General features: G+C 61.9%; 56 protein-coding genes (1 of these 56 running past the window's edge). 8 read left to right on the top strand and 48 right to left on the bottom strand.

Features of this window, described 5'->3' with window-relative positions:
- Window positions 1-146: 146 nt before the first annotated feature.
- From tatC to hisI, 7 genes are all read right to left on the bottom strand, one after another.
- The gene (tatC, locus tag B0E41_RS09405) at window positions 147-941 is read right to left on the bottom strand and encodes a twin-arginine translocase subunit TatC (protein WP_077330830.1); all 795 of its coding nucleotides are present in this window, start codon (window positions 939-941) and stop codon (window positions 147-149) included.
- Window positions 941-1,435 (bottom strand): twin-arginine translocase TatA/TatE family subunit, encoded by a 495-nt coding sequence (locus B0E41_RS09410; RefSeq protein WP_077330831.1) that lies wholly within the window; start codon window positions 1,433-1,435, stop codon window positions 941-943. The genes tatC and B0E41_RS09410 overlap by 1 nt, the downstream gene beginning before the upstream one ends.
- 77 nt (window positions 1,436-1,512) lie before the next feature.
- A complete protein-coding gene (tatA, locus tag B0E41_RS09415; protein ID WP_077330832.1) occupies window positions 1,513-1,755 on the bottom strand; it encodes a Sec-independent protein translocase subunit TatA in 243 nt (80 codons plus the stop codon).
- 70 nt (window positions 1,756-1,825) lie between these two features.
- A complete protein-coding gene (locus B0E41_RS09420) occupies window positions 1,826-2,188 on the bottom strand; it encodes a histidine triad nucleotide-binding protein (RefSeq protein WP_077330833.1) in 363 nt (120 codons plus the stop codon).
- 13 nt (window positions 2,189-2,201) lie between these two features.
- Window positions 2,202-2,591: a hypothetical protein gene (locus tag B0E41_RS09425; RefSeq protein ID WP_077330834.1), complete on the bottom strand. Its 390-nt coding sequence runs from the start codon at window positions 2,589-2,591 to the stop codon at window positions 2,202-2,204.
- Between the two features lie 11 nt (window positions 2,592-2,602).
- A complete protein-coding gene (locus tag B0E41_RS09430; RefSeq protein WP_077330835.1) occupies window positions 2,603-2,974 on the bottom strand; it encodes a phosphoribosyl-ATP diphosphatase in 372 nt (123 codons plus the stop codon).
- Between the two features lie 5 nt (window positions 2,975-2,979).
- Window positions 2,980-3,378, bottom strand: coding sequence for a phosphoribosyl-AMP cyclohydrolase (gene hisI / locus B0E41_RS09435; protein ID WP_171984724.1), 399 nt, complete (start codon window positions 3,376-3,378; stop codon window positions 2,980-2,982).
- A 105-nt stretch (window positions 3,379-3,483) separates the two neighbouring features.
- Here hisI and B0E41_RS09440 point away from each other — a divergent pair, with 105 nt between their 5' ends.
- Window positions 3,484-3,978, top strand: coding sequence for a hypothetical protein (locus tag B0E41_RS09440; protein ID WP_077330837.1), 495 nt, complete (start codon window positions 3,484-3,486; stop codon window positions 3,976-3,978).
- Here B0E41_RS09440 and hisF read toward each other — a convergent pair.
- The 31 genes from hisF to B0E41_RS09590 all read right to left on the bottom strand — a co-directional run bounded on the left by hisF (window position 3,975) and on the right by B0E41_RS09590 (window position 35,316).
- Complete coding sequence (gene hisF, locus B0E41_RS09445; RefSeq protein WP_077330838.1) at window positions 3,975-4,754, bottom strand: imidazole glycerol phosphate synthase subunit HisF; 780 nt, start codon at window positions 4,752-4,754, stop codon at window positions 3,975-3,977. The two genes, B0E41_RS09440 and hisF, sit on opposite strands and share 4 nt — an antisense overlap.
- Window positions 4,755-4,848: 94 nt before the next feature.
- Window positions 4,849-5,589, bottom strand: coding sequence for a 1-(5-phosphoribosyl)-5-[(5-phosphoribosylamino)methylideneamino]imidazole-4-carboxamide isomerase (gene hisA, locus B0E41_RS09450; RefSeq protein WP_077330839.1), 741 nt, complete (start codon window positions 5,587-5,589; stop codon window positions 4,849-4,851).
- A 26-nt stretch (window positions 5,590-5,615) separates the two neighbouring features.
- Window positions 5,616-6,278 (bottom strand): imidazole glycerol phosphate synthase subunit HisH, encoded by a 663-nt coding sequence (gene hisH / locus B0E41_RS09455; RefSeq protein WP_077330840.1) that lies wholly within the window; start codon window positions 6,276-6,278, stop codon window positions 5,616-5,618.
- 22 nt (window positions 6,279-6,300) lie between these two features.
- Window positions 6,301-6,918: an imidazoleglycerol-phosphate dehydratase HisB gene (gene hisB / locus B0E41_RS09460; RefSeq protein ID WP_077330841.1), complete on the bottom strand. Its 618-nt coding sequence runs from the start codon at window positions 6,916-6,918 to the stop codon at window positions 6,301-6,303.
- On the bottom strand, window positions 6,915-8,006 hold the full coding sequence (hisC, locus tag B0E41_RS09465) for a histidinol-phosphate transaminase (protein WP_077330842.1): 1,092 nt from the start codon (window positions 8,004-8,006) through the stop codon (window positions 6,915-6,917). The genes hisB and hisC overlap by 4 nt, the downstream gene beginning before the upstream one ends.
- A 5-nt stretch (window positions 8,007-8,011) precedes the next feature.
- Window positions 8,012-9,355 carry a histidinol dehydrogenase gene (hisD, locus tag B0E41_RS09470; protein ID WP_077330843.1) on the bottom strand — a complete coding sequence of 448 codons (1,344 nt, stop codon included), beginning with the start codon at window positions 9,353-9,355 and terminating at the stop codon, window positions 8,012-8,014.
- The gene (gene hisG, locus B0E41_RS09475; RefSeq protein WP_077330844.1) at window positions 9,352-10,005 is read right to left on the bottom strand and encodes an ATP phosphoribosyltransferase; all 654 of its coding nucleotides are present in this window, start codon (window positions 10,003-10,005) and stop codon (window positions 9,352-9,354) included. Before hisG ends, hisD begins: the two co-directional genes overlap by 4 nt.
- A complete protein-coding gene (gene murA / locus B0E41_RS09480; protein WP_077330845.1) occupies window positions 10,002-11,270 on the bottom strand; it encodes a UDP-N-acetylglucosamine 1-carboxyvinyltransferase in 1,269 nt (422 codons plus the stop codon). The genes hisG and murA overlap by 4 nt, the downstream gene beginning before the upstream one ends.
- 82 nt (window positions 11,271-11,352) lie before the next feature.
- Window positions 11,353-11,589: a BolA family protein gene (locus B0E41_RS09485; protein WP_077330846.1), complete on the bottom strand. Its 237-nt coding sequence runs from the start codon at window positions 11,587-11,589 to the stop codon at window positions 11,353-11,355.
- Window positions 11,590-11,602: 13 nt separating this feature from the next.
- Window positions 11,603-12,358, bottom strand: coding sequence for an ABC transporter permease (locus tag B0E41_RS09490; protein ID WP_077330847.1), 756 nt, complete (start codon window positions 12,356-12,358; stop codon window positions 11,603-11,605).
- On the bottom strand, window positions 12,355-13,293 hold the full coding sequence (locus tag B0E41_RS09495; RefSeq protein ID WP_077330848.1) for an ABC transporter ATP-binding protein: 939 nt from the start codon (window positions 13,291-13,293) through the stop codon (window positions 12,355-12,357). Before B0E41_RS09495 ends, B0E41_RS09490 begins: the two co-directional genes overlap by 4 nt.
- Before the next feature lie 101 nt (window positions 13,294-13,394).
- Window positions 13,395-13,685, bottom strand: coding sequence for an STAS domain-containing protein (locus B0E41_RS09500; protein ID WP_077330849.1), 291 nt, complete (start codon window positions 13,683-13,685; stop codon window positions 13,395-13,397).
- 7 nt (window positions 13,686-13,692) lie between these two features.
- Complete coding sequence (locus B0E41_RS09505; RefSeq protein ID WP_077330917.1) at window positions 13,693-14,310, bottom strand: ABC transporter substrate-binding protein; 618 nt, start codon at window positions 14,308-14,310, stop codon at window positions 13,693-13,695.
- Window positions 14,311-14,439: 129 nt separating this feature from the next.
- Window positions 14,440-15,174 (bottom strand): VacJ family lipoprotein, encoded by a 735-nt coding sequence (locus tag B0E41_RS09510; protein ID WP_077330918.1) that lies wholly within the window; start codon window positions 15,172-15,174, stop codon window positions 14,440-14,442.
- 50 nt (window positions 15,175-15,224) lie between these two features.
- On the bottom strand, window positions 15,225-15,704 hold the full coding sequence (gene mlaD, locus B0E41_RS09515) for an outer membrane lipid asymmetry maintenance protein MlaD (protein WP_077330850.1): 480 nt from the start codon (window positions 15,702-15,704) through the stop codon (window positions 15,225-15,227).
- Window positions 15,705-15,723: 19 nt separating this feature from the next.
- The gene (gene mlaE, locus B0E41_RS09520) at window positions 15,724-16,503 is read right to left on the bottom strand and encodes a lipid asymmetry maintenance ABC transporter permease subunit MlaE (protein WP_077330851.1); all 780 of its coding nucleotides are present in this window, start codon (window positions 16,501-16,503) and stop codon (window positions 15,724-15,726) included.
- Entirely contained in the window at window positions 16,500-17,315 is an 816-nt protein-coding gene (locus B0E41_RS09525) for an ATP-binding cassette domain-containing protein (protein ID WP_077330852.1), read from the bottom strand. Before B0E41_RS09525 ends, mlaE begins: the two co-directional genes overlap by 4 nt.
- Before the next feature lie 178 nt (window positions 17,316-17,493).
- A complete protein-coding gene (locus B0E41_RS09530; protein WP_077330853.1) occupies window positions 17,494-18,975 on the bottom strand; it encodes a glutamate synthase subunit beta in 1,482 nt (493 codons plus the stop codon).
- Window positions 18,976-19,002: 27 nt separating this feature from the next.
- Window positions 19,003-23,778 carry a glutamate synthase-related protein gene (locus tag B0E41_RS09535; RefSeq protein WP_077330854.1) on the bottom strand — a complete coding sequence of 1,592 codons (4,776 nt, stop codon included), beginning with the start codon at window positions 23,776-23,778 and terminating at the stop codon, window positions 19,003-19,005.
- Between the two features lie 179 nt (window positions 23,779-23,957).
- Window positions 23,958-24,665, bottom strand: a complete 708-nt coding sequence (locus B0E41_RS09540; RefSeq protein ID WP_077330855.1) for a transposase — start codon at window positions 24,663-24,665, stop codon at window positions 23,958-23,960.
- 63 nt (window positions 24,666-24,728) lie between these two features.
- Complete coding sequence (locus tag B0E41_RS09545) at window positions 24,729-25,376, bottom strand: hypothetical protein (RefSeq protein ID WP_077330856.1); 648 nt, start codon at window positions 25,374-25,376, stop codon at window positions 24,729-24,731.
- A 61-nt stretch (window positions 25,377-25,437) separates the two neighbouring features.
- Window positions 25,438-26,685, bottom strand: a complete 1,248-nt coding sequence (locus tag B0E41_RS09550) for an MFS transporter (protein ID WP_077330857.1) — start codon at window positions 26,683-26,685, stop codon at window positions 25,438-25,440.
- A gap of 8 nt (window positions 26,686-26,693) precedes the next feature.
- The gene (locus B0E41_RS09555) at window positions 26,694-27,860 is read right to left on the bottom strand and encodes a deoxyguanosinetriphosphate triphosphohydrolase (protein WP_077330919.1); all 1,167 of its coding nucleotides are present in this window, start codon (window positions 27,858-27,860) and stop codon (window positions 26,694-26,696) included.
- 56 nt (window positions 27,861-27,916) lie between these two features.
- Entirely contained in the window at window positions 27,917-29,035 is a 1,119-nt protein-coding gene (aroB, locus tag B0E41_RS09560; RefSeq protein WP_077330858.1) for a 3-dehydroquinate synthase, read from the bottom strand.
- 81 nt (window positions 29,036-29,116) lie between these two features.
- Window positions 29,117-29,638: a shikimate kinase gene (locus B0E41_RS09565; protein ID WP_077330859.1), complete on the bottom strand. Its 522-nt coding sequence runs from the start codon at window positions 29,636-29,638 to the stop codon at window positions 29,117-29,119.
- Between the two features lie 93 nt (window positions 29,639-29,731).
- Window positions 29,732-30,139 (bottom strand): hypothetical protein, encoded by a 408-nt coding sequence (locus tag B0E41_RS26550; protein ID WP_143433754.1) that lies wholly within the window; start codon window positions 30,137-30,139, stop codon window positions 29,732-29,734.
- Window positions 30,140-30,165: 26 nt separating this feature from the next.
- Window positions 30,166-32,307, bottom strand: coding sequence for a type IV pilus secretin PilQ (locus tag B0E41_RS09570; protein ID WP_077330920.1), 2,142 nt, complete (start codon window positions 32,305-32,307; stop codon window positions 30,166-30,168).
- 29 nt (window positions 32,308-32,336) lie between these two features.
- Window positions 32,337-32,885, bottom strand: coding sequence for a pilus assembly protein PilP (locus B0E41_RS09575; RefSeq protein ID WP_077330860.1), 549 nt, complete (start codon window positions 32,883-32,885; stop codon window positions 32,337-32,339).
- A complete protein-coding gene (locus tag B0E41_RS09580; RefSeq protein ID WP_077330861.1) occupies window positions 32,882-33,589 on the bottom strand; it encodes a type 4a pilus biogenesis protein PilO in 708 nt (235 codons plus the stop codon). The genes B0E41_RS09575 and B0E41_RS09580 overlap by 4 nt, the downstream gene beginning before the upstream one ends.
- An 18-nt stretch (window positions 33,590-33,607) precedes the next feature.
- Window positions 33,608-34,240, bottom strand: coding sequence for a PilN domain-containing protein (locus B0E41_RS09585; protein ID WP_077330862.1), 633 nt, complete (start codon window positions 34,238-34,240; stop codon window positions 33,608-33,610).
- Entirely contained in the window at window positions 34,237-35,316 is a 1,080-nt protein-coding gene (locus tag B0E41_RS09590; RefSeq protein WP_077330921.1) for a pilus assembly protein PilM, read from the bottom strand. Before B0E41_RS09590 ends, B0E41_RS09585 begins: the two co-directional genes overlap by 4 nt.
- Before the next feature lie 312 nt (window positions 35,317-35,628).
- Between B0E41_RS09590 and B0E41_RS09595 the strand changes: the two genes are divergently transcribed.
- On the top strand, window positions 35,629-38,010 hold the full coding sequence (locus B0E41_RS09595; protein ID WP_253194731.1) for a penicillin-binding protein 1A: 2,382 nt from the start codon (window positions 35,629-35,631) through the stop codon (window positions 38,008-38,010).
- Here B0E41_RS09595 and cyaY read toward each other — a convergent pair.
- Window positions 38,000-38,329, bottom strand: a complete 330-nt coding sequence (cyaY, locus tag B0E41_RS09600) for an iron donor protein CyaY (protein ID WP_077330864.1) — start codon at window positions 38,327-38,329, stop codon at window positions 38,000-38,002. The genes B0E41_RS09595 and cyaY overlap by 11 nt on opposite strands.
- Before the next feature lie 15 nt (window positions 38,330-38,344).
- On the opposite strand from cyaY, the gene B0E41_RS27545 reads away from it, so the two are divergent.
- Window positions 38,345-38,581, top strand: a complete 237-nt coding sequence (locus B0E41_RS27545; protein WP_077330865.1) for a lipoprotein — start codon at window positions 38,345-38,347, stop codon at window positions 38,579-38,581.
- 54 nt (window positions 38,582-38,635) lie between these two features.
- Here B0E41_RS27545 and B0E41_RS09610 read toward each other — a convergent pair whose 3' ends face one another.
- The 5 genes from B0E41_RS09610 to B0E41_RS09630 all read right to left on the bottom strand — a co-directional run bounded on the left by B0E41_RS09610 (window position 38,636) and on the right by B0E41_RS09630 (window position 44,633).
- The gene (locus tag B0E41_RS09610; RefSeq protein ID WP_077330866.1) at window positions 38,636-39,232 is read right to left on the bottom strand and encodes a protein-methionine-sulfoxide reductase heme-binding subunit MsrQ; all 597 of its coding nucleotides are present in this window, start codon (window positions 39,230-39,232) and stop codon (window positions 38,636-38,638) included.
- Entirely contained in the window at window positions 39,229-40,233 is a 1,005-nt protein-coding gene (gene msrP, locus B0E41_RS09615) for a protein-methionine-sulfoxide reductase catalytic subunit MsrP (RefSeq protein ID WP_077330867.1), read from the bottom strand. Before msrP ends, B0E41_RS09610 begins: the two co-directional genes overlap by 4 nt.
- 122 nt (window positions 40,234-40,355) lie before the next feature.
- Window positions 40,356-41,717: a c-type cytochrome biogenesis protein CcsB gene (gene ccsB / locus B0E41_RS09620; protein ID WP_077330868.1), complete on the bottom strand. Its 1,362-nt coding sequence runs from the start codon at window positions 41,715-41,717 to the stop codon at window positions 40,356-40,358.
- Window positions 41,714-43,855 carry a cytochrome c biogenesis protein ResB gene (locus B0E41_RS09625; protein WP_077330869.1) on the bottom strand — a complete coding sequence of 714 codons (2,142 nt, stop codon included), beginning with the start codon at window positions 43,853-43,855 and terminating at the stop codon, window positions 41,714-41,716. The genes ccsB and B0E41_RS09625 overlap by 4 nt, the downstream gene beginning before the upstream one ends.
- A gap of 163 nt (window positions 43,856-44,018) precedes the next feature.
- The gene (locus tag B0E41_RS09630) at window positions 44,019-44,633 is read right to left on the bottom strand and encodes a c-type cytochrome (RefSeq protein ID WP_077330870.1); all 615 of its coding nucleotides are present in this window, start codon (window positions 44,631-44,633) and stop codon (window positions 44,019-44,021) included.
- A 103-nt stretch (window positions 44,634-44,736) separates the two neighbouring features.
- On the opposite strand from B0E41_RS09630, the gene yihA reads away from it, so the two are divergent.
- On the top strand, window positions 44,737-45,549 hold the full coding sequence (gene yihA / locus B0E41_RS09635) for a ribosome biogenesis GTP-binding protein YihA/YsxC (protein WP_077330871.1): 813 nt from the start codon (window positions 44,737-44,739) through the stop codon (window positions 45,547-45,549).
- A 16-nt stretch (window positions 45,550-45,565) separates the two neighbouring features.
- On the opposite strand, the gene B0E41_RS09640 is transcribed toward yihA, so the two are convergent.
- Window positions 45,566-46,444, bottom strand: coding sequence for a lipid A biosynthesis acyltransferase (locus tag B0E41_RS09640; protein WP_253194733.1), 879 nt, complete (start codon window positions 46,442-46,444; stop codon window positions 45,566-45,568).
- Between the two features lie 60 nt (window positions 46,445-46,504).
- A complete protein-coding gene (locus B0E41_RS09645; protein WP_077330872.1) occupies window positions 46,505-47,392 on the bottom strand; it encodes a lysophospholipid acyltransferase family protein in 888 nt (295 codons plus the stop codon).
- Between the two features lie 169 nt (window positions 47,393-47,561).
- Between B0E41_RS09645 and metK the strand changes: the two genes are divergently transcribed.
- Both metK and B0E41_RS09655 read left to right on the top strand, forming a co-directional pair.
- Window positions 47,562-48,743, top strand: a complete 1,182-nt coding sequence (metK, locus tag B0E41_RS09650; RefSeq protein WP_077330873.1) for a methionine adenosyltransferase — start codon at window positions 47,562-47,564, stop codon at window positions 48,741-48,743.
- A 165-nt stretch (window positions 48,744-48,908) separates the two neighbouring features.
- On the top strand, window positions 48,909-50,984 hold the full coding sequence (locus B0E41_RS09655; protein ID WP_077330874.1) for a PAS domain-containing sensor histidine kinase: 2,076 nt from the start codon (window positions 48,909-48,911) through the stop codon (window positions 50,982-50,984).
- A gap of 177 nt (window positions 50,985-51,161) precedes the next feature.
- On the opposite strand, the gene B0E41_RS09660 is transcribed toward B0E41_RS09655, so the two are convergent.
- Together B0E41_RS09660 and B0E41_RS09665 are read right to left on the bottom strand one after the other, a co-directional pair.
- On the bottom strand, window positions 51,162-52,928 hold the full coding sequence (locus B0E41_RS09660) for a 7TM diverse intracellular signaling domain-containing protein (protein ID WP_171984721.1): 1,767 nt from the start codon (window positions 52,926-52,928) through the stop codon (window positions 51,162-51,164).
- A gap of 77 nt (window positions 52,929-53,005) precedes the next feature.
- Window positions 53,006-55,156: a carotenoid biosynthesis protein gene (locus B0E41_RS09665; RefSeq protein ID WP_253194735.1), complete on the bottom strand. Its 2,151-nt coding sequence runs from the start codon at window positions 55,154-55,156 to the stop codon at window positions 53,006-53,008.
- Between the two features lie 435 nt (window positions 55,157-55,591).
- On the opposite strand from B0E41_RS09665, the gene B0E41_RS09670 reads away from it, so the two are divergent.
- Both B0E41_RS09670 and groL read left to right on the top strand, forming a co-directional pair.
- Entirely contained in the window at window positions 55,592-55,882 is a 291-nt protein-coding gene (locus B0E41_RS09670; RefSeq protein WP_068174446.1) for a co-chaperone GroES, read from the top strand.
- A gap of 46 nt (window positions 55,883-55,928) precedes the next feature.
- Window positions 55,929-56,363, top strand: the start of a protein-coding gene (gene groL, locus B0E41_RS09675; RefSeq protein WP_077330876.1) for a chaperonin GroEL. It continues 1,215 nt past the right edge of the window; 435 of the gene's 1,650 nt are visible here — the first part of the coding sequence; its start codon is at window positions 55,929-55,931; its stop codon lies off the right edge, out of view.

A 56,363-nucleotide genomic window follows, 5' to 3' on the forward strand; every position in this document is an offset into this window, starting at 1 on the left:
TGCTGGGCCAGACTGGCCAGAGTCACGCGGTCTTCAGGCTGGAGCTGTTGATAGCGCTTGGACGGGGTGCTTTGCATCTGCGGACCTTACTCGGTGGCAGGTGTTGCACTTCAAACTTGAATCCGCCGGGGTTCAGTTAAGGGGGTTCAGTTCGTCGCGTTGTTCGCAGCAGGTTCTTCAGGTGCCGCAGTGTTTCGAATGAACCACTGGGAGCCCCAGATGCCCAGTTCATAGAGCACACACATCGGCACTGCCAGTGCCAATTGCGAGATCACGTCAGGTGGCGTCACGACGGCGGAGACGACAAAGGCCACAACGATGAAGTAGCCGCGAAACTCCTTCAGCTGCTTGACGGTCACCATCTTCATCTTCACCAGCAAGACAACCACGATCGGTACCTGGAAGGCCAAACCAAAGGCCAGGTACAGAGACAGAATCGCCTCGACGTACGAAGCGATATCAGGTGTCGCGGCCACGCTCTTGGGAGTGAACTGCTGGATGAATCCGAACATCTTGTCGAGCACGAAGAACTGCACAAACGCGATGCCCACGTAGGCCAACAGACTGCCCAGAATGATCAGTGGCACCGCAAAGCGTTTTTCGTGACTGTACAAACCGGGCGCAACAAAGGCCCAGACCTGGTACATCCACCACGGCAGCGACAACAACAGCGCAGCCATGGCCAGCACTTTGAGCGGAATGAAGAAAGGTGAAAATACCCCCACGGCGATCAGTTTTGCATCGGGTGGCATGTGGGCACGGATCGGCACCGCGATCAGGTCGATCAGTCCGCTGGGACCGGGCCAGAACGCGAGGATGGCCATGCAAATGCCCAGACCCACCATGCCGTAGAGCAACCGATCACGCAGCTCCATGAGGTGCTGGACAAAAGGCTGCTCGGTGCCGGCGAGCTCGTCGGTGGATTTGTCGGTGTCGGACATCAGCGGGAGACTGTAGTTGGGCGGGGCCGGAAACGGGCAACGCGGGCCGCTCCCGACTGGGTGCGCGTGCGCACACCGGCACGCGCCTTGTACCACTGTGGCATGGCTTTTTGTTTGATGCGCCAGTTTTTCCCTGGGTGCTTGTAACTCGGGTAGACGTCCGATCCGAGCGTGCCAAGTGCATCGTCATGACCTGAGGACAATCCATCCAGGCCGTGGGTGGCTTCGGACCACGATTTCTCGAAATCGCTGGCGCCGCTGCTCACCGAGGTTTCGACATCCCGGGCGGCGCTTTCGACCGAGTCCTTCATCTTCTTGAGTTCTTCGAGGTCCATCGAACGGTTGACCTCAGCCTTGACGTCGGCGACATAGCGTTGTGCCTTGCCAAGCAATGCGCCCACCGTGCGCGCGACCCGCGGCAGCTTCTCAGGGCCGATGACGATCAGGGCCACGGCCCCGATCAGGGCCAGCTTCGAAATACCGAGATCAATCATGTATTGCCCGCACCGAAAGTGCCCTGGGGACGGGACCCATAAGGGTCAACTGAGCAGCGGTCGACGTCCTCAGGCATTCAGCTTTTCTGCTTGGCTTCAACGTCGATCGTGTTCTTCTCGCTGCGAACGTCTTGCGTGACCTGACCCGCAGGTGCCGATGCCGATTCGGAAGCGGACTGCCCGCCATCCTTGATGCCATCTTTGAAGCCCTTGACCGCACCGCCCAGATCAGAACCAATGTTCTTGAGCTTCTTCGTGCCAAACACCATCACCACGATGAGCAGAACAATCAGCCAGTGCCAAATGGAAAATGAACCCATGAGTTTCTCCAGAAACAGGAATGTGCAGCGCGAAGCGCCGATGGTCTGATTCTAAGCCCCGGTGAATGGTTCAACCTCGCAGCCAGGGGCGCGGACCACCCATCACATGCCAGTGCAGATGCTGAACTTCCTGCCCACCTTCTGCCCCGGTGTTGCAGACCATGCGAAAGCCCCCTTCAGGGTAAGGGTTGCAACCTTGTTCGAGCGCCAGCTTCGGCGCCAGCACCATCAGCCTGCCCATCAGGCGCTCGTTTTCGGGCGTGAGATGAGCCATCGAAGTGATGTGCTGCTTGGGCACGATCAGAAAGTGCACCGGCGCCCAGGGGTTGATGTCGTGAAAGGCGTAGAGATCGTCATCTTCATGAACCGTTTTCGACGGAATCTGGCCGGCGATGATCTTGCAGAAGATGCAGTTGGGGTCGTGTGCGCTCATGGTTTGAAGACGTTCAGTCGGGCATGGCTTGGCTGGCGTTCATGCGCACCATGCCCTTGACGATACGATAGAGGAACCAGATGGAAACCACCGCCCAGGCGATGGCGCCAGGCAGATACAGCAACAGGAACAAGGGAAAAGTGATCACATAGAGCACACCGGCCCAGATCACGGTTCGGATGCGCCAGGAAAAATGGCTTGCTTGCCACGTGCCTCCAGCATCGCCTTTCTTCACCAGGTCGATGACCAGCGCCACGATCAACAAACCCGCACCAATTTGAGCGCCCGGAATCACAGCCGCCACGGCCACGACCAGATGAAGCAAATAACTGATCCAACCCACTGTTTTGAGGGATTCGGCCTTCTCGCTGTCGATGGCTTTGACGTCGATGATGTCGCTCATGTCGTTTCCTTTCAGGATTTGGACTCGGCTTCGCGTGCCACGGCTTTGCGCAGCGCTTTTTCTTCCAGACCACTCAGGCCCTCGCGCCGCGAAAGTTCGTCCACCACATCGGCCGGCGTCTTGCCGTAGTGCGCCAGCGCGATCATGCAGTGGAACCAGAGATCGGCCACCTCATTGACCAGCTTCTGACCGTCACCGCCATGGTCGCAATCCTTGGCGGCCATCACGGCTTCGGTGGCCTCTTCGCCGATCTTTTTCAGGAAAGCGTCCGGGCCTTTGTCCAACAGGCGGGCAACGTAACTTTTTTCGGGATCACCGCCATTCGCTGGCTTGCGGCTTTCAATCACGGCGGCCAGGCGCGCCAGAGCATCGGAGGAAGACATGGGGGTCACTTGTAGATGGATTCGGGGTCTTTGAGCACCGGATCGACCGGGTGCCACTGTCCATTTTCATGGCGCTGGTAGAAGCAACTGTGGCGCCCGGTGTGGCAGGCGATGCCCGGCTCATGGCCCAGTTGTGTGACCTTGAGCAGCACCACATCATTGTCGCAATCGAGCCGGATGTCGTGCACCGTCTGCACATGGCCCGACTCCTCGCCCTTGAACCAGAGTTTGTTGCGCGAGCGGCTGAAATACACCGCACGCCCCAGTTCGGCCGTTTTCTCCAGTGCCTCACGGTTCATCCAGGCAAACATCAGCACATCGCCGGTGGCGGCTTCCTGTGCGATCACGGGGACCAACCCCTGGGCGTCCCATTTCACTTCGTCCAACCAATTCATCTCTTGAATCTACCATGCAGCCCCTTCGGCTGGCACGCCCTGCCCATCGGGGTAGGATGGACTCAATACTCCAGCAAGAAAACCTGCCCCGCCAGGGTCAATGAAAGAACATCCATGCGATTCAGAACCTTGCTCCTGATTGCCCTTATCCTGCTGATCGCGGCCTTCGTGGCCCTCAACTTCGAGAGCATCCTGCAACCCACCACGCTCTATCTGGGTGTGACCAATGTCGAGGCCCCGCTGGGTCTGGCCCTGCTGGGCATGCTGGTGGCGGTGCTGGTGGTCTTCTTGCTGGCGCTGGTCTACTTTCAGACGACCCACCTCATGGAGGTTCGGCGCATCACCCGCGAAGCCAATGAGCAACGCACCCTCGCCGACAAGGCCGAGGCCTCACGCTTTACCGAATTGCGCGAGTTCCTGCGCACCGAAATGCAGGCCACCGCTGCGCGGGACACCGAGCTGTCCGGTCAACTGATGCAGAAGATGGACAGTGTGCAAGCAGCGCTCGCCACCACCATCGAACAAACGGGCAATGGAATCAGCGCCAACCTGGGCGAGATCGAAGACCGGCTGGACCGCCAGTTGCCGTCCGGCGCCGGCCGCGTCTAGATACGGACCGGAATACCGCGCTCAGCCATGCGCGCCTTGGCCTGGGCCACGGTGTATTCGCCGTAGTGGAAGATGCTGGCGGCCAGCACGGCATCCGCCCCGCCCTGTTGCACCCCATCGGCCAGATGATCGAGGTTGCCCACACCGCCCGAGGCGATCACCGGCACATCGACCGCATCGGCCACGGCCCGCGTGAGGGCCAGGTCAAACCCGCTTTTGGTGCCATCGCGGTCCATGCTGGTGAGCAGGATTTCGCCGGCGCCGAAGTCGGCCATCTGCTTCGCCCAAGTCACCGCATCGAGTCCGGTGTTCTTTCGGCCCCCATGGCTGTAGACGTCCCAGCCCTCACCGCGGTGGAGCAGGTCGTCGCCGAAACGGCGTTTGGCATCAATGGCGACCACGATGCACTGTGCGCCGTATTTGTCGGACGCGTCGCGGATGACCTGCGGGTTGGCAATCGCCGCCGAATTGAAGCTGGTCTTGTCGGCACCTGCGTTGAGCAGGCGGCGCACGTCTTCTACGGTGCGCACACCACCTCCGACCGTGAGCGGAATGAACACCTGCGAGGCCACCGCCTCGATGATGTGCAGGATCAGGTCGCGCCCGTCGCTGGTGGCTGTGATGTCGAGGAAGGTCAGCTCGTCTGCGCCCTGTTCGTTGTAGCGCGCGGCGATCTCTACCGGGTCGCCGGCATCGCGCAGCTCCACGAAATTGACGCCCTTGACCACACGGCCACCGGTCACGTCCAGGCAGGGGATGATGCGTTTGGCGAGCATCTCAGACCGCGGCGCCGGGCCGCCCCAAGCAAGGCCGCGCACCTGTGGGGGGCAGCGAATACACGGAGTGAAGAGCGAGGGGGCAGTTCATGACTTATCCGTTGAGCTCGTCGGCCAGCTGCTGGGCCGCCTCGAAGTCCAGATCGCCGCTGTAGATCGAGCGGCCGCAGATCACGCCTTCGACGCCTTCATCCTCAACGTCGCACAGCTTGCGGATGTCGTCCATGTTCGACAGACCACCCGAGGCGATCACGGGAATGGACAAGGCCTGCGCCAGCTTGACAGTGGCCTCGATGTTGATGCCCGAGAGCATGCCATCGCGGCCGATGTCGGTGTAGATGATGCCTTCGACGCCGTAGTCTTCGAACTTCTTGCCCAGGTCCACCACCTCGTGGCCCGTGAGCTTGCTCCAGCCGTCGGTGGCCACCTTGCCGTCCTTGGCGTCTAGGCCCACGATGATGTGGCCGCCGAAGGCAGTACACGCGTCCTGAAGGAAGCCGGGGTTCTTCACCGCAGCAGTGCCGATGATCACGTAGCGCAAACCGGCGTCGAGGTAGCGCTCGATGGTGTCGAGATCGCGGATGCCGCCGCCGAGCTGCACGTCCACCTCGGAGCCCACTTCTTTCAAAATGGCGCGGATGGCCTGCTCGTTCTTGGGCTTGCCGGCAAATGCACCATTCAGGTCCACCAGGTGCACGCGGCGCGCACCCTTGTTGACCCAGTTGCGGGCCATGGCCGCCGGGTCTTCACCGAACACCGTGGATTGGTCCATGTCGCCCTGTTTGAGGCGAACGCACTGGCCGTCTTTGAGATCAATGGCGGGAATCAGCAACATGATGGTGGCGTGGGATACGGATGGACTCAGGGATTCCAGTGGAGGAAGTTGCGGTAGAGCGCCAGCCCCTGATCGGCGCTCTTTTCGGGGTGAAACTGGGTGGCAAAAATATTGTCACGGGCAATCGCTGCGGCAAAACGGCCACCGAAATCGGCTTCGCCCACGCAGTGCTGGGATTGGGCCGGGCGGGCGTAGTAGCTGTGCACGAAATAGAAATAGGCGCTCTCGTCGATCCCGGCCCACAACGGATGGGTGGGCCCGCGCCCCAGATCGTGGAACACCTGGTTCCAGCCCATCTGGGGCACTTTAAAGCGACTGCCGTCAGCCTGCGTCTGGCCGGCCAACTGGAACTTCACCACATCCCCCGGGATCAGGCCCAGGCCATCGGTCGGACCTTCTTCGCTGCGGTCCAGCAGCATCTGCATGCCAACGCAGACACCGAACAACGGTTTGTTCGCGGCGGCGTGCAACACGGCGTCCAGCAGCCCGGAAGCGGCGAGCTCGCGCATGCAGTCGGCCATGTGCCCCTGGCCGGGCAGCACCACGCGGTCGGCGTCCAGCACGTCTTGCGCGCGGGACGTGACGAGCACCTCCACGTCAGCGATCTGTGCCACATGAGCCACGGCCTGCGACACCGAGCGAAGATTGCCACTGCCGTAGTCCACCACGGCGACTGTCTTGCGTTTCATCTGAACGAGGGAGCGTAAAAACTCAGAGCGAACCTTTGGTCGAGGGAATCACGTCACCCAGGCGTGCGTCGCGCTCCAGCGCCATGCGCAGTGCACGGGCAAAAGCCTTGAACACGGTCTCGGCCTGGTGGTGCGCATTCTCGCCGTGCAGGTTGTCGATGTGCAGGGTCACCCCGGCATGATTGACGAAACCCTGAAAAAACTCGAAGGCAAGCTGGGTGTCGAAGCCGCCGACCATGCCGCTCTTGAATGGCACGCGCATGTGCAGGCCGGGACGGCCCGAGAAATCGACCACCACGCGCGACAAGGCTTCGTCCAGCGGCACATAGGCGTGGCCGTAGCGGCGGATGCCCTTCTTGTCACCGACCGCTTGGGCAAAGGCCTGGCCGAGTGTGATGCCCACGTCTTCCACCGTGTGGTGGCCATCGATGTGCAGGTCGCCCTTGGCTTGGATGTCGAGATCGATCAACCCGTGACGGGCGATTTGATCGAGCATGTGATCGAAAAAGCCGATGCCGGTGGACAGCTTCGCAGCACCCGAACCGTCGAGGTTGATGCGCACGCTGATCTGCGTTTCCGCGGTGTTGCGCTGGACGTCGGCCACTCGGTCGGCAGCGGAGGAAACAGAGGGGGCGGTCATAGGGCTTGTTGCAGGGCGCTGATCAGCAAAGCGGTTTCAGCGGGGGTTCCCACCGTGAGGCGCAGGCAGTTGGCCAGCGATGGGTGCATTTTAGAAACATTCTTGACCAGTATGCCGCGCGCCTTCAGGCCATCGAAGCAGCGTTGTGCATCGGGTACACGCGCCAGCACCATGTTGGCGTCGCTGGGGAACGGTGTCGCGCCGGGCATCCGGGCCAGGGCGTCGATCAACACCGCCCGCTGCTCGCGGATCTGAGCGGCCTGCTGCGCGAACACATCGGCGTGCTCCAGCGCAAACAGCGCGCATTCGGCATTGAGCACGCTCACGTTGTAGGGCGGGCGCAGCTTGTCCACCTCATGCACCAAGGTCTGCGGCCCGAGCATGTAGCCCAGGCGCACACCGGCCAGGCCAAACTTGGACAGCGTGCGCATGAGCAGCACGTTGGCATTGGCCGCCGGGTTAACGCGAATCTCGTCGAGCCAGCTGCGGCTGGAGAAGGGCTGGTAGGCCTCGTCCATCACCACCAGCCCACCGAACTTGGCAGCCTCAGCGATCAGGCGGCGAACCACGCCCGCATCCCAGAGGTTGGCGGTGGGGTTGTTGGGGTAGCCGATGTAGGTGATGGCGGGCCGGTGCGCACGCATGGCGGCCTGCATGGCGGCCTCGTCCAGCTCGAAGTCGGCTGTCAGCGGCACGCCGTGAAAAGCCAGGCCCTGCAACTGCGCACTCATCTGATACATCACGAAACCGGGCAACGGCGCCAGGATGGACGCACCGGGCACGTCGCAGGCCATGGCCAGCAGGGAAATCAGCTCGTCCGATCCGTTGCCCAGCATCAGGCCGAAGCCTTCGGGCAGGTCCACATAGCGGGCCAGCGCGTGATGGAGGTCATCAATGCGGGCGCCCGGGTAGCGGTTGATCGCGACAGCGCCGAGCCGTTCGCCCAGCTTCCTTTGCAGCTCACGGGGGAGCGAGAACGGGTTCTCCATCGCATCGAGCTTGACCATGCCGGTCGAGTCCTGGATGGCGTAGGCGTGCATGGACTGGACGTCCTGGCGGATGAAGCGCAGCGGGTTGGATGTGTTCATGTCTCTCAACTGGCTTCGCGCATCGGCGGCACGACGGTGAGGCGCATCTCGGCAGCGCGTGCGTGGGCCTGCAGACCCTCGCCGTAGGCCAGTTCGGCGGCGATGGTGCCGAGCGTCTGCGCACCGGCGGCGCTGACCTCGATCAGGCTGCTGCGTTTCTGAAAGTCGTACACACCCAGCGGCGAGCTGAAACGCGCCGTGCCGCTGGTGGGCAGTACGTGGTTGGGTCCAGCGCAGTAGTCGCCCAGGCTTTCGCTGGTGTAGGCACCGAGGAAGATCGCGCCGGCGTGTTTGAGCAGCGGCTCCCAACGGTATGGCTCGTGGCTCGACACCTCTAGGTGCTCTGGCGCGATGCGGTTGCTGATGGCACAGGCCTCCTCCATGTCACGCGTGTGGATCAGCGCGCCGCGGTCGTTCAGGCTCTTGGCGATGATGGCCGCGCGCGGCATGGTGGGCAGCAAGCGGTGAATGGCGGCCTGCACGGCGTCAATGTACCCGGCGTCGGGGCACAGCAGAATGCTCTGCGCCAGTTCATCGTGTTCGGCCTGGCTGAACAGGTCCATCGCCACCCAGTCGGCCGGCGTGCTGCCATCGGCCAGCACCAGGATTTCACTCGGGCCCGCGATCATGTCGATGCCCACGGTACCGAACACGCGCTTCTTGGCGCTCGCCACGTAGGCGTTGCCGGGGCCGGTGATTTTGTCCACCTTGGGCACGGTGGCCGTGCCGTAGGCCAGCGCGGCCACGGCCTGCGCGCCGCCGATGGTGAAGGCCCGGGTGACGCCGGCCACGTAGGCGGCGGCCAGCACCAGCGGGTTCTTCTCGCCGCGCGGCGTGGGCACGACCATGATGATTTCCGCCACACCGGCCACATGGGCGGGGATCGCGTTCATCAGCACGCTGCTGGGGTAGGCCGCCTTGCCACCGGGCACGTAGATGCCCACGCGGTCCAGCGGTGTGACCTTCTGTCCCAGCAAGGTGCCATCCTCGTCGCGGTAGCTCCAGCTTTCGCCCGCTGCCTTCTTCTGCGCCTCGTGGTAGCTGCGCACGCGGCGCGCGGCCGACTCGAGGGCATCGCGTTGGGCGGTGGGCAGACCGTCAAAAGCGGCCTTGAGTTCGGCCTGGGTCAGTTCCAACGATTGAAGGCTGTCGGCATTCAGGCCATCAAAGCGGGCCGTGTACTCCAGCACCGCCGCATCGCCACGCTGCTGCACGTCGGCGAGGATGTCGGCCACACGTTGCTCGATCGCGCTGTCCGTGTCCGCCGACCAATGCAACCGGGCCGCAAACTGCGCCTCGAAATCGGTCGAAGTGGTGGACAGACGGAGGGGCGCGGCGGTGAGGCTCATGACGGAACGGCGTTTTTTTCGATGGCGTTAGTGAAGGCGTCGAGGATGGGGCGGATCGCTGCCTGCTTGAGCTTGAGCGCAGCTTGGTTGACGACCAGCCGCGAGCTGATGTCCATGATGCGTTCGACCTCGACCAGTTGGTTGGCTTTGAGCGTGTTGCCCGTGGACACCAGATCGACGATGGCGTCGGCCAGGCCAGTGAGTGGCGCGAGCTCCATGCTGCCATAGAGCTTGATCAGGTCCACGTGCACGCCCTTGCTGGCGAAAAACTCGCGTGCAATCGCCGTGTATTTGGTGGCGACCTTCAGGCGCGAGCCCTGGCGCATGGCCGAGGCGTAATCAAAGTCGTTGCGCACCGCCACGCTCATGCGGCACTTGGCGATCTGCAGGTCCAGCGGCTGGTACAAGCCTTGGCCGCCGTGTTCGATCAGCGTGTCCTTGCCGGTCACGCCGATGTCAGCGCCGCCGTATTCCACGTAAGTCGGCACATCGGTCGCGCGGACCAGCACCACGCGCACGCCGGGCTGGTTGGTCGGCAAGATCAGCTTGCGCGATTTTTCCGGGTCTTCGAGCACCTCGATTCCGGCCGCGGCGAGCAGCGGCAGGGTTTCATCAAAAATGCGGCCTTTGGACAGAGCGAGTGTGATCATTTCACTCTTTCGATGTCAGCGCCAATACCGCGCAATTTCGCTTCCATCTGGTCGTAACCCCGGTCCAGGTGGTAGATGCGGTCGACGATTGTTTCGCCCTCGGCCACGAGGCCGGCGATCACCAGGCTGGCAGACGCCCGCAGATCTGTCGCCATGACAGTGGCACCCTGCAGTTGGGCCACGCCCTCAATCACCGCCACCTTGCCGTCGGTCTGGATGTGTGCACCCAGACGCACCATCTCGTTGACATGCATGAACCGGTTCTCAAAGATCGTCTCCGTCACTTTGCTGGTGCCTTGGGCAATGCAGTTGAGCGCCATGAACTGGGCCTGCATGTCGGTCGGAAAACCGGGGTACTCCGTGGTTCGAAAGCTCTGCGCTTTCATGCGGCCCGAAGCGCGAACGCGAATAAAGCCATCGCCCGGCTCGATTTGCGCGCCGGCATCACGCAATTTGTCGATCACCGCGTCCAGGTGCTCGGCACGCGCGTGGCGCAGGACCACATCACCACCCGTCGCGGCGACCGCGCACAGGAAGGTGCCGGCTTCGATGCGGTCGGCCACCACCTGGTGGGTGGCGCCGTGCAACCGGTCCACGCCCTGGATGCGGATCTTGCTGGTGCCGTGGCCTTCGATCTTCGCGCCCATGGCGATCAGCATCTCGGCCAGATCGGGAATCTCGGGCTCCTGGGCCGCGTTTTCGAGCACAGTCTCGCCCTCGGCCAGCGCCGCCGCCATGAGGAAATTTTCGGTTCCTGTCACCGTGACCATGTCTGTCGTGATGCGAGCGCCCTGAAGGCGCTGGCGTCCCTGAGGCAAGCTGGCAATCATGTACCCGTGGTCCACCGTGATCTCGGCACCCATGGCTTGCAGGCCCTTGATGTGCTGATCGACCGGCCGCGAACCAATGGCGCAACCACCCGGCAGCGACACCTTGGCGCGGCCAAAGCGCGCCAGCAGCGGCCCCAACACCAGCACCGAAGCCCGCATGGTCTTGACCAGCTCGTAAGGCGCCTCGGGATTGAGCGTGTCCGGCGCCTGAAAGCTCATGCCGCCGCGCTCACCGTGGGTCTCGGTCTGCACGCCCATGTTGTCGAGCAACAGGCGCATGGTGGCCACGTCGCGCAAACGAGGCACGTTGTTCAGGTGCACGGGGTCGCTGGTCAGCAGCGCGGCACACAGCTCGGGCAGTGCCGCATTCTTGGCGCCGGAGATGATCACTTCGCCGTTCAGCGGACGTCCGCCGGTGATTCGCAGTTTGTCCATGCTGGATGTGTCTTTCAGTTGTTGTCGCAGGGCGCCGTGACTTCGCACCCGTCAAGGTCACCGCGAAGCGGCGCGGTGGGAGTCATTTCTTCGCCCATTCAGCGGGGGTAAAGGTTTTCATGGACAGGGCATGCACCTCGTCGGTCTTGATGCGCTCGCCCAGCGTCGCGTAAACGCGCTGATGTCGCGCGATGAGGCGCTTGCCCTCGAACTCGGGCGAGACGATCACGGCAGCCCAGTGGCGGCCATCGCCCGTGACTTCGATGTGTTCGCAAGTCAAGCCTGCGGCGATGAGTTGTTGCAGTTGGTCAGCGTTCATGGGCGTGATGGAATCAATGGCGAATTTTGTAGCCGGTGCGCAGCAGGTGCAGGGCAACCGCGCTCACGGCCACCAGCGCGACGCTCACCAGCCCCAGGCTGATCCAGGGCGAGACGTCACTCACCCCGAAGAACCCGTAGCGGAATCCGTCGATCATGTAGAAAAACGGGTTGAGATGGCTCACACGTTGCCAGAAATCGGGCAGGGAATGGATCGAATAAAACACGCCCGAAAGGAAGGTCATGGGCACGATGACGAAGTTCTGGAACGCTGCCATCTGGTCGAATTTCTCCGCCCACAACCCGGCGATCAGCCCCAGGGCGCCCAGCAAGGCCGCCCCCATGAAAGCAAAAACCAGAATCCACAATGGTGCCTCAAACGAGGGGCGGGCAAACCACCAGGTGGCCAGCATCACTCCGGCACCCACTGCCAGGCCGCGCACCACCGACGAACCCACATAGGCCACGAACCAGGCACGGTGCGACAGCGGCGTGAGCAGCAGGAAGACCAGGTTGCCCATGACCTTGCTCTGGATCAGTGAGCTGCTGCTGTTGGCGAACGCGTTTTGCAGCACGCTCATCATCACCAGGCCTGGCAGCAGGAAGGCGGTGTAGTTCACCGTGTCATAGACCTGCACACGGCCTTCGAGCACGTGGCCAAAAATCATCATGTACAGGATGGCCGTGATCACCGGTGCGGCAACGGTCTGGAAACCGACCTTCCAGAAGCGCAGCACCTCTTTGTAGAACAACATCTGCCAACCGGTCACGCGGCCACCTCTTCCTGCGCACGACGTGCCACGTTGCTGCCTTCAATGATGTCGAGAAACACGTCCTCCAGATCGGCCTTGCGGATTTCAACGTCCTCGGCACTCACGCCGTGCTCGCGAGCGCGCGCCAGGATGCGCTCGACCGCCAGCGCGTCGTTGGCCGGCAACTGCACCACGCGACCGGTCACGCGGGCGTGAACGGCCAGATCTTCAGGCAAGGCATCGTCGGTCTTGAAGCGCAGCACGTTGGACGCCGCGCGCCGCAACAGCTCGGATGTGCGGTCCAGCGCCACCACCTCGCCACGGTTCAGCATGGCGATGCGACCACACAGGGCTTCGGCTTCTTCCAGGTAGTGGGTGGTGAGCAGCACGGTGCTGCCCTGCTTGTTGAGCTGGCTGATGAAGTGCCACAGCGTCTGGCGCAGCTCCACGTCCACGCCGGCGGTGGGTTCGTCGAGCACGATCACCGGGGGTTTGTGCACCAGCGCCTGCGCCACCAGCACGCGGCGTTTCATGCCACCAGAAAGCTGGCGCATGTTGGCGCCGGCCTTGTCGGTCAGACCCAGGCCGGCGAGCAGCTCGTCGATCCATTCGTCGTTGTGGCGGATGCCGAAGTAGCCCGACTGGAAGCGCAATGCCTCGCGCACATTGAAAAATGGGTCAAAAACCAGTTCTTGCGGAACCACGCCCAACGCACGGCGGGCCGCCTGGTAATCAGACTGAACGTTGTGGCCGTTCACCAGCACCTGGCCACCAGTGGCACGTGCCAAGCCTGCGAGGATGCTGATCAGTGTGGTTTTGCCCGCGCCGTTGGGGCCAAGCAGACCGAAGAACTCACCAGGTTGAATGTCGAAAGACACCCCTTTAAGGGCCTGCAGTTCGCCACGGTTGGTGGCATAGGACTTGGAAACATTCTGAAAGGAAACTGCGGGCATTGCGAGAGCGGGGCCTGAGCACCAGACGCTGGCAGGACATCTGCTCGCGGGTGAGCCGGTGATTTTAAGCCGCAACGCCAGGCGGCGCTGCAGGCCGCAGATCAGGCCGGCAACAGCTCGCCCACGCCGTACAGCGCCACCAGCGCTTGCAAGCGCTCGGGCATGCCCAAGACCTGCAGCGACTTGCCCTCGGCCAGCAGCCCGTTGCGCAACTCCAGCAACAACGCCACCGCCGAGGTGTCGAACACCCGCATGGGAGCCGCATCCAGCGCCACCATCGGCCCAGTCTCCTGCGCGAGCAACTGCTTCAGCCGCAACAAGGTCTGGGCAGCCCCCTGGAGCGTCAGCTGCTCAGGCAAGGGAACGGAAGTGACAGGGCTGGACATGTTCATGGCGGGATCAGCTGGCTTTGGCCGCCTTGTTGCGTTGCACCAGGTTGGCGATCAGGCCATCGATGCCTTTGGTGCCAATCTCCTGTGCAAACTGGCTGCGGTAATTTTCCACCAGCCAGGCACCCAGCACGTTCAGGTCATAGATCTTCCAGCCCTCAGGCGTCTTTTCCAGACGGTAGTCGAGCTGAATGGGCTCGCCACGGCCGCGGACTTCGGAACGAACCACCACCTCGGTGTCTTCAGGCTTGGCGCGCATCGGCTTGAAGCTCAGCGTCTGGTCACGCACTTCACCCAGTGCGCCTGCGTAGGTGCGGACCAGCAAGGTCTTGAACTCGTCCTGCAGCTGTTTTTGCTGCTCAGGTGTCGCCTGACGCCAGTAGCGCCCCACGGCCATGGAGGTCATGCGGGAGAAGTTGACGCAGGGCATGATCTTGGCGTCCACCAGCGCAACGATGCGGTTGATGTCACCCTTCTGAATCGCTGGATCGGCCTTGACCGAGGCCAGCACATCGCTGGAAATGCGCTTGACCAAAGCTTCTGGCGCCTCGACTTCAGCAAAAGCCAGCGGGCTGGCCAACATGGCAGCAGCGGTGATCAGGCTGGAAATCCAGTGGCGGCGTTGCATCATTTCAGTTCCTTTCGTGGCGGCGGCCCGGCGTGTTGCCGGGCGTTTGAACCGCTTGAGACCGGGACTGTACGTCACCAGTTCCTTGCTTGTGTTTCGGGGATGTAATTCTGTCGTATCGCTTTGTTGTCATTCGGCATCGTCTTTCAGGCCGATCCCTTTGTCCTTCAGATCTTCGATCTGGCTTTCTCGACGCTGCAGATACAAGTCACGTGTGAAACTGTATTTGTCCAGCGCAGCGCCCTCCAACAAGTTGGTGGCACGGAGCAAATTGGCGCGGGTTTCCACCGCGCGAAGAACGTAAAGCGAGTTGCGCATGGGTATGTCGGACAGCCCCTGAACCAGATCCCCGCGCGACTCGATGCTGAACCCCGCGGCATCGCGAATCGAAGAAGGGCCAAAAAGTGGCAACACAAGATAGGGGCCTGAGGGGACGCCCCAACGCCCCAGGGTCTGACCGAAATCGAGGCGCGTGCGCTCCAGGCCCATGTCGGAGGCCACATCAAACAAGCCCGCCACACCAAACACCGTGTTGACGTTGAACCGCAGGAAGTTCTCTGCCGCTTCGCGGGGACGCAATTGCAGCGTGGCGTTGATGAACGACCAGACATCGCCCAGGTTTTGGAAAAAGTTGTTCACGCCCGTGCGCACAGGGTCGGGGGTGATGTCGCGGTACACAGTGGCCACGGGCTTGAGCACCGCGCTGTCCACCGCGTCGTTCACATCCGTCATGCCGCGGTTGAACGGCTCCAGAGGATCGCGCGGGTTGGCATTGGGGCCACTGGCACAAGCAGCCAGCATGGCCACCAATGCCAAAGCCACCAAACGATGAAGCCACGGGAAGGGTCGGGTCACGTTGTGCATCTTGTTCCTCTCCTGAATCAGTCCGCGCAACACCGCGCTGTCGGCGCCGCTCACTGGGCCTTCTGCTCGCCGCCGTCGGCCGCCTTGTTGTACAGGAACTGCCCGATCAGGTTTTCCAGCACCACGGCGGACTGCGTCTGCGTGATCACGTCGCCGGCCATCAGGTGTTTCTCGTCGCCGCCCGGCTCAAGCCCCACATACTGGTCGCCCAGCAGCCCGGCTGTCTGGATCTTGGCAGACGAATCCTTGGGGAAATTCACGCCTTTATTGACCTCCATCGTGACGAGGCCCTGATATGTTTGAGCGTCCAGCGTGACGCTGGTCACGCGGCCCACGTTCACCCCCGCAGAGCGCACCGGCGCACGGGATTTCAGGCCTCCGATGTTGTCGAAACGCGCCTGCAATGTGTAGGTGTCCCCGCCGCCAGCAAAGCTGCCGAGGTTTGCCGCTTTGAGGGCTAGGAAGAGCAGTGCCAGCAAGCCGAGGACGACAAACAGGCCAACCAAAATCTCTGTGCTTTTCTTGTTCATGGGTTCTCCGGTAGCGGAATCAGGGGGTTGAGAACATCACGGCGGTCAGGATGAAGTCCATGGCCAGCACACTCAATGATGCGGTGACCACGGTTCGGGTGGTGGCGTAAGCCACCCCTTCTGGCGTGGCTTCGGTTTCATAGCCTTGGTACAGCGCCACGGCGGTACAGATCACGCCGAAAACGAAACTTTTCACGACGCCGTTGCCCACGTCGCGCCAGACATCCACGCCGTTTTGTTGAATGGACCAGAAGTTGCCGGCGTCGATGCCGATCAGCAGCACCGCCACCACATAGGCGCCCAGGATGCCGACCGTGGAGAACAGCGCCGCCAGCAGCGGCATGGAAATGATGCCGCCAAGGAAGCGGGGCGCCAGCACACGCGCTTTGGGGTCGATGGCCATCAGCTCCATCGCGGCAATCTGCTCACCCGCCTTCATGAGACCGATCTCGGCGGTGAGCGAGGTGCCTGCACGCCCGGCAAACAGCAAGGCCGTGACCACGGGACCGAGCTCGCGGACCAAAGACAGATTGACGATCAGTCCCAGTGATTCGGCCGCGCCATAGGTGGTCAGCGCGTAGTACATCTGCAAGGCCAGCACAAACCCCACCGACAGCCCAGAGGCCATGATGATCACCAGCGACCGGTTGCCGATCGCGTTGATCTGATCCATCACAAGACCAAATCGGCGCAGCGAGACGGGCACCGCCTTGAGCAGATCAAGAAAGAAAAAGGTGCCATGGCCCCATCGGCCCAGCTGGCTGAGCACGGTCTGGCCCAGTGTTTGCAGAAAGTTCATACAGCGGCCCTCGGACCAAAATCCTCAGCCACTGAGCGCGCCGGGTAGTGAAATTTCACTGGCCCATCGGGTTCACCCCGCACAAACTGCCGCACCTCCGGCTCATTGCTGGCCATCAGCTCAGCGGGCGTGCCCTCGGCGACAACGCGGCCACCGGTGGCCAGCAACACCACCCAGTCGCTGATCGCCATGCACTGAGGCACATCATGCGAAATCAGCAGCGTCGTGGCGCCGGTCACGTCGGTCAGGGTGCGAATCAGCTTGGCTGCCACACCCATGGACACCAGGTCCAGGCCAGCGAAGGGCTCGTCGTACATGATGAGCTCGGGGTCGAGCGCGATCGCGCGGGCCAGCGCTACGCGGCGGGCCATGCCGCCCGACACCTCGCTGATGCGCAAACCGGCTGCACCGCGCAGACCCACCGCATTGAGTTTCATCAGCACGATGTGGCGAATCAGGGTCTCGGGCAGGTCGGTCATTTCCCTCAGGGGAAAGGCCACGTTGTCGAACACCGAGAGGTCGGTGAACAGCGCGCCAAACTGGAACAGCATGCCCAGACGGCGGCGCAGGCGGAACAGCTGGGTCTTGTCACCCGCGTTGACCACTTCGCCATCAAAGACCACACGACCGCTGTTGGGTGCGTGCACGCCACCGATCAGGCGCAACAGGGTGGTCTTGCCGCAGCCGGAGCCGCCCAGCACCGCTGTGACTTTGCCGCGAGCGAACTTCAGGGAGATGTCGTTGAGAATGGTTCTCCGGCTGTCGTAGCCAAAGGTCACATGATCAATGTCGATGAATGGGGTGTCGCTCATGGGGCCAGAAAAAATGACTGCGCATTGTCGCATGAGGGTAAATCCCAGTCCGGACCACCGCCCATCGACCCCAAGGAGCGGTGTCCTAAAACCCAAGATGCGGTGGAACCGGCTCCGCCGGGCCACTCGCATCGCCCCCTAAGGGGGTCGCGCGCAGCGCGGCGGGGGTGATCCTCCCTCAGCGCGGCAGGTCGGAGCAGCCCATCAGGAACTCGTCCACCGAGCGCGCAGCCTGGCGACCTTCCCTGATGGCCCAGACCACCAGGCTCTGGCCCCGGCGCATGTCGCCGGCCGCAAACACCTTGGCCACATTGGTGATGTAACCGCCGGTAAATTCCGTCGAGGCCTTGGCGTTGCCGCGCGCGTCCTTGTCCACGCCAAAGGCGTCTAGCACGGTGGCGACCGGGTTCACGAAGCCCATGGCCAGCAGCACGAGGTCAGCCTTGTACTCCTTTTCCGTGCCGGCCACTTCCACCAGCTTGCCGTCTTTCATCTCGATGTGCACGGTCTTGAGCCCGGTGAGCTTGCCGTTCTTGCCGATGAACTCTTTGGTAGAGATGGCGAACTCGCGCTGAAGGATGCCCTTCTCGGCGCTCTCGTCATGGCTGGAACTGGTGCGCAGCTTCAGCGGCCAATAGGGCCACACCAACGGCTTGTTCTCCTGCTCGGGCGGCTGCGGCATCACCTCGAACTGGGTCACGCTGACGGCGCCGTGGCGGGTGCTGGTGCCCACACAGTCGGAACCGGTGTCTCCACCGCCGATAACGATGACGTGCTTGCCGTCCGCGCGCAGCTGGCCCTTGAGCTTGTCACCGGCATTCACCTTGTTCTGCATGGGCAGAAACTCCATGGCGAAGTGCACACCATCGAGTTCACGGCCGGGCACCGGCAGGTCGCGGCTCTGTTCGGAGCCACCGGTCAGCAGCACGGCGTCGAACTGGGCCTTGAGGTCTTCGGCGCTGACCACCGTCTTGGCGTCGTTCGTGACCTTGAGGCCTTCCGGTATGGCGCCGATCAGGGTGCTGGTCTTGAAGACCACGCCTTCGGCTTCCATCTGCGCCACGCGGCGGTCGATGTGCGTCTTCTCCATCTTGAAGTCGGGAATGCCATAGCGCAGCAGACCGCCAATGCGGCTGTTTTTCTCGAACACCGTCACGTCATGACCGGCGCGCGCCAGCTGCTGGGCCGCGGCCATGCCGGCCGGGCCGGAACCGACCACAGCGACCTTCTTGCCGGTCTTGTGCCTGGCGGGCTGCGGCTGTACCCAGCCCTCCGCCCAGGCCTTGTCGATGATCGCGTGCTCGATGGACTTGATGCCCACGGCGTCACCGTTGACGTTGATGGTGCAGGCGGCCTCGCAAGGCGCGGGACAGATGCGGCCGGTGAACTCGGGGAAGTTGTTGGTGCTGTGCAGTACCGTGATGGCGTTCTGCCAATCGCCCGAGTACACGAGGTCGTTGAAGTCCGGAATGATGTTGTTGACCGGACAACCGCTGTTGCAGAACGGCGTGCCGCAGTCCATGCAGCGCGCGCCCTGGATCTTGGCCTGATCCTCGTCGAGGCCGACCACGAATTCCTTGTAATGCTTCAGGCGTTCAACAACGGGCTTGTAGCCCTCTTCCAGACGCTCAAATTCCATGAAGCCGGTGACTTTTCCCATGATGTGATCCTGCGTGGGTATTGATTTTTACTTGGCTGGGGCAGCCTGCTTCTTGGCGCTGCTCTGTGCCTTGCCCGTGGCGGATGCGGCGACCTTTTTGGCATTGATCTCGCCCAGCGCGCGCTTGTATTCGGTAGGAAACACCTTCACGAACTTCGCGCGAGCCTCGGCCCAGTTGTCGAGCAGCTCGCGGGCGCGCTTGCTGCCCGTCCAGCGGTTGTGCTCTTCCAGCAGTTTCCTGAGCTGTGCTTCGTCGGTCTGGTCACGGTGCCAGATGGCCTTGTCGGTCGAGGCTTCCTGCTCGGTGGCCGGCAACACCTTGTCCAGAGCGACCTGGGCGGTGTTGCAGCGCAGGGCGAACAGGCCGTCTTCGTCATACACGTAGGCGATGCCGCCGCTCATGCCGGCCGCGAAGTTGCGACCGGTCTTGCCCAGCACCAGCACCGTGCCGCCGGTCATGTACTCACAACCGTGGTCGCCCGTGCCTTCGACCACCGTGGTGGCACCCGAGAGGCGCACGGCGAAACGCTCGCCGGCCACGCCGCTGAAGAAGGCTTCACCGGAGGTCGCGCCGTACATGACGGTGTTGCCCACGATGATGTTGCGGGTCGATTCGCCGCGGAAGTCGATGCTGGGGCGCACCACCACACGACCGCCGGAGAGGCCTTTGCCGGTGTAGTCGTTGGCATCGCCGATCAGGTACAGCGTGATGCCATTGCACAGGAAGGCGCCAAAGGACTGGCCACCCGTGCCTTCGAGCTGGATGCGGATGCTGTCGTCCGGCAGACCCTCGGGGTGCACCTTGGTCACCGCGCCCGAGAGCATGGCGCCCACGGAACGGTTCACGTTGCGCGCGCGCTCCATGAACTGGACCTTCTCGCCTTTTTCGATGGCGGCCTTGCTCTTGGCGATCAAGACGTTGTCGAGCGATTTCTCCAGGCCGTGGTCCTGATTCTGCGTGTGCAGGCGCGGCACGTCGGCGGGCACGTTCGGCGTGGCCAGCAGGCGGCTGAAGTCCAGGCCGCGGGCCTTCCAGTGTTCAATGCCCTGGCGCATGTCCAGCAAGTCGGCGCGACCGATCAGGTCGTCGAACTTGGCAATGCCCAGCTGGGCCATGATCTGGCGCACTTCTTCGGCGATGAAGAAGAAGTAGTTGACGACGTGCTCCGGGCGGCCTGAAAACTTCTTGCGCAGCTCCGGGTCTTGCGTGGCCACGCCCACCGGACAGGTGTTCAGGTGGCACTTGCGCATCATGATGCAGCCCTCGACCACCAGCGGTGCCGTGGCGAAACCGAATTCGTCGGCACCCAGCAGCGCGCCGATGATGACGTCGCGACCGGTCTTCATCTGGCCATCGGCCTGCACGCGGATACGGCTGCGCAGGCGGTTGAGCACCAGCGTCTGCTGGGTTTCGGCCAGTCCGATTTCCCAAGGTGAGCCGGCGTGCTTGATCGACGACCAGGGCGAAGCGCCGGTGCCGCCGTCGTGACCGGCGATCACCACATGGTCGGCCTTGCACTTGGCCACGCCCGCGGCGATGGTGCCCACGCCCACCTCGGACACCAGCTTCACGCTGATGGAGCTGTGCGGCGCCACGTTTTTCAGGTCGTGGATCAGTTGGGCCAGGTCTTCGATCGAGTAGATGTCGTGGTGGGGCGGTGGCGAAATCAGGCCCACACCCGGCACACTGTGGCGCAGCTTGCCGATGTACTCCGTGACCTTGCCGCCAGGCAACTGGCCGCCCTCGCCGGGCTTGGCGCCCTGCGCCATCTTGATCTGGATCTGGTCGGCGCTGTTCAGGTACTCGGCGGTCACACCAAAACGGCCCGAGGCCACCTGCTTGATGCGCGAACGCATCGAGTCGCCGGCTTCCAGCGGGTAGTCCACCTCGAAGATGTTGCCCAGCAGGTCGGACATGGTCTGGCCCTGCTTGATCGGGATGCCCTTGAGCTCGTTGCGGTAGCGCAGCGCGTCTTCACCGCCTTCACCGGTATTGCTCTTGCCACCGAGGCGGTTCATGGCCACGGCGAGCGTCGCGTGCGCTTCGGTGGAGATCGAGCCCAGCGACATGGCGCCAGAGGCGAAGCGTTTGACGATCTCCTTGGCAGACTCCACCTCGTCGATGGAGATCGCCTTGCTGGGCTCGATCTTGAACTCGAACAGGCCGCGCAGCGTCATGTGGCGCTTGCTCTGGTCATTGATGATCTGCGCGTATTCCTTGTATGTGTTCCAGTTGTTGGCCCGCGTGCTGTGCTGCAGCTTGGCGATGGCGTCGGGCGTCCACATGTGCTCTTCACCACGGGCACGCCAGGCGTATTCGCCGCCGGTCTCCAGCATGGAGGCCAGCACCGGGTCGTCACCGAAGGCCGCCTTGTGCATGCGGATGGCCTCTTCGGCGATCTCGAACACGCCGATGCCTTCCACTCGGGTGGCGGTGCCGGTGAAGTACTTGCCCACCGTTTCGGTGTTCAGGCCGATGGCCTCGAACAGCTGGGCGCCGCAGTACGACATGTAGGTGCTCACGCCCATCTTGGACATGATCTTGGACAGACCCTTGCCGATGGCCTTGACGTAGTTGTAGACCGCCTTGTCGGCCGACAGGTCACCCGGCAACTCCTGATGAATGGCCTTGAGCGTCTCCATGGCCAGGTAGGGGTGCACGGCTTCGGCACCATAGCCCGCCAACACGGCGAAGTGGTGCACTTCGCGCGCCGTGCCGGTCTCGACCACCAGGCCAGCGGTCGTGCGCAAACCCTCGCGCACCAGGTGCTGGTGCACGGCGGACAAGGCCAGCAGCGCGGGCACGGCCACCTGGGTGCGGCTGACGCCGCGGTCGCTGATGATCAGGATGTTCTTGTCACCCTTGATCGCGTCCACGGCTTCGGCACACAACGAGGCCAGCTTGGCTTCCACGCCTTCCTTGCCCCAGCTCACCGGGTAGGTGATGTCCAGAGTGTGGCTCTTGAACTTGCCCTGCGTCACCGATTCGATGTTGCGCAGCTTGGCCATGTCGGCAGAGTCCAGCACCGGCTGGCTCACCTCCAGGCGCATGGGCGGGTTGACCTGGTTGATGTCTAGCAAGTTGGGCTTGGGACCGACGAACGACACCAGCGACATCACGATCGCTTCGCGGATCGGGTCGATGGGCGGGTTGGTCACTTGCGCGAACAGCTGCTTGAAGTAGTTGTACAGCGGCTTGTTCTTGCCCGAGAGCACGGCCAGCGGGCTGTCGTTGCCCATGGAGCCGATGCCCTCTTCCCCGTTGGCGGCCATAGGGCTGAGCAAGAACTTGATGTCTTCCTGCGTGAAACCAAAAGCCTGCTGCTGGTCCAGCAACTCGGGCGACACGCGCTCGGTACCGGAGGACTGGGGTTCGGTCTTGCTGATCGGCAGCTCCACCGCATCTTCACCGGCCACGGGGTGCTCCACGTCGTCCAGGCGAATGCGCAGGTTCTCGATCCACTGCTTGTAGGGCTTGCTGTTGGCGAGGTTGGCCTTGAGCTCCTCGTCGTCGATCATGCGGCCCTGCTCCAGGTCGATCAGGAACATCTTGCCCGGCTGCAGGCGCCATTTGCGCACGATCTTGTTTTCGGGGATCGGCAGCACGCCCGACTCCGAACCCATGATGACCAGGTCGTCGTCGGTGATGCAATAGCGCGAAGGGCGCAGACCGTTGCGGTCCAGCGTGGCGCCAATCTGGCGGCCGTCGGTGAACACGATGGAGGCCGGGCCGTCCCAGGGCTCCAGCATGGCGGCGTGGTACTCGTAGAACGCGCGACGACGCGGGTCCATCATGGTGTGCTGTTCCCAGGGTTCGGGAATCATCATCATCACGGCCTGGCTGATCGGGTAGCCCGCCATGGTCAGCAGTTCGAGGCAGTTGTCGAAGGTGGCGGTGTCGGACTGGCTGGCGAAGCTGATGGGGTAGAGCTTTTGCAGGTCGGCACCCAGCACCGGCGAAGACATCACGCCTTCGCGCGCCTTCATCCAGTTGTAGTTGCCCTTGACGGTGTTGATTTCACCGTTGTGCGCCACGTAGCGGTACGGGTGTGCCAGCGGCCACTCGGGGAAGGTGTTGGTGGAGAAGCGCTGGTGCACCAGGCCCAGAGCGGAGACACAGCGTGGGTCTTGCAGGTCCAGGAAATAGGTGCCCACCTGGTCGGCCAGCAGCAGACCCTTGTAGACCACGGTGCGGCTGCTCATGCTTGGAACGTAGTATTCCTTGCTGTGCTTGAGCTTGAGCGCCTGGATGTGGGCGCTGGCGGTCTTTCGGATCACATACAGCTTGCGCTCCAGGGCGTCCTGAACGATCACGTCGGTGCCGCGCCCGATGAAGACCTGCCGCATGATCGGCTCTTTTTCGCGCACGGTGGGGGACATGGGCATGTCCTTGTTCACCGGCACATCGCGCCAGCCCAGCAGCACCTGGCCTTCGGCCTTGATCGCGCGCTCCATTTCCTGCTCGCAGGCCAGGCGACTGGCATGTTCCTTGGGCAGGAAGATCAGGCCCACGCCGTATTCACCCGCGGCTGGCAAGACCACGCCCTGCTTGGCCATCTCTTCTCGGTAGAGCGCGTCGGGCAGCTGGATCAGGATGCCGGCACCGTCGCCCATGAGCGCATCGGCGCCCACAGCACCGCGGTGATCGATGTTCTCCAGGATCTTGAGCGCCTGGGTCACGATGTCGTGCCGCTTTTCGCCCTTGATGTGGGCCACGAAACCGACGCCGCAGGCATCGTGTTCGTTGGCCGGGTCGTACAGACCCTGTTGCTGGAGTTGCTGTTGTTCGGCAGCCGTGGTCATGGCGCTTCCTTCAAAGTTCGTGGGCACAAAAGGCGGACTCGAAGGATAGTGCAATGCAACAAAAATGCCAAGGAAATTAATTGGGGTCAGATTCTTATTAAAGCTCAACAATTATCTGCACGAATTAATTGGGGACAGATTTATCATGATTGTGCGGGGTCTTGTTTTTATTCGACTTTTTATGACGCTGAGGTGGACGAGCGGGTCTTTGCGGGACGCCCTGCTTTGGCTGGCGCCAGGCGACGGTCAGTTTGTTGCTGAAGCGAGACCACAAAAGCCGCATCGCCCAGGGGCCAGCCGCGCCACACCGCCCGGGCCATCGCTTCGATCTGCGTCGCGGTGAGTCCCGCTCGCACCAATTCGGCGTATGCGGCCTCTCGCGCAAAAGGGGTGTTTCCCAACTGCCAGTACAGGGGGTGCGTCGCGATGCGTTTGTCGTGAAGCTGCCCGATGTGGTGGCGATGACTGGACCATGCGAAGGAGGCCGGCTCGTCCACCAGACGCTCCCTCACCGGCTCCAGGTCCATGAAGATCATGCAGCCCAGCAAATGGCGCTCGGGCTGGATCAGGGTCGAGCGGTAGCGCCCCTCCCACAGCGTGCCGCTGCGGCCATGGCGAGCGTTGAAATACCGCACATAGCTGCGCCCCACGGCCTGCATCGTCTTCGGCACACCATCTACCGTCTCCGGCGTGAGCAGGAGTTGGACCTGGTTGTCGGTCAAGACGTAGGCGTGCATGGCCACCCGATGGCGCGAGGCTTGTTCGGCCAACATGTCCAGCAGGGCCTGGCGGTCGGCGTCGTCCCGCACCACTGGTTGGCGGTTGTTGCCACGCAGCATCACGTAATGAACCTGCCCCGCCAGGGTCAGTCGAGCCAGTCGCGCCATGGGCACCCTTCGTTGATTCCGTCCCCGATTATCAGGACCCTGGCGTCGGCGGAACCAACCTGATCAGAGAAAGCGGCTGGGCTCTCCGACGATCAGTCGGGCCAGCTCGTCCAGCACCGCACCATTCAACTGGGCCGCAGGCACGCTGGTGTTGACGACCTCCATGCCGCCCACACAACCCAGACGGAATTTGAGCACGAGGTTGTCGTGGTCCGGCGTCACCATCACACTGGCCCGCGCCGCCATCTCGTACTCGAAAATGATCGCCAGCAGCGCGTTGGATTCGGGGTGGCGTTGCTCCTGCCGCTCATGAACCACATGCCCGGCGTGCAAGCGGCGCTGAACCCGCTCCAGGTCGGGCGGAAAGTTCACGCTCACACGCCCTTGAAGGGGTTCGCCCTCTCGAGGTGCCAGGCGCCAGCCCAAGGCAAGGTAGTCAAAAACCTCTTTGTCTCGCAGCCGCTTCTTCCGGGCGTCGAAACGGAAGTCGGTCTGCTTCATGTTTGGCCACGGCGTTTTGCTGTCCAGCCCCAGCTGTACCGCAGCGGGCTCGATCACATTCAGTTGCCGGGGCAGCTCGGTGAAGTAGTTCCAAACGATCTTGCAAGCCGCCTCGGTGGCGGCCATATTGGCCTCCTGGCCCTGCTGCTGCCCGCCTTGCTCCGACTGGAGCGCCCGCGCTTGTTGCTTGAGCTGGTGAAGAAAGCTCATTGAATCGATCCCTGCATCTTGAACGTCCTGCCCTGCCGCCCGATGCGGCACCTCGGGCAGTTTATCCGCGCTCTTCGGCAGGCGGTGGAAGCGACCGCGGGAGACGGCTCCAGACCCGCTGGAGTTGCATGGCCAATGCAATACCGAGCAACGAGCAGCCCCCAGTCAGCACCCACGTCCCATGCCAGCCACCCACCTGCGTGACCAGCCACGCCACGGCGGGCGGCCCCGTGAACTGGCCCAGCGCAGAAAACTGCTGCATCCAACCCACCGTGGTGGACACGGTGTCGCTGCCCGGTGCCATCACGACCGCCACCCCAAACAAGGTGCCTGGAATCAGTCCGCCCAAGCCAGAGAACGCCAGAATCGCCACGTACTGCCAGACGGGATGTCCCTGCGCGCCAAACGCCACCAGCGCACCGAGGGCCATCGCTCCGTAGGCCAAGGCGAGCACCAACCCAGGGGGCGCGCCTCGGGCCAGCCAACGTCCGCCGGCCACATTGCCCGTCATGTTGATGGCCGCAGCCAGCGCGCTGAGTCCAGCGATGGCGCCACCACCGAGACCCGCGTCGCGGTAGATCGTGGGCAGAAAGCCGATGACGGCCAGCCATTGGCCCGAATAGAGAAAAAACCCCAGCGCGACCAACCACGGCCCCGGCGCGCGCAGCGTGCGTTGCAGCCTGGGCCACAACCCCAGGCTTCCTCCGCCCGAAGTCAGCGGTTCGTGGGGCACTTGCAAGGCGAGGACGCCTGCCGCGCAGACACTGAGCAAAGCCACCAACACCCAGACCGCACGCCATCCCATCCACGACATCGCGGGCACGCCCAACAACAGCGCCAACGCGGTCCCCAACGGCATGTAGGTGCCCCACCAGCCCAGCGCACGCGACAGCGTGGCCGGGTCTTTGACATGCAAGCGGAGCATGCCCGGCGCGGGGAGCACCGCCAACAGAAACCCCATGCCCTCGATCACCCGCGTGACCAGAAGCGTGGAGACACTGGGGGCCAGTGCCCCCAGTCCGCTGCCGGCGGCCAGCACCAGCAAGCCGATCAGCATCACACGACGCGGGCCCAGGCGGTCCGCGAGCAAGCCCACCAGCAGCCCGAGAGACATGCCGGCAAGCTGAACCAGCGACAGCAGGAAGCCCGCTTGCAGCAGACTCATCCCGAGTTCAACTTGAAGCAACGGAATGGCCACCGGCAGCTTGCCCACATGCAGCGCACAGCTGACGCCGACACCCAGCACCACGACCGCCACCGCTCGGGAGCGGTCGCTGATCGTAAGGACTTCTTTGCCTTCGAGAGTCATCTTCTTCCTCAGGGAAACAGCACGGTGCCGCTGAGCCGCTGGTGCTCACGGATGGCGAACCGATCGGTCATCCCCGCGATGTAGTCCGCCACGGCCCTGGCGCCCGGTTGGTCAGGCTCTTGACCCAGTGGCAATTCGTGCGGTTGACCCAGGTAGAGCGCAAACAACTCGCTCACCACGCGTGCCGCCCGTTCGGTCGTTTCCATGACCTGAGGGTGGCGATACAGGTTGCGCAGCAGAAACGACTTGAGTGCCTGTGACTGGGCTTTCATGTCGCTTGAAAACGCCACCAGCGGTGCCTTCAACTCCCGCACGTCGTCCGGGCTTCGCACGCCAGCGCTCCGTATGCGCTCGCGCGTGGTGTCGATCACGTCGTAGACCTGGTCGCTGAGCATCAAGCGGATCGACTCGAACAGCAAGCGCCGCCCCTGCAGTTGGGGATAGGCCGCCAGCGCCTGATCCCGGTAGCGCGCGAACAGGGGCACCTCGGCCACCTGGTCGAGGCTCAGCAAGCCGGAGCGCACGCCGTCATCAATGTCGTGCGCGTTGTATGCGATTTCATCGGCCAGGTTGCACAACTGCGCCTCCAGGGACGGCGAACCCCCGTGCACAAACCGCAAAGCCACACCGCTGTGATCGCTCAACAGCAGCCGCTCGGCATTGGCGCGAGAGCAGTGCTTCAGAATCCCCTCGCGCGTCTCAAAGGTCAGGTTGAGTCCGTCAAAAGCCGGGTAACGCTCCTCCAGCGCATCGACCACCCGCAGGCTCTGCAGGTTGTGCTCGAACCCCCATTGCCCATCGTCCAACGCGGACGCGGGACGGGCGGCCATCATGGCGGCATTCAGCGCGTCCTGCCCCGCGTGCCCGAACGGCGTGTGCCCGAGGTCGTGCGCCAGCGCAATTGCCTCCACCAGATCTTCGTTGAGTCTGAGGGTGCGTGCGATGCTTCTCCCCAACTGAGCCACCTCCAGCGAGTGAGTCAGACGGGTGCGAAACAGGTCGCCCTCGTGATTCAAAAACACCTGGGTTTTGTAGACGAGCCGCCGAAACGCGGTGGAGTGAATGATCCGATCCCGGTCGCGCTGAAACACCGAACGGGTCGGCGCATCTGCCTCGGCAAAACGCCTGCCCCGACTGCAGTCAGGCCAGCTCGCGAACGAAGCGAGCGGAAGAATCGAACCCGGGGTCTCAACAGCCGCCGCATGGCCAGCCAGCGGCCCATCTCGCGATGTCACGGTGCGCAACTCTCTGCAATCACCTCACTCACCACGGCGTCCGGCGCGCCGCGCACGATCGCTTGTCCCTGCCCGTCGATCAGCACAAACTTGATCTCTCCCGCCTCGGACTTTTTATCCACCCGCATCAAAGAAAGATAGCGACCGACGTTGTCTGAAACGTCGAGCACGGGCGCTCGAACCGGAAGGCCCGCGCCCTCAACGAGCGTGGTGATCCGTTGAAGGAAATCGCCATCCACCAACCCCAAGCGCATCGACAAACGCGTTGCCATGACCATGCCGCAACCCACCGCCTCGCCATGCAGCCACATGCCATACCCCATGCCGGCTTCGATGGCATGGCCAAAGGTGTGACCGAAGTTGAGAATGGCACGCAAACCGGACTCCCGTTCGTCCTGCCCCACCACGTGCGCCTTGATCTCGCAGCTGCGCTGAACCGCGTGCGCCAGCGCAACCGGGTCGCGGGCCCTGAGTGCTACCATGTTCTGCTCGATCCAGTCGAGAAAGGCCATGTCGGCGATCGGCCCGTATTTGATGACCTCGGCCAGTCCGGCACTCAACTCCCGTTCAGGCAGGGTGCTGATCGTTTGCAGATCGCAGATCACCCGTTGCGGTTGATAAAACGCCCCAATCATGTTCTTTCCAAGCGGGTGGTTGATCGCGGTCTTGCCTCCTACCGATGAGTCCACCTGCGCCAACAGCGTGGTCGGCATTTGCACAAATGGCACACCCCGCATGAACGACGCCGCAGCGAAGCCGGTCATATCGCCCACCACCCCACCACCCAGCGCAAACAACACGGTCTTCCGGTCACAGGCCTGTGAAAGCAGCGCGTCAAAAATCAGGTTGAGTGACTCCCAGGTCTTGTAGGCCTCACCATCAGGAAGCAACACGCTCAATACCCGTGGGTAGTGAGGAGCAAGCGACTTTTTCAATCGCTCCAGATACAGGGGTGCTACCGTTTCGTTGCTGACCACCAAGGCTGAGGAGCCCTGTGGAAGCGAAGCATTGGGCGCAATGTCGAGGAGGCCGTGGCCAATGTCAATGAGGTAGCTCCGGTCACCCAGCGCGATGGGGACCTGATGCACAAGAAGGGCTGAGGCGTTGTCGTTCATGACGGCAAGTTTAGAGCCTCGCTTCACCCGAATGAAAACAAGGGATCAACAGCGAGCATCGCCCCTCATCATGCCGCTGCTCTATGGCTGCAAATGTCCTGACAACTCGAGCTGCATGACGATCATGTTGACCAGCGTGGCCACGGAGGGTCGGCCCGTCTCGATCACAAAGTGGGCGGCCTCTTTGTAGAGCGGATCACGTGCAGCGTACAGATCTTTCAAACGCTGCAATGGATCAGCGACCTGAAGCAAAGGCCGGTTTCGGTCATGCCGCAAGCGCCGAAACACCTCCTCGGGCGAAGACCGCAGATACACGACGCGGCAACGACCGTGCAAATGACTCCGATTTGAAGGCCTAAGCACAGACCCCCCCCCGGTCGACAACACACAACCGGGCCTTTGACTCAGCTCATCAATCACAGCTTCTTCGACATCCCGAAACTGCTCTTCGCCTTCGCGTTCGAAGTACTCACGTATGGAGCAGCCGAGTCGCTGCTCAATCACGTGGTCGGAGTCCAGAAAGGCAAATGACAAACGTCTTGCAAGCTGACGACCAACTGTGGACTTTCCTGATCCAGGAAGTCCGACAAGGGCAATGCTCATTGAACTACCGAAGACGGACACTGATCGTTGTAACCAATGCCATGCAACCTCTCACAGCCAAGCATTCAAACAGATAATCTGATGGGATCCAATTTACTCGCTTTGTTCAACTTCAATCGAATATTCAAAGGAAGCAACACGAGAATGATAATCCAAAACGGTCACAACTCCAGGATCGGTACAAACTACGGCGTCTGCGGAATAGGAAATCCTGAACTGCGGGTCTTTGCCTGATGCCTCGGTTTTATCAATCACCAATGCTTCCGGGGCAGAATTTATAATTCTAAAAGGTGGTTGCCCACCAATGATGGTTACCACGACGGGGGGGGTCTTCGAAGCATCGCGGCAACGAGAGCCAGCACCCAATTTCAAAGCATACTTGTCGGGAAAGACTGAAAACTCAGTAGAGTCACCAGCCACATCACCACCACCACCGCAGGATACCAAAAGAATCGAAGCGAAAAAGCTTCCAAAAATCACCCGGCTTGAAAAGCGTTTCACTAGTTCACTCCTGTATTTCAAAATGATCAACGACGGGCCACATCACCGCTGCTGATCGAACGAGGGGTAAGAAAAATCAATAATTCAGTTTTACTGGTTGAATTGTTCTTGTTCTTGAACAAATTCCCCAGGATGGGAATGTCCCCAAGAAGCGGAACTTTGGTCACCGTATCGCGGGACTCTTCGGAAAAGATGCCACCGATCACAACCGTGCCACCATTCTCAACCAACACCTGGGTCTGCACGTGTTTGGTGTCAATGGCGATACCTGCAGCGGTGGTCTCACCTCGACTGTCCTTGTTTATGTCCACATCCAGGATGATTCCACCTTCCGGCGTAATTTGAGGTGTGACCTCAAGCTTAAGGTTGGCTTTCCGGAAGGCCACCGCGGTTGCGCCGCTTGAAGTGGCTGTCTGATAAGGGAATTCCGTACCTTGCTCAATCAGCGCCTTCACCTGATCAGCCGTGACAACGCGAGGACTCGATACGATTTTCCCCCGTCCATCCGCCTCCAGCGCAGAGATTTCCAAGTTCAGAAACCGATTTGCGGCCGAGCTGAACAGCGACACGGCAAAGGCTGCCGGCAAGAACCCACCCACACCCGAAGAAGGAAGGTTAACGAAGCTCGTGTTCGTCGTATCCAATGTGTTCTCAGACTCGGCAGTGGTACTGGAGACCGCGTTGTAACTGCCTCCAATGGCCACCCTATTGGCTCCAGCCACAGGATACCCGGATTCCCCTCCTCGAACGCCTCGCAAATCGGAACCACCCAAGCGAACTCCGAGTGAACGTCCAAACGAATCACTTGCTTCAACAATTCTCGCTTCAATCAGCACCTGTCGAACCGGAATGTCCAGTTTAGAGATCAGCTGCTGGACCTGCTCCAACTTGGAAGGTATGTCAGTGACAAAAAGCTGGTTTGTGCGCGGCTCTGCGATCACGCTGCCCCTCTGAGACAATATTCTCGCGCTGCCACCTCCCTGTGTCCCACCGGATCCACCGCTTGTAATTTGTGCAGCAATCTCACTGGCCTTGGCATAATTCATTTGGAATCCTTGAGTGCGCAAGGTCTCCAAGCTTTCCACTGAAGCCTTCGCTTCCAACTCTTGCTTCTCACGGGCAGCAATTTCATCTTTTGGAGCGATCCAAAGTACATTGCCACTCTTGCGCATCCCAAGCCCTTTGGCTTGAAGAATAATGTCTAGAGCTTGATCCCAAGGAACGTCTTTCAACCGCAATGTCACAGCTCCCGAGACAGAGTCAGAAGTAACAATGTTAAAGTTGGTAAAATCCGCAATAACTTGCAGCAATGACCGTACTTCAATATTCTGAAAGTTGAGTGAAAGTTTTTCACCGTTGTAGCCCGGGCCTTGGGTTAGCTTTGATGCATCGATTTTCTGCTCTCTGACTTCGAGTACAAACTGGTTGTCGCTTTGATACGCAGAGTGCTCCCAGTTACCAGTCGGAGTCACCAGCATGCGTACACGATCACCCATTTGACTGGTCACCACCGTTTGAACGGGAGTTCCGAAATCGGAAACGTCCAACCTCCTGCGCAACCCTTCGGGCAAAGATGTTTTAAGAAAATCTACGACCAAGTCTTTGCCTTGCTGGCGGATGTCAACACCCGTTTGACTATTGGCAAGATCAACCACCACGCGACCGGAATTCCCAACGCCGCGCCTGAAGTCAACATCTTTCAATGCTGTGGTCTCATTCACCACAGCGGTCGCAAATGAAGTGGACGATTTCGCAGAAGGCGTAACCGTCACCGCAGCCCCCCCCCCACTCTCCAACACCAGCAAAAGCGACTTACCTTCCAGTTTGGCTTGGTAAGCAGAAGGCTGACTCAAGTTGATGACAACCCTGGTCCGATCCCCGGCCTGAACCACATTGGCCGAACGAATATTACCCTGGCCAATATCAACAGAACTACGCCCTATTCCGTTGACCACCCCAGGGAAATCCAGCGCAATACGAGCCGGAGATTGGATCGTAAAACCAGTCGGTACGGACTGGAGCGGTTCAGACATCTCGATTCGAACGACGTCAACCCCAGACTGGACACTGCCTGTCAAAGATTGAATGGCGATTTGAGCTTGTGCAAGGCAACTGGCCAACGCAAGCCCAACGAGCAGTGATAGTTTGCGAGAGTTTTTCGTGCTCATTCTAAGAACTCTCACCTGAAGCGTTTTGCTCATTTAGACGTTTCCTCTTGTAATTGCAATGCAGCCGGGCGCTCTATCCATTCACCAGCGGCATCCTGCACGATTTCACGCAGGACAATTTGGTTTTCATCGATTTTGACAATTCGGCCGTAATTTTGCCCAAGGTAAGCACCGGGAACGACCTGATATAGGAGCGAATCAACCTTCACAAGGGCGACCAATTGCCCCTTTCGATTGAGAATACCCACCATCGACATCACATCGAGAGGAAATGCCTCAAGAGGCTGTTTCCGTCTATTCAACTCAGGCTCGATCAAAGCTGATTTTTCAGCCGACAATGACTGTCCGCTTTTCAAAATACTCACCAGCTTTTCATTACTGAATGGTTCAGTAAATCGCTCCCCTGCGTATGAGTGCGGGAGAAATTTCGAAGGTTCTGGAATTGGCTTCACATCCGGCTTGATGGAATTCCGCTCACTCTGCATCCAGGCACTCAACTCTTGCTGCTCAGAGTTTGAACACCCGAACACAGACAGCAATACAAGTACGCTCAGACAATTGCGAAAGGACAAGCTCATTTAGTCACTCCCGCAGGAGATGCCACAGCCCCTGGTTTTTTTCCAGCAGAAGCCTTTTGCTGCAAAACAATCTCTTCTTGGTCCAGATATCGAAATGTCTTCGCAGTGCAGTCTAAGGTCAAAAACCCGTCCCGGTCTTTCACCGGCACAATGGCCAAGTTATTCAGGGTCACAATTCGAGACAGATTGGCAATATCTGCCGCAAAAAGACCAATATCATGATAGCCGCCAGTTACTCTCACTGCGATGGGAAGTTCCGCATAGTACTCTTTCACAGATACCTGCCCTGGTCTAAACAGTTCAAATTGCAAACTCCTTCCAAGACCTGCTTGATTGATATCTGACAACAAGGCATCCATCTCTGCCTTACTTGGCAATTGCTTCTCGAGCTGGCTAACATACTGCTGTACCTGCTCCAGTTGCTTCTTCAATGCGTCAAGGTTGACTGCTTGGACCAGCTTTTTTCGATAATCGTCCCTGAGTTGTTGTTCTTGTGCCTGTGCAGCCAGCAATTCTTCATCAATGGACTTCAGCCATGCGAACCAAAGTCCTGCGATCACAGCGATGCAAACAACCACAAAAAGAGCATTCCTGGGCCAAGACGGCCACTGTGAAGGATCGTTTGGGTCCAGTCCAGAAAATTGCGCCTTGATCTTGTCCTGAACCGATTTCAGATCAACATTGATATTTGGAGATTTAGCCATGGTTATCTGAATCTCCGATCAAACCTTGCCTGGAACCACTGGCGCAGTCGGACTGGTGGATTGCGATGCAGTCGGTTTGGCGGCTTCATTAGATGGACGATTCAAAGTTGCACGGATCGTGAAGTTGGACACTCTGCGCTGCTCTCGGCTGGACACTGACGCATTGGTTGCCACAATCTCCACCAGCTCAGGCTTTACCAACCACTTCGTCTTGGTCGACAAACTTCTCAACATATCGGACACGCGCTCTTGAGATTGAGCCACGCCCATCAGCAAAACACTCTGGTTCTCCTGCTTCATGCTTCTCAAATAAATCCCATCCGGTAACTCACTGACCAATTCCTCCAGCAAGTGCACTGGCATGTTGCGATCGGCTTGGAGGTCTTCGACAGCGGTTTGACGAGCGCGGAGCGAGGCGATTTCAGCCTGAAGACCTGCAATGTCCTTGATTTCTGCGTCTAAACGTGCAGTTTCATTCTTTAGAAATGCATTCCGTCCCTGCTGCTCGGCAATCTGCCCTTGGTACCAAGTAAAAACCGCACCACAGATAACCCCACCCAGCAGCGCCGAGAGCCCCAATTGCGTGAAGAACTGCTCTTTCCGCTTCTTCCGAGACGCCTCGCGATGAGGCAAAAGGTTGATCAAAATCATTGGTGGAACCTCCGCAAGGCCAATCCGGTGGAGGTAAGGTAGGAAGGTGCCTCACGCGCCATTTTTCGCGCTTGGACACTGGCGGCCATTTCCATGCCATCGAACGGATTGATCACCATGCAGGCAAAAGAGGTCTGATGGGTCACCGCCTCTGTCAGTCCAGGAAGCGCAGCACTGCCCCCGGCCAGCAAAATATGATCCACCTTGTTGTACGGAGTGCTGGTGAAGAAGAATTGGAGCGCGCGTCCTACTTCTTGAGCCATGCTTTCAATAAAGGGGCCCAACACGGAAGCTCGGTAGTCGTCAGGCAGGTCACCCGAACGCTTTTTTGCCTCGGCCTCATCTGCTGAAAACCCGTACTGCCGTACGATCAACTGTGTGAGTTGAGCCCCGCCAAACGCTTGATCACGTTCATACAACACGTCGTCGTTGCGCATAACCTGCATGCTGGTGGTCATGGCCCCGACTTCGAACAATGCGACCAACGAATCAACCCCTTGGTTAGGAAGCGTCTCGATCACCCGCCCCGCAGCCATGCGTGAGGCATAGGGCTCCACATCCATGATGACTGGCCTGAGCCCCGCTGCTTCGGCCAAGCCCTGTCGGTCCGACACTTTTTCCTTGCGCGAGGCGGCAATCAGCACTTCTGAGTCCCCCACCGAGTTGGCGCTGGGGCCGATAACACAAAAGTCCAGACTCACCTCATCCAGAGAAAACGGGATGTACTGGTTGGCCTCGGACTCCACCTGAGCCTCCAACTCTTTGTCCGTCAGTCCACCTGGCAGCACAATTTTCTTGGTGATCACGGCAGACGCAGGCAGCGCCATCGCCACGTTTTTGGTCTTGCTCCCGCTTTTGCGCACCACACGTCGAACAGCCTCAGCCACCTCATCGAATTTCTCGATGTTGCCATCTGTGATCCACCCGCGTTCCAGCGGCTCGATGGCACAACGCTCAAGCACCAAATCACCTGAACGGTTGCGACTGAGTTCAACCAGCTTGACGCTGGACGAACTCACGTCGATGCCCAGCAACGGTGCCGGATCCCGGCTAAAAAACGACCCCAATGAGATCAAGGTGACCCCCAGAAATGGTTGCGCCACTGGGCGCCAGACTTAAGAATTCACTTGAATGCTAGCAGCAAGCCCCTTGTGCAGCAAAGAATTTATACATTTGGCACAAAGGGAAGCGTTGTCAAAAGCATACGCAAAAATCTGCTCCAGCCGACTTGCACGAGATGCTGAGTCGGAAGAACTACACAACGACTGACAATATGGGCACCGTTCCCGGGCGTGCGCGCAACAGAGCCATTTTTATAATCCCCAACTTTCGCTCCGACTGAATGCATGGCCCAAGACGACGACGCTGCTCAACGAAACGCCAGACACATGACACTGACCACTCGCAGCGCCCTCGGATGGTTGGCCAAGGTGATGGCGGGCTTGGCAGGTCTTTTGCTGGCAGGTTTGGCGATGATCTTGATGGGCATCGGGCTGGCATTGGCGGTGGCCTACCCCAACCTGCCCGATGTGGCCGACCTGGCCGACTACAGACCCAAACTCCCCTTGCGGGTGCTGACCGCTGACGGTCAGCTGATCGGTGAGTTTGGCGAGGAACGCCGCAACCTCCTGACCATTCGGGAGATACCTGACGTGATGAAGAATGCCGTGCTGGCCATTGAGGACTCGCGCTTCTTCGAACACAGTGGCGTGGACTACCGGGGAATGCTGCGTGCCGCACTGGCCAACCTTGGCCAGGCAAAAAGCCAAGGTGCATCCACCATCACCATGCAAGTGGCGCGCAATGTCTACCTGTCTGCCGAGAAGAGCTACACCCGAAAGATCTATGAAGTGCTGCTCACGTTCAAGCTGGAGCATCTCCTGAGCAAGGAGCAAATCCTTGAGATCTACATGAACCAGATTTTTCTGGGACAGCGGGCTTACGGGTTTTCTACTGCTGCCCAGACGTACTTCGGAAAGCAGCTGAAGGATGTCACGATCGCAGAAGCTGCCATGCTGGCCGGTCTGCCCAAGGCGCCATCCGCCTACAACCCCATCAGCAACCCCAAGCGTGCCCGGGCGCGTCAGCTTTACATCATTGAGCGCATGGAGGCCAACGGGTTCATCACTCCAGACCAAGCGGGTGAGGCCAAGCTGGAAGAGTTGAAATTGCGCCCAGCCCATACCCCCACCACGGTGCATGGTGAATACGTCGCAGAAATGGTTCGCCAATCGATGGTCGTCCAATATGGTGAAGAGGCCTACACGCGGGGACTGGTGGTCACCACCAGTCTGCGGGCCAACGAACAAGAAGCCGCGTACCGTGCCTTGCGAGAAGGCGTCCTCGACTACGAACGCCGTCAGGTGTACCGTGGTCCTGAACTGTTCATCAACCTGCCAGCGGACAACGCAACACGTGATGACGCGATCGATGAGGCACTGACCGAGCGACCGGACAACGATGATCTGCTCTCTGCTGTGGTTCTGGAGGCCAGTCCACGCAAGGTGGTGGCGATTCGGCAGGATGGTGATCCGCTGGAGATCACCGGTGAAGGCCTGCGCCCGGCCATGTCCGGGTTGAGCGAAAAAGCAGGACCCAACATCAAAATCAGGCGTGGTGCTGTGATCCGCGTGGTCAAGACAGGTTCCAATGCGTGGCGCATCAGTCAGTTACCAGAAGTCGACTCGGCGTTTGTGGCAATGGACCCTCGCAATGGAGCCATTCGAGCTTTGGTCGGGGGGTTTGACTTCCAGAAGAACAAGTTCAACCACGTCACCCAGGCCTGGCGCCAGCCCGGCTCCAGCTTCAAGCCCTTTGTGTATTCCGCGGCGCTGGAAAAGGGGGTGACGCCCTCCACGGTCGTCAACGACGCTCCCCTCTTCTACACCGCAGCCGAAACAGGCGGCAAGCCCTGGGAACCGAAAAACTACGACGGTCAGTTCGAAGGCCCCATGTCGATCCGCCGTGCCTTGGCCAAGTCAAAAAACATGGTATCGATCCGTGTTCTGCAGTTGGTCGGCGCCCAAAGTGCACAAGACTGGATCACCCGATTTGGTTTTGATGCCGACAAACACCCTCCTTACCTCACCATGGCACTGGGGGCTGGTGCGGTCACGCCCATGCAAATGGTCAGCGGATATGCCGTGTTCGCCAATGGTGGATACCGGGTGACGCCATCGCTGATCACGCGGGTGGTTGAGCAAAAAGGACGCGTGTTGTTCGAGGGCACTGCTGCAGAGCCACCGGAATCACAACGCGCCATCGATGCACGAAACGCCTTCCTGATGAGCAGTCTGCTGCAAGAAATCACCCGATCTGGTACGGCTGCACGCGCGCAAGCCACGCTGAAGCGACCCGATCTTTACGGAAAGACGGGCACCACCAACGATTCGGTCGATGCCTGGTTCGTCGGCTTCCAGCCCACGGTGGTGGCCGCAGCCTGGGTGGGGTATGACACACCGCGCAATCTGGGCAGTCGCGAAACCGGCGGAGGATTGAGCCTGCCCATCTGGATCGCCTACATGTCCGAGGCGCTAAAGGGAGTGCCCGTGGCAGAACTCACCGCGCCGCCAGGGGTCATCCATGTGGGGAACGAGTGGTATTACGAAGAGTTCGGGCCTGGGCGTGGTGTGCGAGGCCTGGGATTGAACGACCCCTGGCCCGGAGCTCCAGTCAACGAAGCGGAAGCCGCCCCTTCAGCGGGCGAAACCACTGGCGCTGCGCCCGACAGCGAAGATCGGCGCAGCATCCTGGACCTGTTCAGGAACTGAAGGTCAAGGGCTGCCCAGCCTGTTCGCTCGCGCAGCGGGACAGGTGGGAAAAAAACTCGCCTTGCCCTTTGGTGTCGTTCCAGGCCGTGCCGTCAAAGCGATAGTGGAATCCACCCGCACGGGCGGCCATCCACACCTCTTGCAGGGGTTTCTGGAGGTTGATGATGATTTGGCTTCGGTTTGCAAAGGACAGCGTCACCATCCCGCCGACGCGCTGGTTGTCGATGTCCGCATCGCCGTCGTCGTTGATTCGGTCGCAGGACAGTTCAATGGCCCGAAGCAATGCTTCGGCGCGATCCAAGTAGTCGGTGTCGGTCATTACAATGCCATCACTATGTTGAAGAAAACCATTCTAAGTGGCTTGTTCTCCCGACCTGCGGCGCGGGGCAGCTTTGCCCTGCTGGCCATGGCGTTGATGGCTTCGGGATGTGGACAAAAGGGCCCATTGTTCCTGCCAGCACCTGCTTCGGCGGCAACACCACGGCCAGCTACAACCCCGCCAGTGCCACCCGCGGTGTCACCGGATCCGGCGGACCCCACCCAACCAGCCAACAACGGAACCACACGCTGATTCTGGTCCGCGACTGTTGCGAGAGCCTTCGCTCACCCCTGAGTACCGAAGCACTCAGGCGCGACAGCGGCGCCACAAACGCCAACCCAACAACACGGCCAGCAACGCCGCATAAACGGCCACTTCGCCAAAGTTGTTCTTGCTCGCACGCATCCAGAAAAAGTGCAGGATGGCGAGTCCAGCCACCGCGTACACCGCACGATGCAGCAATTGCCAGCGAGCGGATCCCAAGATGCGTATGGCACGGTTGAATGACGTCGCCGCCAATGCCAACAACAACAACCACGCCAGCGTCCCCACCAGAATGAACGGTCGCTTGGGCATGTCTGCCAGGACGGCTGTCCAATCGAAACCCTGGTCAAACCAGACGTAGGCCAGCCAGTGCAGGCTGGCGTAAAAGAACACAAAAAGTCCGAGCATGCGGCGCAAGCGGGCGAGCGCGGGCAGGCCCAGAACCACACGCGCTGGCGTGACAGCCAGCACCAGCACCAGTGCGCGCAACGTCCAGTCGCCCAGCGAGCGGATCAGGGCCTCAGCGGGGTTGGCACCCAACCGGTCCGCGACAACCGCCCAGACCAGCCACGCCAGCGGCAACAGCCACAGCACAAACACCGCCGGCTTGACCGCCCGGTGGCTGAGCCAGCGCATCAAAAGAACTTCTTCAGGTCCATGCCGGCATACAACGACCCCACCTGGGTTTCGTAGCCATTGAAGCGCTCGGTCTTGCGGCGCTTGGCCAGCAAACCGCCCTCCTCACCGATGCGGCGCTCGGTGGCCTGGCTCCAGCGCGGATGAGGCACATCGGGGTTCACGTTGGAATAGAAGCCGTACTCCTGTGCCGCCGCGATGTTCCAGGCGGTCTTCGGCTCCTTCTCGACAAACCGGATCTTGACCAGCGACTTGCCGCTCTTGAAACCGTATTTCCACGGCACGATCAGGCGAACCGGCGCGCCGTTCTGGTTCGGCAACACCTCGCCATACATGCCGAAGGTCAACATCGTGAGCGGGTGGCGCGCCTCGTCCATGCGCAGTCCCTCGACATAGGGCCAGAGCAATACGTTGGATGTGACCCCAGGCATCGTCTTGGGATCGGCCAGCGTCACAAACTCCACATACTTGGCACTGCCTTGAGGCTCCACCTGCCGAATCAGTTCAGCCAAAGAGAAGCCGACCCACGGAATCACCATGGACCAGCCCTCGACGCAGCGCAGCCGGTAGATGCGTTCCTCCATTGCGGCCAGCTTCATGAGGTCATCAATGCCATAGGTGCGCGGCTTGTTGACCAATCCCTCCACCGACACCGTCCAGGGGCGCGGCTTGAGGGTGTTCGCGTAGGCCGCCGGGTCGGTTTTGTCGGTCCCGAACTCGTAGAAGTTGTTGTAGCCGCTGGCGTCTTTGTACTCGGTGATCTTCTCGATGGTCTGGGCGCCTGGCACGCCGGAGCGCACCGATGGCAGCGGCAGCAGACGCCCTGGACGGGCCACCGCCGCTTGGGCCAGTGCGTCGCGCGATGCCCAACCCGCCAGGGCGAGGCCTCCCGCACCCAGCGCCAGACGCTGCATCCACGCCCGGCGATCCAGGTAGGCGCTGCGTGACGTGATCTCGCTGGAAATAGGGTGCTGGAATCCTGTGTCGCTGGTACGGATGATCATGTGAGGCTCCTTGTTTCAAGGCTGTCGTTCAGAGCCCGCAGTGTCTTACAAAGTTTCTGCACACCCGCGCGCCCCAAACAAAACACCCCGCCGAAGCGGGGTGTCCAGGGGATCGACGCCAATCAGAGCTCACCGTAGCTGTGCAGACCGGAAAGGAACATGTTCACGCCCAGAAAGGCGAAAGTGGTGACTGCAAGACCGACCAGCGCCCACCAGGCCGCCACAGTGCCGCGCAGGCCCTTCATCAGGCGCATGTGCAACCAAGCTGCGTAGTTCAGCCACACGATCAGCGCCCAGGTCTCCTTCGGGTCCCAGCTCCAGTAGCCGCCCCAGGCCTCGGCCGCCCAGAAAGCACCCAACACCGTGGCGATGGTGAAAAAAGCGAAGCCCACGGTGATCGCCTTGTACATCACGTCGTCCAGCACCTCGAAGCTGGGCAGGCGCGCGGCAATGCGGCGGCGCCCGAACATGATGGTGGCAACAATCAACGCCGAGACGCCGAAATACACGAACCAGTAGCTGCCGCCTTTTTCAGCCGCCGACTGGCGGAACACGATGGGCTCGAAACACAGCACCAGACCGAGCAGCCACAGGGGAGCCAGTTTGTACCAACGCGACTCGCTCGCGCTCTGCTTGATCAGATAAGCAAAGGCCAGCATGGCCGCGATGGCGAAGGTACCGTAGCCAATGAAGTTGGCCGGCACGTGCAGCTTCATCCACCAGCTTTGCAGGGCGGGCACCAGGGGTTGAATGGCGTGCGCCTCGCGGATCACCGTGTACCAGAGCAGGAAGCCCACCGCCGCACTGACCACCAGCATCACGAAAGCACCCATGCTGCGGGTCTGGTACTGGTCTTCGTAATACAGGTAGAAGGCTGCTGTCATCCAGCAGAACAACACGAACACCTCGTAGAGGTTGCTCACCGGGATGTGGCCGATGCCCACGCCAATCTGGTGGCTCTCGTACCAGCGCACCATGGTGCCCACCAGCGCCAGCGTCACCGCGACCCAGGCCAAGCGGGAACCCAGCAGCTCAAAGGTCTGGCCAGCGCGGGTGAACATGCCCACCCAGTAAAACACCGTGCTCATGAAGAACAGCATGCTCATCCAGAGAATGGCCGACTGGCTGGAGATGAAATACTTGAGCAGGAAGGCCTGATCGGCCCGGGCCAGATCGGTGATGCCCGCTGGCGTCTGGTACAGCCAGATGGCCAACATCGACAGCGCAGCCACCACCCCCATCAAGGTTCGCAGAGGGCGCCAAAACCAGCCCAGCCAGACCATCGCCGGCACCGCACCGACCAGAATGCCTTTTTCATAGCCGTCCATGCTGCCGCTGTACCGAGAGAAAGCCCAGGCAGCCCCCAAGACGACGAGTGCGGTAAACAACCAGTCCCACACATTGCGGCGCGCGAAATAGCCGGCCTCCAAGCCCGCGCTCTTCCCGCCCGGCTTCAGTTCAAACGTCTGTGTCGCGGTGTTCATGCTTGCGCCTTCAACAGTTGGGTCTTCAACAATTCAAACTCCCGGTCGGATTCCATCGTCTTGCGGTTCGAAGACAGCGCCATGCTGGCCAGGCTGGCTCCGTCTCCCTGGGGAGACAGCCAAACCCACATTCGCCGTTCACGCACGTACAACATGGCGAACACGCCGAGGATCAGAAAGAGGCAGCCCAGGTAAACGATGGTCTGGCCAGGGGCTCGCGCCACTTGGAACACGCTGGCCTGCACGTGCTGGAAATCCTTGAGCTGGAAGGTCACCGGGGCCGGGTAATAGAAGCTGTCGCTCAGACTGAGAACGACCCGTGACATGAACTGCTGCGCCGCGTCGTCGCGCTCCAGCGGCTTCTGCCCGGCGCGCTCCCGGCTGATCTGCAACAACTCGAAGAGCGTGCCGTTGAGGATGCGCACCAGCACGTCACTGGCACGCTCACGCTCGGCCTCGGGCACGTTGGCTTCCAGAAACGCCGACACCGACTGCAGACCGCCCTTGATCTCAGGCTCGGGCGAAGCGCCGCCAGCCTTGACGTCCACCTTCTCAACGCCGGCGAACAGGCCCAGCGCGCGCTGGGCAGAGGCCACCAGGGCCTGCGTCAGCTCGGGCTTGCCTGGCTCGACGGCGCCCGCCGCGTAACGGCGCACCGCCTCGTCGCGCATCGCCGGGTCGGCGAGAGCCGACCGCAGGCGGACAAAACCATCAATGCCATCCTGATCGTCCACCGGGATGCGCAGGTAACGCATGGGCTCGGCCGGCGACTCGCGCGTGCCGAGCAGGATCATGCGAGCCCCGTCCAGATCCAATGGAAGCATGTAGTTGTGGAACTCCACCGCCTGGCCGGCAGCGTCGCGCAACTTGTAGGTGATGCTGGGTCCGACGTTGCGCAACGTCTTCTCGGTCACCGTCTTGTGGCCCGCGCCGAGACGGCTCTCGATCGATGTGCGAAGGTCGACCTTGCGCACGTCGGCACCCGCTCCACCACCTGCGTTGGCAAAGTTTTCCACGTTGATGACCCGAAGACCGGTGTATTCCAGCGTGAGCTTGTTGCTGCCGTTGCTGAGCGCCGATGTGCCACCGATCACCCCGGAAACCTCGAACGGCGCCACCGCCTCACCCATGGGAAAAGCCTGCAGCTTGACCTTCGATCCACCGTCGTCAAAGCTGGACTGGTAAATGTTGATGCCACGGTGGTTGGCCGGATGGTTCACCTCGACTCGGGCTGCTTTCTTCTCGCCTGTTTCGTGGTCGTGAATCACGATCTCACTGGCAAACAACCGGGGCATGCCCGTGTCGTAATACTCGACGATGAACTTTTTGAGCTCCACCGAAAAAGGCAGGTCCTGCAGCAACACGCCATCGGACTGGGTCAGGATGGCGGTGCCAGAGCTGGTGCCTTCGGTAACCAGCAGATTGCCCCGGAAGGTGGGATTCTGGGGAGACAAACGGTGTTGGGCTGGTACATCCGCGATCAGACCGCCACCGTTGTACGAGGTTTTTCCGTTGAACCACATCTGGGCGCGCACCATCAGGTCACCGTCCAGCAGACCACCGATGCAGACCAGCACGATGGCGCTGTGCGCCGCCAGGTAGCCGATCTTGTTGGCCACGCCCTTTTTGGCCGCCACCATCCAACCTTGGCCCTGTGGCGTGGAGCGGGACTGAAGCTTCACTTTCCAGCCGGAGGACAACAGGGTCTGGCCAATGCGGTGGGCGGCGGCTTCGGGCAGTTCCGCCAGGGTGTTCTCTGCGCGGTTGGGGAATGACTTCAGGCTTTGCTCGCGGATGTTTTCCTTGAATACCTTGTAGTCGGACAAGATCTTTGGCGTGTTGCGGATGATGCATAGGCTGGTGCTGAGCACCAGAAACGCCAGGATCAGCAGAAACCACCAAGCGCTGTAGACCGTGAAAAGGCTGGCGCTACCGAACACGTCGGTCCAGAAGGGGCCGAACTGGTTGATGTAGTTGTTCAGCGGCTCGCGCTGCTTGACCACCGTGCCGATCACTGAGGCGATGCAGATCACCGTCAACAGCGAGATGGCAAAACGCATCGACGACAGCAACTCCACCAGATTGCCGAGAATGCGGGAACCGGTGCGCAGCTGCAGGCCTTGGGTGGTGGCGGTCATTAACGTATGGACAACAAAAAAGGGTGGTTCCGGAGAAGCCAGAACGCACCCTGATGTGAGCTATTTCGAGGCTGGCGGTTCAATGCAAAAACGAGACTTTTGCATTGTGTGCCGCCAAACATCAACATCGACTGATATCCCGGGACATTCCGGGGGCTTGGGATCAGCGCAGACCGGCGATGTAGTCGGACACAGCCTTGATTTCTTTGTCGTTCATCTTCGCGGCGACACCCGTCATCTGCGCGTTGTTGACACGGACGCCCGAACGGAAGGCATTGAGTTGGGCGCTGGTGTAGTCTGCATGCTGGCCCGACAGGCGCGGGTACTGCGCAGGGATGCCCGAGCCGGACGGGCCGTGGCAACCGGCGCAAGCCGCGATCTGGCGGTCGGCGATGCCGCCGCGGTAGATGCGCTCGCCGAGACGAACCAGATCTTTCTCTTTCGCAAAGCCGGTGGAGGCCTTCTGATCGGCCAGCCAGAACGCGATGTTGCGCATGTCGTCGTCGGACAGAGCCGAGGCAAAGCCCTTCATGATGGCGTTGTCGCGTTTGCCCGACTTGAATTCCTGCAACTGCTTGGCGAGGTACTCGGGGTGCTGACGCGCCAGCTTCGGGTTGGCGGGCGTGGTCGAGTTGCCGTCGGCAGCGTGGCAGGCCACACACACCTGACCATACAGCGCAGCGCCCTTGGCGAGATCGGGTTTGGCGGTCTGGGCTTGGGCGCTGAACGACAGGACTGCCGCGGCAGCGGCGCAAAGAAGGGATGCTGGCAATTTCATGTCGGGGGCTGTCGTCGAGGGCGACGGCGTCAGGTTGAGGAAATTCGCGGTATTTGGGTGAATAGCCCATCGATTTTACAATGTCCCACCGGGAAAACCCCAAATGATCCAAGACCACACTCCAACCCCTCCCGCCTCAAGCCCTCCTTCGACAGACCCCCAGGTCCAAGATGGCCCTTCCCACAACGCTGGAAAACCTGCCGTCAAGGCATCGAAACCCGACCCGAAGGTCGCTCACGGCTGGCTTCACACCGCCCGCTTCCTCACCACAGCACCCCAGCTGGAGCACCTGCCCGCGCTGGACTTGCCCGAGATCGCCTTTGTCGGCCGGTCGAACGCCGGCAAGTCCACGTCGATCAACACGCTCACGCAGCAAAAGCGCCTGGCCTTTGCATCCAAGACACCTGGGCGCACGCAGAGCATCAACCTCTTCTCTCTGGGCAAACAAGGCATTCACGACGCCGTGTTCGCCGACCTGCCGGGGTACGGCTATGCAGCCGTGCCACGCGAGGCCAAGCTGCGCTGGCAGCGGGTCATGGGCAACTACCTGATCACGCGGGAAAACCTCCGCGCGGTCGTGCTGCTGATTGACCCACGCCTGGGCCTCACCGAGCTGGACGAGATCCTGTTGGAAGTGATCCGCCCTCGGGTGGAAGCGGGGTTGAAGTTCCTTGTGCTGCTCACCAAGTCAGACAAGCTCACGCGCTCCGAAGGCGCCAAGGCGTTGTCGATCGCACGCCTGCAAACCGGCGGCGGCGAAGTGCGGCTGTTCTCCGCGCTCAAGAAGCAGGGGCTGGACGAGGTCGCCCAGCTGCTGTGGGACTGGACCCACGAAACCAGCAATGCCCCACCAGCGGCCATGGCCCACACCGCCGCGCCCGAAGCCGACGAAGAAGAGCCGCCGGCGCTGGACTGACCGACCCGAAGCGCGGTCAGCGGTAAAAGGAAGGCTCGCCGTTGGGGCGGGTCTTGAAGCGCTTGTGCACCCAGTAGTACTGCTCGGGCACGGCGTCGATCCAGTGCTGCAGTTGCTCGTTCATGTGCACGGTATCGGCCACGACATCGTCGGTGGGGAAGTCCTGCCACGGCGGAAGCACCGTGACCTCGTAGCCGTCCGGCGTCAGGCGGCTGACGATGGGCAGCACGCGCGCCCCGCCCATGCGGGCGAACCGTGACAGGGATGGCACCGTGGCCGCAGACACGCCGTAAAACGGCACGAACACCGAGTCGCGGGGCCCGTAATCCATATCAGGCAAGAGGTAGAGCGGCTCGCCGGCTCGCAGTGCCGTGACCAAGGCCTTCAGGCCCGCGCTCTTGGCCACGATGTGGGGCTCACCGAACCGGCGTCGCCCATCGGCCATCCACTGATCCAGCACGGGATTGCGTTGCCGCGCGTACAGGCCACAAAACCGCCGCTGCACGTGGGCCGTGAGCGCCATCCAGCCGGCGTCCATGCCCACGAAATGCGGTGCAAACAACAAGGTGGGCACTGTTTCATGCAGTGCCTGCACCTCGCCCGTCAAACGCAGCCGCCGACGCACGACCTCAGGGCGGCCCTCCCACAGCCAGCTGCGGTCCAACCAGGCCTGCACAAACAGCACAAAGTGCCGGCGCACAAGATGGCGCCGCTGGGTCTCACTTTTCTCCGGAAAGCACAGTGCGAGGTTGACTTCGGCGATGCGGCGTCGGCGCAATGCCAGCATACACAGCAGGTGCCCGACCACCCAACCCAACGCCCTCAGCCAGGAGAGCGGCGCGTGCTTGAGCACCCGCATCAGCGCAAGCCCGCCCAGGCTCAGGGCGCTTTTCATGAAGGGGCGGCGAGGGGTCGGTGCGGACGGTTGGGACATGAATGGGCCGGAGCTCGGTGATCAGGTGCGTTGCGCGCGCTCGGCATCCAGACGCGCTGCATGGCTCAGCCCCGCCGGCGCCTTGTACCGGTCGTAGGACCAGAGGTACTGGGTTGGGCACTCCTTCACCAGCGACTCCATGGCCTGGTTGATCTGCCGGGCCGCTTGCTGTGGATCGCTGGACAGCTGGCCATCGCCGTCCGCCAAGAAGGGCCGCACCCGGGCGCGGTAGCCCCGTCCCCACGACAGGCGTTCACCCCAGATCAGCACCACGCGAGCGCCACCGGTCTGGGCCAGGCGCGCCGACAGCGTCATCGTGTAGGCGTCCCGACCGAAAAACGGCGCCCAGACACCCTGCCCTGAGGGCGGCACCTGGTCCGGCAGCAGGCCCACTGCCTGGTGTTGCTTGAGTGCCTTGATCAGCTGCTTGACGCCCGCCAGCGTGGTCGGCGCGGTGTGAAGCCCGGGCCGACTGCGGGCTTCCATCAGCTCGCGCAGCCAGGGCTGGCGGGCCGGGCGGTACAGCACCGTGATCGGCATGCGCTCGCCAAACCGCTGCGCCACCAATTGAGCGGTAACTTCGAAACAGCCCAGATGCGGCGTCAGGTACAGCAAGCCGTCCCCGTGCGTCATGGCCTCTTCGACATGGGCCACCCCGTCCCAATCGACGCGAACCGGCCGACCCAACCACAGCCGTGGCAACTCGACGACCAGCTTGCCCGACTCGGCGACCGAGCCCAGCGCGACGGAGCGCGGGTACCCCGCGAGTTGGGCATGGGCAAACAGCCTGCGCCGGTACCGTGGCGACGCGAGAAACGTCAACCAGCCCAGCACCCAGCCCAGTGCGTGCAGCACCGGCAGCGGCAGCAGGGACAAAAATCGAAACAGAAGCTGAAAGAAAGCCGTCACAAAACACTCTTATGACGCGATGGCCGCCCAGCGGCACCGCGCTCCGTTACCCTAAAATAGCGCCCATCGCCGAGTTATTGAACTAATTGCGGGGCGATTCACAAATTCCGCTAAAGCGTTCGCCGAACCAGAAAACCGGCAACGCCGGTTCATCAACTCTGGAGTTTATATGGCGAACGATTTCCTCTTTACCTCTGAATCCGTCTCCGAAGGCCATCCCGACAAGGTCGCCGACCAGATTTCGGACGCGATCCTCGATGCGATTTTCAAGCAGGACCCGCGCAGCCGCGTGGCCGCCGAGACGCTGTGCAACACGGGTCTGGTGGTGCTGGCCGGAGAGATCACGACCAACGCCCACGTTGATTACATCCAGATCGCGCGCGACACCATCAAGCGCATCGGCTACGACAACACCGAGTACGGCATCGACTACAAGGGTTGCGCCGTCATGGTCTGCTACGACAAGCAGTCCAACGACATCGCGCAGGGCGTGGACCAGGCCTCCGACGACCATCTGAACACCGGTGCCGGCGACCAGGGCCTGATGTTCGGCTACGCCTGCGACGAAACGCCCGAGCTGATGCCCGCGCCGATCTACTACGCACACCGTCTGGTAGAACGCCAGGCCCAGCTGCGCAAGGACGGCCGTCTGCCCTTCCTGCGCCCGGACGCCAAGAGCCAGGTGACCATGCGTTACGTGGACGGCAAGCCCCACAGCATTGACACCGTGGTGCTGTCCAGCCAGCACGCGCCCGAGTACAGCCTGGGCCACAAGATGACCGACGCCTTCTATGAAGCCGTGCGCGAAGAAATCATCAAGCCGGTGCTGCCCAAGGAATTCCTGACCGCCGACACCAAGTACCTGATCAACCCGACCGGCCGCTTCGTCGTCGGCGGCCCGCAGGGCGACTGTGGCCTGACCGGCCGCAAGATCATCGTCGACACCTATGGCGGCGCCTGCCCGCACGGTGGTGGCGCGTTCTCGGGCAAGGACCCGTCCAAGGTCGACCGCTCGGCCGCCTACGCCGCGCGTTACGTCGCCAAGAACGTGGTCGCCGCCGGCCTGGCCAAGCAGTGCCAGGTGCAGGTGGCCTACGCCATTGGCGTGGCCAAGCCGATGAACATCACGGTCTACACCGAAGGCACAGGCGTGATCAGCGACGACAAGCTCTCGGCCATCGTGGCCGAGGTGTTCGACCTGCGCCCCAAAGGCATCATCCAGATGCTGGATCTGCTGCGCCCGATCTACGAAAAAACAGCCGCCTACGGCCACTTCGGTCGCGAAGAGCCTGAGTTCACCTGGGAGCGCACCGACAAAGCACCCGCATTGCGGGCTGCCGCCGGCCTGTAAGCAAGCGCTTACAGATGGCAAAAGCCTCGCCAGTTTGGCGAGGCTTTTTTTTGCCCCAGCGCGACGGTTTTACCGTTTGGGGGGTTGAATTTTTCCGGAAAGTGTCCGATACATCCAGTACAGACGCGATGGTCTGTGCCTCGCAACGACCTGGAGCCAAGAACCATGGAAACCCCTGTCAGCCCTGAACGGACCGACACCGCCCACCCCGACCTTGAGCGCCTGGTGACCCTGCGCACCCGGGAACTTGAGCAAGCACTGGCTCGTGCGCAGTCGCTGTACGACCAGGCGCCGTGCGGCTACCTGTCCCTGGATCCCGACCTGCGGGTCGTCAACATCAACCACACGTTGCTGAAATGGCTGGGCCTTCCCGGCGAAGAGGCGATCGGGAAGATAGACGTGTTTTCGTTCGTCGATCCCTCCGCCCGGCAGGTGCTGCAAAGCCGCATGCAGGCGCTGGCCCACACAGGCCACACCGACCCGATGGAGATCGAGGTCCGTCGCCGCGATGGCAGCCACTTCCACGCGCTGTTCTCATCCACCGCCGTGACCGACGAACAGGGGTTGTTCTTGTACAGCAACACCACGGTGGTGGACATCAGCGAGCGCAAGGCCGTGGAGCAGCGCGTGGCCGCCCACGACGGCTTCCTGCGCAGCATCACCGACCGCATCCCCTCGCACCTCGCCTATTACGACAAAGACCTGATCTGCCGCTTCGCCAACACGGCGCACGCCAGCCGCTACGGCAAGCTGGCCAGCGAGATGGTCGGCACGCACCTGAGCCAGGTGGTGAGCGAGGACCAGTTGCCGGAGATCCTGCCGCACGTGGCCGACGCCTTGAGCGGCCAGTCGCAGACCTTTGAAGCCGAGCGTCTGGAAGACGACGGCTCGCGCAGTTTCTACGAAATCCATTACATCCCCGACTTCCAGCACGGCGCGGTGGAGGGCATCTTCATCGAGCTGCACGACATCAGCGAGCGCAAGCGCACCGAAGAGTTCGTGCTGGAGGCCAACCGCGACCTGGAAGAGCGGGTGCGCGAACGCAGTGCCGAGCTGTTCCAGAGCGAGCAGCGCTACCGCCTGATGGTGGACGCCATACAGGACCACTGCATTTACTTCGTGGACGCAGAAGGGGCCGTGACCGAGTGGACAGAAAGCGCCCAGCGCCTGCACGGCCACACGCGCTCACAGATGCTGGGCAAGCCCTACCTGCAGCTGCTTGCAGTGGACAACGCGGGCGAGGACGAGGTGGACCCGGCCCAGGTGCTGCGCCTGGCCACGGCCCACGGACAATGGGAAACCCGGGGCTGGCGCCTGCGCGATGACGGATCCCGGTTCTGGGCCCACACCGTGCTCACCGCGCTGCGCACCGAAGCGGGCGAGCTGCAGGGCCTCTCTTGCATCACCCGCGACATGACCGCGGCCAAGAGCCTGGAGGACGTGATGAACGACCTCAACCGCGAGCTCGAGAAACGCGTCGCCGAGCGCACCCAGCAGCTCGTGGCCGCCAACAAAGACCTGGACGTGTTCTCGCACATGGTCTCGCACGACCTTCGCGCGCCGCTGCGCCACATCGGGAGCTTCGTGAGTCTGCTGCAGGAGCAGATGGGCGAGTCCAAAGACACGCTCGCCCTGCAGTACCTGAACTCGATCGCCAAGGCCAGCAAGCGCATGAGCCACATGATCGAGGGACTGCTCGAGTACGCCCGCCTCGGCCGCGTCGCCATCGAATCGCAGCCGGTGCCACTGGCAACGCTGCTCGACGGCGTGGTGGCCCACCTGAAACAGGAAACCCTGGGCCGCTCCATCGAGTGGGTGATCGAAGACGACCTGCCGGTGGTGCGCGGCGATGCCATGCTGCTGGCCCAGGCCCTGGGCAACCTGCTGGGCAATTCGGTCAAGTACACCCGCACCCGGGAGCATGCGCACATCGAGGTGGGCTGGAAAGTCAACCCCGTGGGCGGACGCACCTTCTATGTGAACGACAACGGCGTGGGCTTCGACCTGGAGAAGGCGCACAACCTGTTCGTCATGTTCCAGCGCCAGCACCACTCCATGGACTTCGAAGGCACGGGCACCGGCCTGGCCCTGTCGCAGCGCATCATCGAACGCCACGGCGGCCGCATCTGGGCAGAGACCGCCCCAGGTGAAGGTTGCACCTTCTATTTCACCCTGCCGTTTGACAAGGTGGAACCCGACCTCGACTTTCCCAAGTCGGCCATGGCGGAGCTGACGATCTGAGACGCCCGCTCCGGCAGACCCAGGGGTTCACACGACCGCTCTCGGCGGCGTGTGAACCCCGCCCCTTTTTTTGACGCTCCACCATAGCCCGGAAGTCGGATCAGCTTTCCATGTCGACAGCGCGCCACTCCGCTGCATGAAGCGGGGGTCGCGCAAAGCGCGGCAGGGGTGTTTCCTTCAGACTCCAGCGGGCATGCGCACGGGCAGGTGCAGCACCACCTTGCGCGGCTCGCCGGCCAAACGGTCCAGCGCCCGGTGCAAGCGCTCCATCAGGCGCTCGTCGTCGTTCGCTGTTTCGCTGGTGTCGCCCGCATCGGGCAACGTGGCCGACACCAAACGAAAACGCAAGGTGAGCTCCACCGGCAAGGTCGGCACCCGCTCCAGCCCCCGTGCCACCACGTGCTGGGCCAGCAGCTTGAGCTGATCGGGCCGCTGGGGTCCCTCGATCAGCATGGCGAAGCGCGTGTCGGCGATGCGGCACACGGTGTCCACATCGCGCACCACAGCCGACAACCGTGACGCGGCCACCACGAGCGCTCGGTCGCCCGCCTCCCGGCCTTCGCGGTCCACGATCTCGGCGTGGTTGGCCAGCTCGACCAGCACCATGCCGCATTGGTGACCGTAGCGCCGCGAACGCCGCAGAGCGTCACGCAGGCGCAGCGTGAGGACCAACGGGATGGTGAGGCCGGTGAGCGGGTCGGTGCTCTCCAGCGCGCGCAGGCGGGCGCGGTTCTCGCTGAAATCTTTGGCGCGTCGGTGCAGGATGTAGAGCAGCAACGGAATTTCGATCGCCGAACCGATCAGCACCGCGTACTGCATGGCCCAGCCGTCGGGCAACACGCCCGCGCTGCGCAACGCCGGAAACGGGTAGCCCAGGTGCACCGGCAAGAAGCCCAGCGCCAGCCAGCCCGAATACGCCTCACCGAGCCGCCAGGTCCAGAGACAGAGCGCCACGCTGAGCAACACCGACAGCAAACCGTAGAGGTTGAGCACCGCGAAAGCCGCCGGGGTCTGCAAGGTCACGTACACCAGCGGATACAGCAGGCCGAAGACCGACCAGCCGACCACAAAACGGTCGACGCCCCGGTGGTGGCGCGAGACGGCACAGACCTCGCGCACGAACCAGATGCCCGAAGCAGTGAGCCACAGCATGAACACCGCCGGTGCGATGTCGTTCCACCGAGGCGACTGGTCCCAGAAGAACAGGCCACCGATGCCCGTGAACGCAGCCTGGAAACCGAGCATGCAGGCGACATAAAAACAGTAGGCGACGAAGGCCCGGTCGCCGTACAGCCGCGCATGCACCCAGCCCAGGAACAGCACCAGCAGTCCGAAGCCCAGGTAGCCCCCCACCATGAGGAAGGTCCAGTAGCGCTGGGTTTGCAGGCTGTTCTCGGTCAGCAGATGCACGCGCGGGCTGGTCGGCGTCGGTGAGTTCATCACCTGCAGCCACACAGGGCCCTGTGACTGAGCGTCGATGGCAAAAACCGGGGTCTGGTCCGGGTGGTCCCACTGCGCCACCGGCAGGTGGTCGCCCGCGCGCTGTTCGGTCCAGGTCCTGTCCGGTCCCTTCGTATACAGGCTGACCCGGTTCGTGAAGGCCGAGGCACTGAGCAGCACGTACCAGCGCTGCGACTTGTCCAGCGGCGGAAGGTCCAGGCGCATCCAGAGCGCCGAGCTGCCGAGCTGGAAGGAGCGGAACTGGTCCATCGCGGCCAGGGTCTCGGTGGGCTGAGAGGCCACCTCGTCCACCGTCTGGATGCCTGAGGCATCGATCCAGTAGCGGCTGGTCAGCGTGAGTTCGCCCTCGCCTTCTGTCGCCCCGGCCAGCCCGGACCACCCCAGCAGACACAGGCACAGCGGCAGCATCCACAGCCACGCCCAGAGCCGGTGCAGTGGGGCGTGTTCTTGTCCATCAGCCGGTCGGGTGGGGGAGAAAACCATGCCGGCATCGTAAAGGTTGCTCCGAAAGTGCATGACAAATATCACCTTGAAGTGGGTCTGTGGCGACACGCTGTCGCTCAACCGACCCGTTGAGGGACAGACTGCCAGGGACCCGAGGTGGTCATGCGGTCTTCCAGGCCATTGACCCAGTCGGGCGCGCAGGGGTCGTCGCTCCAGGCCGCGATGGTGTCGGCCATCGGGTTGAGCACCCGCTCCGGCAAGGTCAGAGGCCGGGTCTGGTCCATCAGGAAGCGGGTCAGGAAGTGGTAGCCCACGACCCGGGTGAACAGCCGGGACAGCGAAAATCGGGGGAAAACCAGCCGTACCAGCCCGTCGATCAACCCGATCAGCAGTCGACCCAGTATGAACACCAGACGGGTGGGCCACGACACCTTTTCATCCACACCGATCAGCCGCGCGGTGCCCGGACCGACCAGCCAGCGCGTGAGCGGCACCGGCAGACCCCGCAGCACCGGCAGGCCGATGGTGCGTTCCATGGTCTGCATCAAGGCCCTGCCGAGAGCCGGACGAGGGTCGACCGGCCCGATGGGCGCCCCCGCGCTGACCTGGATGCGCTCGAACAGCGCGGTGGCCTCGTCCATGGTGTCGACCATCAGCTCACGCCGCACGCCCAGCACGTGCCCCATCACGTTCCAGGCGTGCAGGCATGCCTCTTCGTCCGCGCGCGAGAGCCTGAGGCCGAGGGTGCGCATGCCCCTCAGGAAGCAGTAGCCAAAGGTCAACAGGGTGTAGGCCAGCTCGATCTGGTTGCAGGGCAAGCCCTGGCGGTCCACGTCCCAGCCGTGCGCCATGAGCGCGGCGTGCATGCCGGTGGGGGCCGCATCGCCGGTCTGAGGCGCGACTCGGCCTCGCACCCGCTCTGGATCGCCACGCAGGATCAGGTGGCGGATGGTGGCGTGGATGAGGCGCACCTTGAGCACCTGTGCCACGCCTGCGCCGTCGGCGCCCATCAGGCCCCCTTTCATCATCACGGGGAACACCATGGCCGCGGTCTGGCGGATGCGGTGTTCGGTGTGCTGCTCCAACTGGCCCGCGATGTGCAGCACCTCGGCCAGGTGGGGCAACACATAACACTCCGGCAGGCTGGAGCAGAACAGCAACGTGCACGACAAGGGGCCCTGCGCCATGAAGATGGCCTCGGACCGCTCCACCTTGGCGCGGTCGGCCCACTCGGGCAGTTGCCGCCCTTCGTCCAGATAGGCGCGCAAGGTGGCGACCACCGCCGGGTCCGCTTGAGCATGGCCGCCGTCCCAGGCACCCAGCCCGCCATTGGCGGGCCAGCCCGCCATGAGTCGGGTGGCGGTGGCGAGGCGCGCCGCGCCCGGCCCCATGGCCCCGGCCTCACCGCTCCAGGGACCGACCAGGGCCGCCACCGCGCGGTCCGCCAGCGGATCGGCCTCCAGGGTCCAGGGCGCCAGCGGCACATCGGCGGTCCGGCCTGGCACCGTGTGCCGCTCGGGGTGCGACCAGTGCCACCAGGCCACGAGCGCCACCAACGTGGGCAGCCCCATGGCGAAGAAGGCGATGGCACGGATCTCGATCGGGTGGCCCAGCAGCACCTGGAACACCAGCCCGCTGGCGTAGATACCGATGGGCACCAGCGCCGCGAGCGCCACCTTGCGCGACAGTGTGGGCTCACGCCGGGGCGCGGCCAGCGCCTGGAAAAGCGCCATGATCAGCAGCCCGACCACCATCCAGCCCGCGAAGCCCTGCAAGGTCTCGCCGAACCAGCCCCCGTCGGTCTTCTGCATGATCCAGGCCTTGAGCACGAACACAAAGTAAGGGTCGGCGCCGAGGTCGAAGGCGGTGACCACCATGGCCGCCAGCCAGGCGGTGAGCAGGCCGCTGCGAAAGCTGGGTGTGGTGTGTGCCGGCGCGCGCCACAGCATCAGACAGGCCATGACATAGCCCACCAGGCACAGCGAGAACCACATCAGCGGTATCGCCAGGGGCACGTCGCCCAGACGGATGCCCAGCACATCGGTGTAGGTGTAGCGGCCGAAGAACCAGCCACGCGACGAGCCCATCTGCTCGGCGAACCAGCCCAATGCCAGGGCCAGCACGGCCAGGGCACTCGCCGACCGGAAGCCCAGCAGCGCCCGCGCCGACCAGGCGCAGGCCCAGAACATGACCACGCAAGCCGTGGCCAGCGCAAGCGTGAGCGGCGGGTCTCGCCATGCGGTGGCCAACAGGTAGGCGACGGACAACAGACCCGCCGACCCGACAACAAACGAACGCGAACGCACAAGGCCCACAGGCACCTCCCCTACAAATGTCGATCACAGTCCCCTGAGATCTCCACCCTCAACCGGGCAGCGGAGCCCGGCCCAAAGGACCGGCCCGATTGTCACCTCCCGTTGGTCACAAACAGACACACAGAACGCCGGTTTGCGCCCAATTTTCCGCACATGCATGGCCGGGTTTTCCCGAAAAGGACCGGCCAACACCCCCATCCGACCCCGGACTGGACGGGAAAAAGAAGCACCGGCGTCTTGAAAACGACACGGGTCGCCCTTATCATTAGCACTCGCTGGTGTTGAGTGCTAACACCTTGACACCAAGTCGATCAGCGGCCCACCCGTTCCGGATGGGATGAAACCGTCTGACCCCAATCCCATCCTCGTTCAAATTCAGGAGATGCAATGAACCTTCGTCCTCTCGCCGACCGCGTGATCGTCAAACGTATCGACAGCGAAACCAAGACCGCTTCCGGCATCGTCATCCCCGACGCCGCTGCTGAAAAGCCCGACCAGGGCGAAATCCTGGCCGTCGGTCCCGGCAAGAAAAACGACAAAGGCGAACTGTCGGCCATGAACGTCAAGGTCGGTGACCGCGTTCTGTTTGGCAAGTACAGCGGCCAGACCGTCAAGGTCGACGGCAATGAACTGCTGGTGATGAAAGAAGACGACCTGTTTGCGGTTGTCGAGAAGTAATTCTTCGCTCTTTCAACCCCCTTAACTGAATTCTGGAGAAATCAACATGGCAGCAAAAGACGTAGTTTTCGGCGGCGAAGCCCGCGCCCGTATGGTTGAAGGCGTGAACATTCTCGCCAACGCCGTGAAAGTGACCCTGGGCCCGAAAGGCCGCAACGTGGTGCTCGAGCGCTCGTTCGGCGCCCCCACCGTGACCAAGGACGGTGTGTCCGTGGCCAAGGAAATCGAACTGAAAGACAAGCTGCAGAACATGGGCGCGCAGATGGTCAAGGAAGTCGCTTCCAAGACCTCTGACAACGCTGGCGACGGCACCACCACCGCCACCGTGCTGGCCCAGGCCATCGTGCGCGAAGGCATGAAGTACGTGGCCGCCGGCATGAACCCGATGGACCTGAAGCGCGGCATCGACAAGGCCGTCACGGCCCTGACCGCCGAGCTGAAGAAGGCCTCCAAGGCCACCACCACCAGCAAGGAAATTGCT

Source organism: Hydrogenophaga sp. A37, assembly GCF_002001205.1.
GTDB lineage: Bacteria > Pseudomonadota > Gammaproteobacteria > Burkholderiales > Burkholderiaceae_C > Hydrogenophaga.

What these genes read in the sequence shown, in the direction of transcription:
- B0E41_RS09640 (WP_253194733.1), bottom strand. Translation starts at nt 46,444, where the DNA reads ATGAAAAGCGCCCTGAGCCTGGGCGGGCTTGCGCTGATGCGGGTGCTC.
- B0E41_RS09545 (WP_077330856.1), bottom strand. Translation starts at nt 25,376, where the DNA reads ATGAGCTTTCTTCACCAGCTCAAGCAACAAGCGCGGGCGCTCCAGTCG.
- yihA (WP_077330871.1), top strand. Translation starts at nt 44,737, where the DNA reads ATGATCCAAGACCACACTCCAACCCCTCCCGCCTCAAGCCCTCCTTCG.
- B0E41_RS09540 (WP_077330855.1), bottom strand. Translation starts at nt 24,665, where the DNA reads ATGGCGCGACTGGCTCGACTGACCCTGGCGGGGCAGGTTCATTACGTG.
- B0E41_RS09660 (WP_171984721.1), bottom strand. Translation starts at nt 52,928, where the DNA reads ATGGTTTTCTCCCCCACCCGACCGGCTGATGGACAAGAACACGCCCCA.
- B0E41_RS09440 (WP_077330837.1), top strand. Translation starts at nt 3,484, where the DNA reads ATGCGATTCAGAACCTTGCTCCTGATTGCCCTTATCCTGCTGATCGCG.
- B0E41_RS09570 (WP_077330920.1), bottom strand. Translation starts at nt 32,307, where the DNA reads ATGAGCACGAAAAACTCTCGCAAACTATCACTGCTCGTTGGGCTTGCG.
- murA (WP_077330845.1), bottom strand. Translation starts at nt 11,270, where the DNA reads ATGGACAAACTGCGAATCACCGGCGGACGTCCGCTGAACGGCGAAGTG.
- B0E41_RS09495 (WP_077330848.1), bottom strand. Translation starts at nt 13,293, where the DNA reads ATGCCCGCAGTTTCCTTTCAGAATGTTTCCAAGTCCTATGCCACCAAC.
- B0E41_RS09655 (WP_077330874.1), top strand. Translation starts at nt 48,909, where the DNA reads ATGGAAACCCCTGTCAGCCCTGAACGGACCGACACCGCCCACCCCGAC.
- B0E41_RS09430 (WP_077330835.1), bottom strand. Translation starts at nt 2,974, where the DNA reads ATGTCTTCCTCCGATGCTCTGGCGCGCCTGGCCGCCGTGATTGAAAGC.
- tatC (WP_077330830.1), bottom strand. Translation starts at nt 941, where the DNA reads ATGTCCGACACCGACAAATCCACCGACGAGCTCGCCGGCACCGAGCAG.
- aroB (WP_077330858.1), bottom strand. Translation starts at nt 29,035, where the DNA reads ATGAACGACAACGCCTCAGCCCTTCTTGTGCATCAGGTCCCCATCGCG.
- B0E41_RS09575 (WP_077330860.1), bottom strand. Translation starts at nt 32,885, where the DNA reads ATGAGCTTGTCCTTTCGCAATTGTCTGAGCGTACTTGTATTGCTGTCT.
- hisA (WP_077330839.1), bottom strand. Translation starts at nt 5,589, where the DNA reads ATGTTGCTGATTCCCGCCATTGATCTCAAAGACGGCCAGTGCGTTCGC.
- hisB (WP_077330841.1), bottom strand. Translation starts at nt 6,918, where the DNA reads ATGACCGCCCCCTCTGTTTCCTCCGCTGCCGACCGAGTGGCCGACGTC.
- B0E41_RS09505 (WP_077330917.1), bottom strand. Translation starts at nt 14,310, where the DNA reads ATGCAACGCCGCCACTGGATTTCCAGCCTGATCACCGCTGCTGCCATG.
- B0E41_RS09485 (WP_077330846.1), bottom strand. Translation starts at nt 11,589, where the DNA reads ATGAACGCTGACCAACTGCAACAACTCATCGCCGCAGGCTTGACTTGC.
- metK (WP_077330873.1), top strand. Translation starts at nt 47,562, where the DNA reads ATGGCGAACGATTTCCTCTTTACCTCTGAATCCGTCTCCGAAGGCCAT.
- msrP (WP_077330867.1), bottom strand. Translation starts at nt 40,233, where the DNA reads ATGATCATCCGTACCAGCGACACAGGATTCCAGCACCCTATTTCCAGC.
- B0E41_RS09550 (WP_077330857.1), bottom strand. Translation starts at nt 26,685, where the DNA reads ATGACTCTCGAAGGCAAAGAAGTCCTTACGATCAGCGACCGCTCCCGA.
- B0E41_RS09625 (WP_077330869.1), bottom strand. Translation starts at nt 43,855, where the DNA reads ATGACCGCCACCACCCAAGGCCTGCAGCTGCGCACCGGTTCCCGCATT.
- B0E41_RS09595 (WP_253194731.1), top strand. Translation starts at nt 35,629, where the DNA reads ATGACACTGACCACTCGCAGCGCCCTCGGATGGTTGGCCAAGGTGATG.
- B0E41_RS09425 (WP_077330834.1), bottom strand. Translation starts at nt 2,591, where the DNA reads ATGAGCGACATCATCGACGTCAAAGCCATCGACAGCGAGAAGGCCGAA.
- hisF (WP_077330838.1), bottom strand. Translation starts at nt 4,754, where the DNA reads ATGCTCGCCAAACGCATCATCCCCTGCCTGGACGTGACCGGTGGCCGT.
- hisG (WP_077330844.1), bottom strand. Translation starts at nt 10,005, where the DNA reads ATGATCACACTCGCTCTGTCCAAAGGCCGCATTTTTGATGAAACCCTG.
- B0E41_RS09420 (WP_077330833.1), bottom strand. Translation starts at nt 2,188, where the DNA reads ATGAGCGCACACGACCCCAACTGCATCTTCTGCAAGATCATCGCCGGC.
- B0E41_RS27545 (WP_077330865.1), top strand. Translation starts at nt 38,345, where the DNA reads ATGTTGAAGAAAACCATTCTAAGTGGCTTGTTCTCCCGACCTGCGGCG.
- ccsB (WP_077330868.1), bottom strand. Translation starts at nt 41,717, where the DNA reads ATGAACACCGCGACACAGACGTTTGAACTGAAGCCGGGCGGGAAGAGC.
- mlaD (WP_077330850.1), bottom strand. Translation starts at nt 15,704, where the DNA reads ATGAACAAGAAAAGCACAGAGATTTTGGTTGGCCTGTTTGTCGTCCTC.
- B0E41_RS09585 (WP_077330862.1), bottom strand. Translation starts at nt 34,240, where the DNA reads ATGATTTTGATCAACCTTTTGCCTCATCGCGAGGCGTCTCGGAAGAAG.
- B0E41_RS09535 (WP_077330854.1), bottom strand. Translation starts at nt 23,778, where the DNA reads ATGACCACGGCTGCCGAACAACAGCAACTCCAGCAACAGGGTCTGTAC.
- B0E41_RS09500 (WP_077330849.1), bottom strand. Translation starts at nt 13,685, where the DNA reads ATGAACATGTCCAGCCCTGTCACTTCCGTTCCCTTGCCTGAGCAGCTG.
- cyaY (WP_077330864.1), bottom strand. Translation starts at nt 38,329, where the DNA reads ATGACCGACACCGACTACTTGGATCGCGCCGAAGCATTGCTTCGGGCC.
- B0E41_RS09630 (WP_077330870.1), bottom strand. Translation starts at nt 44,633, where the DNA reads ATGAAATTGCCAGCATCCCTTCTTTGCGCCGCTGCCGCGGCAGTCCTG.
- B0E41_RS09580 (WP_077330861.1), bottom strand. Translation starts at nt 33,589, where the DNA reads ATGGCTAAATCTCCAAATATCAATGTTGATCTGAAATCGGTTCAGGAC.
- B0E41_RS09410 (WP_077330831.1), bottom strand. Translation starts at nt 1,435, where the DNA reads ATGATTGATCTCGGTATTTCGAAGCTGGCCCTGATCGGGGCCGTGGCC.
- tatA (WP_077330832.1), bottom strand. Translation starts at nt 1,755, where the DNA reads ATGGGTTCATTTTCCATTTGGCACTGGCTGATTGTTCTGCTCATCGTG.
- hisC (WP_077330842.1), bottom strand. Translation starts at nt 8,006, where the DNA reads ATGAACACATCCAACCCGCTGCGCTTCATCCGCCAGGACGTCCAGTCC.
- hisD (WP_077330843.1), bottom strand. Translation starts at nt 9,355, where the DNA reads ATGAGCCTCACCGCCGCGCCCCTCCGTCTGTCCACCACTTCGACCGAT.
- B0E41_RS09530 (WP_077330853.1), bottom strand. Translation starts at nt 18,975, where the DNA reads ATGGGAAAAGTCACCGGCTTCATGGAATTTGAGCGTCTGGAAGAGGGC.
- hisH (WP_077330840.1), bottom strand. Translation starts at nt 6,278, where the DNA reads ATGAAACGCAAGACAGTCGCCGTGGTGGACTACGGCAGTGGCAATCTT.
- B0E41_RS09525 (WP_077330852.1), bottom strand. Translation starts at nt 17,315, where the DNA reads ATGAGCGACACCCCATTCATCGACATTGATCATGTGACCTTTGGCTAC.
- B0E41_RS09565 (WP_077330859.1), bottom strand. Translation starts at nt 29,638, where the DNA reads ATGAGCATTGCCCTTGTCGGACTTCCTGGATCAGGAAAGTCCACAGTT.
- B0E41_RS09670 (WP_068174446.1), top strand. Translation starts at nt 55,592, where the DNA reads ATGAACCTTCGTCCTCTCGCCGACCGCGTGATCGTCAAACGTATCGAC.
- B0E41_RS09510 (WP_077330918.1), bottom strand. Translation starts at nt 15,174, where the DNA reads ATGCACAACGTGACCCGACCCTTCCCGTGGCTTCATCGTTTGGTGGCT.
- mlaE (WP_077330851.1), bottom strand. Translation starts at nt 16,503, where the DNA reads ATGAACTTTCTGCAAACACTGGGCCAGACCGTGCTCAGCCAGCTGGGC.